This is a genomic window from Ruegeria sp. D3 (assembly GCF_056534465.1).
Map to the genome: position 1 here is coordinate 1 of NZ_JBQFPK010000015.1, position 56,527 is coordinate 56,527.

Here is a 56,527-nt window from a genome sequence, read left to right on the forward strand (position 1 = left end):
ACGGTCAGGTACCTTGGGGTCGAACTCGACGACGCGTTGAGCATCGCGGAGAAGATCGACATCTGACGGTTTGACGGACGGCAGCAGCCGTCCGTCATCTCAAAACGGGTTCCGAAGGATTAGGCGCGAACGGCCGCTCCTTCGAATACCAGACTTTGGATTATTTGCGTTAAATGACCGCCATGCGGACAAAGCTGCCGTCCACGCCCATTATTGGAACGGCGGCATTATTTCTGATACTTCACTCGTTCCGGCCGAGGAAGTCAGCCAACAGCGCTGAGATTTTTTCCGGCTGATCCTCCATGGAGAAGTGACCGCAGTTCTCCAGCACAAGCAGCTCTGAATCAGGAATTGCCGCATGCAACTTGTGCGCCCAGTCAACGACCTGCCACGCATCATTGCCCCCCAAATGAGTTGCACAGGTGTTTGGCTAAGTTGGGCATAGCGCGGGGTTAACTCATTGCATGTAATTAAATCCTTTTGCTTAGGCTATGGTTGTCCCAGGCTTCGCCATCTTGCAATTCCGCTTCCGGTTCATGACCGCACCAACGGCGATGGTCTCACCATCGAAACCCGCCAAACTGCTACCGCGGAAATGGCGATTCCAGACTTTTGGGAGAATTGCGTCGAATACTGGAGACTGGTCGGTCTCGGGTAAATTGATACCTCTAAACCAGCCGGAAACGCTTCGTCTTCAGCACCGATTACCGATCAATTTCCACGTTAAAAACGGCCTGGATCAGCAGGCTGGGTCAGCGCCAATAACAAATAATGATACATGATCAGAAAAGCTGGTTACGCTGTCGTCAGTTTATCAGCGACGCCAAGCAAGCCCAGGGCTTACCGATAGGCCATTTCGCCACGCGCTCTACCCCTTGCAGCGTCGACAGATTCGCTCTCCTAACCCTTCGCTCCAGAATGGGGTTCTGCAACGAAGGCACAGGCGTTCTTGCGGCATGTCATTGTGGGCGCGAGATATGATCACATCTGTATCGCTGTCGGGTTCTTCCATCAGTTCTTAGCCTCGATTTCTATTTGGTTTTCTCCGCGGATGTAAAAGAGCGTACTAAAAAAGTTCGCACTATTCCTTGAGGTTGAAGGAACTTCCTGCAATCCGAGGGGTTTTGTTAGGACGAACCGGCATTCCTTCATTCTCAGCAGTTTGGACTGCGAAGGCATACTGAGAGCCGCTTCCGCATCCTCGCGGAAGGGCTCGTTGATCTGATGATCTGTCGTTTGCCTCAGAAATGAGCGAGTCCGAGTAGAGGTGCCGAAGTTGAGTCTCCGAAACGCCATCTGCTTCCATGATCAGTTGCACCATCGGATCGGCCAAAAGTTGGTCGAGCATGAACTGCGACAACTGCTTTGAAGACAACTTGTCCTTTGCTTGAGCACTGTCCAAATCAGCCAGAGAAACGGTCAAGGTTCGCGCCAGACCGGGGTAAGATTTCCGTGGATGCAGAAAGACTAGCACTGATGCTTTCCAGGCTTCTGGATCCAAATAATCTGGTGGAGCGAACAGCTCAGTTTCTATTTCGTATTCGCCCGCCGGGAGTAGTTCGTCAAAGCCAGGGAAAGTAAACGGCCTGGAAAAGACTGCGATTGTCTTGCTGACTATCTGCTCCATCTAGGTAGTTCTCCTTTGCAAATACAGCTCATTCGGAGATGTGAACAAGAACAAGCCAGCCACTCCCGGCAGCATATTATGAACTTTGAGGCTTAGGATTTGGTTTTTCGAGGGCGACGTCAGGCCCTTCAGACGTCGTTTCTTTTTTTGGAGCGTCCGCATCGTTTTCCTTCAGTGCGGCAGCCGCTCTGGTCGTCAGGTCTTTGAAAGACATCATTTTGATCCTTTGATTGTCCGCACCACCCACGAGCCAAGATGGGACGTGAAAAGCGAATGCGGATACCACCAATATAGGCATTGATGGCCCAATTTACTACGTAAAGCTGTAGAATAAGACGGTCGACTGAGGTTTGGGTTTAATCGGGACGATCTTGGTGCGCTCCCTTCACTTCGAATATGGGCGATCATTGTTCGCAGCGCTGAATTTTGCCAATGCGCTAGCACCACGGAAGACCTTTGCCACATCGGGTGCAGCCATGCCTCGCGAGAGCGCACTATAGTTCAATTTCAGCTTCATCTCGCCACCAGCGCGAAGCAGGCAATTGGTGTTTTCAACAACGATATGATCACTGGTGGCTCCGACGAACGTGACGCCAGCAGGGAATATTAAACCCGCCGCATCGGTGTCCTGAAGTCCAATGGCAAGGATCGACCGAGTATTCGAAGGACTGTCTAAAGTCACACACTGCATTGAAGGTATAGGGTGATTCATTTGAACGGGGTTTGGGTTTGATTTGGCTTTCGTTTCGATCACTTCCGCCCAAAGCGTAAAAACATCGGTGTAGAGCCCGTCGATCGCGTACCCCGAAACGGGATCGGTACCTAGCAGGATGGCCTCACCCAGACGCAGGTTGTTGATCATTCCGGGCGCCCCCTTACCAAGCGCCCATGGCAAACTGGCAGAGCCGCCGCCTGACACTGTTTCCAGAGCGGGTCCACTTGCAAGTTCGGTGTCGGCGGCAAGCGACGAAAGCAATTCCATTGCCCCTGCAGAGGGTGCCACATGACCCAGACAGGCAAAATTTGCGCCAATCCCCTTCAGAGAAATCCCTTCCATTCTAAGAATTTGAGACACAGTGCTTTCAAGGTGTTCAGGCAAGATGCCATCCCGCATATCCCCCATTTCCACCATCAGGATAATATTGTGAGTAATGTTCTTCCCCAGCGCCTCGATGGCCAGGCTGGCGATAATGTCCATCTCAGTGTTGAAGCTGACATCGCAGTTATCAAGGACTTGCGCGACCTGGCTCAGCATGGGCGTTCGGATCAAGGATATGGAGCACGAGATTCCAGCATCGCGCATACGCATGATATTGCTGATCCGCGCGTCCGCCAGCCCTGTCACGCCACCTTCAAGCATAGCATTCGCAATCTCAGGATGACCGCAAACGGCTTTTGTCACACCTGTCACCGATATTCCGCGGGGTCTAAGGTGGTCGACCAGGAACCGGGTGTTGTACCGAATTTTGTCCAGATCAACGTCGATACGCAGCTTGCTCATTCAATCGTCGTAACACGTACGGGTTGCAGGCGCGGAAAGGCAGATAGAACCATATTCACCAAGTTTTTTGGAGGACGGTTCAATGCGTCAGTGACCGGGAGATACAATTTGCAGTTGTAGTCTGTGATGGCCTTTGAAATCTCAACATCATTCATTCCTTCATGGTTGATCGTCATGCCAATTACCTCTGTGTTCGCAAATGCCTCGATCAGGGTGATTTCATCGCAAGGGGCGGGCATAGTCATGTTGGGGAAATCACATCGACGTTTTCGTTTAGGCGCGTGTTGAAGAATAACTGCATGTGGCTGACTGCCTCGCAGAATGAAGGCTGATGTGCAAAAAGCCGGATGGCTTAGCGCGCCCTGGCCCTCGATCACTATTACATCCGGGTGCTCACCCTCGGATGCCGCAACGACAGCGCGCTCAAGTTCGCCACAACAAAATTGCGGCGGCACCGAATCCATCGCGACACCATACTTGGCGCCCTGCATCAAGCCAGTTTGGCCGGTGCTGACCAAAACTGTTTTGATCCCATGCGCGTTAAGTGCGCCGGTCAGGATTGTCGCGGTTGTACGCTTTCCAATTGCACAATCGGTGCCGAACACCGCGATGCGGATCGCCTGGACGTCTCCAATACTGCCATCTAACAGGCGCAGGTCGGGATTTGGCCGCGGCTTGCGAATGTCGCGTATCGTGACATCGTGAATTTTGGCAAATCCGGCGAGCTCCTTGTCATCGCTAAGAAATTCATGCAGCCCACTGACGATGTTCATTCCGAGCGTTATCGCATCCAAAACAACTTCGCGATCCTCAAGGGACATTCTGCCGCTGGCCGGCGCCATTCCGTAAATAAAAGTGTCGGGGATCGTAGCTTCATTAGCGACGGCGGCATCAAGATCATCGAAGATGGGAACCTGATTTGCGATATTATCAAGCACTTTGCCACTGTCACAACCGCCATACGTGCTGTCGATCACCGAAAGAACGCGATAGGCCTGTGAATGTCGAACGAGACCATTAGCCGTCTTGCCATCGATCTTTGCGAAGTTTCCTTCGCAATACACAATTGCAGTCGGTGTATCTGTCACGAGTGTCTTGCGGTGAAGCTCTGGAAAAACTGCTTGTTCAGGCGCCAGCTTTTGCGCATCGCTGGCAATGAACTGCTTGGCATCCGACGCAATGGATACGGGTTTCATATTTGTTCCTTTTTAGAGTGTGAAACGCGCGTCCTTGGTAAGGACGGGCAAAAATTGTGAAGTTTGGGAAAGTGGGCTTTCTGTCTGAATTCTCACTGGTTCAGAACACACAGCCCTTCTGATCGATGATAGTTTTTGTGGCATTGCCACCCATTGCCGGATCGGTCGATATGGGCATTTGCCGGTAGCTCGATTGCATTGCAGCGATCACCGGACGCCTCGTAGCCACGTTCGCATTTCCATCCAACTCCATGGATCGCGTCATCGTAGAAAGCGTTTTCAGGCACAAAGACGGCATCGCACCGTCCGTCGCGCTCAAAATACCCACGCTCGCACGTCCAGGGACGCCCGCTGGTTGATGCGTTCAGAAAAGCGTTTTCCGGCACCGCTACTGCCACGCATGCTTCTCCGTCTTTTTCGTAGCCACGGTTGCAACGCCATGCAGATCCATAAGTGCTATTCGTCAGGTAAGCATTATCCGGCACCACGATTTTCTGGCAGCTATCGTCTACTCTTGTGTATCCACGCAGGCACCGCCACCTCTCACCTGATGGATCGAGATATCCACCCTCAGGCACAATCACTTCAGTGCATGAGGTGCCGCCAACTTCAACAAAGCCATGCATACATGCCCACCCTGAGCCATAGGTTCTGTTTGTGGGGTAGGCATTTCCCGGCACGACAATGGCCACGCATTCTTCGCCTTTCAACCGATAGGACAAATCGCATTTCCAACCGTCGCCATACTTTTTGGGATGCGCGTTATCCGGGATCGAATTTGTTTCGGCCGATGCGGGACTTGATGAGATAAAGGAGCCCGCCAAACTGCTGAAGACGACAACAAACAACGCAGCCATTAAGTGAGCGCAAAACCGGTACTGATTTTTTCGATTTGCCCTGATGCAAACGGCGTTGTCCGAATGTTGAGTGATTGAGTTACGATCCATCCAGGTTCAGCCCCTCGATACAGGCCTGCGCCAGGTCTTTGTTAGGAGTTTGGGATCCCGGCACCGTTGCCCAGCCAGCCGCCATGACGGCATCCTTACGCTTGAAAGTAGAAGCCTCATTGATCGTCGTTATTTTTTCGGCGCGTTGGGCGTCAGTTCTCGCCATGTCGACGCAGATAGGAACCAACGCAGCTATTGCACTGTCGCGGGACATCGCGTTGGCCATCTTGTCCGCACTACCGCCTGTCATCCATCCACCCCAAGAAAATCCAACAACGCCTACGAAAACCCCTCCGATCAAGGCGCCGTAGATTCCGGGTTTAAGCCATTCGGGAGTGTTCATAATCTATTCCTCCTGCGGGAAAGCGCTGCATCGCTGTCATTGTTAGATGTGGCCAAGGTCTGGTCTTGCTTGAGCGCCCGTTCAAAATCTTCTGGGTCAATTGGGCGCATTTCCGTGCGGCCTGGCTTGCTGCCTTTGCCCTGAACTGTCAGGTAGGTTCCGGTTCTTCGATATGCTTCGAAACTCAGGCCCTGTAGTAGTTCTTCTTCAACAACTACTTCATACTCGCCTGCAGGAAGTTCATCTGGATAGCCGGACAAAGAGAACGGATTTGAAAACGTCACCAAAGAACTGGACGATCTCGTGCTCACCTTAGTCCTCCATATAGTTTGTTGGATCTTCCCCGCGCAATCTGCCGCGGATTACGCTCGTAAGCGCCACGGTAGTACCGGCGTTGTAATTTAGAATAATGTGCAAATGGCAGACGCGCGCTGATCGATGTTAGTCTGTGGCCAATGACCTGAGATTTTATTGGAATCTCAAATGCATTTGGTGCCCGAGGATCAGGTGCCGCCAAAAATTGACTAACCTGCGTCAGTGCAACGATGTTTGGATTCTGGCAACGTGATGTGTGTTGGCGGGATATTTGCTGGCGTGTTCTTAACGAGTAATTAAGAAGCGCAGGAAATCCAGTACCATAGTCGGACTGCATTTATCTTGCGCTTCTTTTTCAGTGAAATCCCAAATCTGCCGAAGCGAATTCCGTCTCTAACAGGCAACGATCATCAAAATCCCGGCATCGCTGTAGGGGTGAACTTATTGCTTCAACAGTGGCCCGGCCTGATCCAGATAAGTGGGGTCAAAACCGGCCAACGTCACCAGTCCTTCATAATCATCAAATACCACTTGCCCGGATTGAAAAGTAACCAGCCCCTTCTCCCGCAGTTGCCGTAGGACACGATTAACATGTACGGCACTCAGTCCCAGTGCATCGGCAAGGTGGTATTGTGTCAGTGGGCAGGCGTATCCCGTCTTGCTTGCCATCCCGACCTGAGACAGCCTCACACCAAGTTCCAATAGAAAATGCGCCATGCGCTCACCCGCATCTCGCCGTCCTATGTTGACCAGGTGCTCAACCACCATCGCTTCATCTCGAGAGACCGCCCAAAGAATTGCTGTCGCCAGCCGGGGCGTTTGCGCAAATGCGTCCAGGAGATCATCCACTACTACTTCAATGGCTTGGATTTCCATGATTGGTTCTATGCTGTGATCCGAGGTGTGCAGCAGAACGCTTCGCAAGCCCAGAAAGTCACCCGGTATTTGGAAATCGACGATCTGACGCGACCCGTCAGTCTGGGTTTTGTAGGAACAAACCCAGCCCGAGGCCAGAATGTAGGCAGCCTGCTCTGATTGCCCTTGATGCACAATGTCACGTCCGGCTTCAAAGGTTCTGCGACGCTTGTGCAGGCGTGCCAATGCCGCAAGTTCAACCTCAGTAAGAGCGACGAAGTTTGAAAGCTTTCGGGTGAGTGGACTGTTTTTGATAGTGCGCAAGTGTTCTTCCTTCATCGATGAGCAGCCCGCGAAACTATCCGACGCCAAGACTGCTTTCGATCAGTTAAGTATACAGCAATCTATGCCAGTATGATGCAATTCATTGTGGCGCTTCCTTGCTTGGACGCCTGTTAAAAAAGGACGTCTACCATGGCTGACCGGCAAGACCACTCTGGAATGGCCGCACTCTCAATTTGTGAAGCGCTTTTGCTTGCAATCAAAGATCGTGAGCTCCTGCCCGAACATGAAATTGTGGGAGTTCTGCGTGACGCAGCCGCTGCCCAAGAAGCAGCGGTCGGCAACAACGAAGACAATGATATACACCAGGCCGCCGCCATTCTCATTAACCGGATCATTGCTTCCGGCTATCGGGTTCGGCAGTAGCGTCGAGTCCCGTATCGAAAAACAAGATTATGCTCGTCAAAAAAAGCTTAACAGCAAATAGATGCACTTCTTGATGCCTCGTTCCTGATCAGCTCAAACACGAAGCTAGAGCCAATTTTCAAATGCCTGCCATATCCTGCGTCTTGATTGTCCGACCGAGTTGCGGCGAAGGTACGGTTTCCGTCAACGCGAATACAACGCCTGCGAATGACCTGATTGGTTACACTCGCCGCGCCGCGACAATAAGTATGCCTCGACCGCGAGCAAATGCTGCTTCAGCGAAGGCTCCAGATCGAATGACGGCCAAGTCCGAATAGCAGTCATTCACGCCGAGTGCAGCGAACGACTGTTCCAAGCCCATAGAAGAAATGCAGCTATCCACTGAATACGGAACCGCACTAAATATTTATGTTACGATACCATCACGTTGTACCGACCCGATGCCGAAGGACCCGTCCCATCCAGAGCGACGAAGTCCTTGACCAAATCCGATACGGTGATTTTCAATGCGAAAAAAGAGTTCAAGTGCGCGGAAATTGCGACTCAGTAAACCGCAACGACCAACCGGAGAAAGGGATGCATGCTGGTGCATCGCAGGTGATAGTTCTGCAGTCGCCGCACGCGAAAGGATCAAATGTCTGAAATCTCGCGCTGGCTAGAGAAACATGGCTTGTCCAAGTATGCTGGGTCGTTTGCAGAACATGAAATCGAACTAGGCGATCTAACCGAATTAACGGACAAAGATCTCACTAAAATCGGGCTTCCCCTAGGTCCTAGGCGCCGTTTCATGAAAGCTGTTCGAGCTGAAGCAAAGGGAGAGACTTACTCGCACAACACTGCGTTAGGTCCCGCGATCGTCGCTGAGCGCCGGCAGCTTACCGTCATGTTTATAGATTTGGTTGGATCAACGGAAATATCCCAGCGCGTCGATCCGGAAGATTTGGCGGAAGTACTCCGATTGTTCAAAGAAACCTGCGCTGCGTCGGTGGCAGCTTTTGATGGCCACATCGCAAGTTACTATGGTGATGGGATAATGGTCTTTTTCGGGTTTCCTTATGCGCACGAAGATGACCCAGAGCGAGCCATTCGCGCAGGTCTTCGTATTATCGAGGAAATTCCAGCTATCCGCACTCATGCGAAACTGAATGTCCGAATTGGGATCGCAACTGGGTTGGTTGTTGTCGGTGACTTACGTGGTGAAAAAATGTTTGAGGACGGAACGGCGATGGGCGAGACGCCGAACCTAGCCGCACGTCTACAAGCAATGGCTGAACCCGGGACATTGATCGTCGCTCCCAATACTCATCATTTGGCGGGTGATGCTTTCGAATACGTTCTGCGTGGCGCATTCAAGCTTAAAGGTTTTGCCAGAGAGGTCGAAGCCTGGCAGGTGACAGGAGCACGGGAAACAGTCAGCCGTTTCATGGCAGAGGAAGACGAGTTACTGAACCCTTTGATCGGACGCGCCGCAGAATATGAAACCCTCAATGAAAAGTGGAAGTTGGCAAGTGGCGGTCAAGGACAAGTTGTGCTGGTGTCCGGTGAGCCAGGAATTGGCAAGTCTAGATTAGTCGAAGAATTAAGGCAGAGCATTCCGACGATGTCGCACACTCAAACGCGATATCAGTGTTCTCCCTACCATTACGCGAGTGCGTTTTATCCGGCCATTCGCCAAATTGAGAATGCTGCAGGCCTTCGTGCAGACGACAAAAACGAATTGAAACTCAGAAAGATATCCTCTGTTCTAAGAGACCAGTCGGATCACACTCTGAAACTGGCCGCGTCCCTACTTTCGGTTCCTTTTGAAGACCAATTGGGTGAACTGAATCTGACGCCACAGCAACTCATGAATCAGACCTTAGAAATGCTGTTGGGCAATCTGACTTCGCAGGCTGAGGAAAAGCCAGTGTTGCTCTTGTTTGAGGACGCGCATTGGATTGATCCGACAACTAAACTGTTGCTTGACCGAGTTGCTGATCGGATTCATGACCTTCCAGTATTGGTCGTGATGACGTTCAGACCTGAATTTGACCCGGGGTGGGCATTGAAATCCAACCTTTCTAAATTGGTCTTGAAGCAATTGGACTTTCACCAGGTCAAAAGCATTGTGGACGAAGTTGCAAAAGGGCATTCGATTTCTGACGAAATGTACAATGTCGTCGCTGCCAGATCCGATGGCGTCCCGCTATATGTCGAAGAAGTGACAAAAGATCTATTGGAATCAGGGGTTTTGACAAAAGGAAGGGACGCATACTCGAAAGGTGGGGCGTCCCCGGCAAGCTCGGTCCCAAGCACGTTGCATGATGCACTTATGGCGCGACTTGACCGACTGAGTTCCGTCAAGGAGGTCGCCCAGATTGGGGCGGTTATCGGACCTCAATTTTCTTTTCCGTTGATCGCCAAGGTCGCTCGGATCAGTGACAAGGCGTTGCGTACGGGATTGGAACTTTTGGTCGACGCAGGCATTGTGACAGTTTCTAAAGAAGAAAACCTTGAAACTTTCAGCTATCGCCACGCCCTAATTCGCGACACAGCTTACAACAGTCTCTTAAAGAGCGAGCGCAGGGTCTTGCACACACGAGTAGCGCGAGCGTTAAGTGGCAAATCGACCCATATTGGCGATGCCAGTCCGGAAATACTTGCGCACCACTACACGATGGCAGGTATGAGCAAGGAGGCAATCGACTATCGCTATCTCGCTGGCCAACGCGCAGTCCAACGTTCCGCCAATATCGAGGCGAACACACAGCTTTCCTTGGCGATCGAGCAGTTGAGTCAACTGTCTCATGGTGTTGAGCGGGATCAGAAAGAAATCGAGGTTCAGGTTCTCAGAGCAGGTGTTCTACGATCAACTGCAGGAATAGCCGCCGATGAAACAGGGACCGTTTATGCAAGAATACGCGACTTGTGTGAACGGGTGGACGAAACAGAACATCTGTTCCCTGTTTTGAATGGCTTGTATTCCTTCCATTTGGTGCGTGCTGAGTATGATTTAGCCAGAAGTGTTGCAGCGCAGTTGCTGAATTTGGCAGATACAACGGGCGAGACACACCATCAGATGGTAGGGCATCGAGCCATGGGCGCAGTGCTGTTTCACATTGGAGAACTAAACCCTGCATACGAGCATTTGAGCAAAGCGCTAGAGCTTTACAGTCGGAAACGCGATGGGCACCTGGCCTACATATACGGTTCGGACCACGCAGCGATAACGTCGTGCTTTTTAAGCATGGCTGTATGGATGCGCGGTGCGCCAGACAAAGCACTTGAGATACAAAAACAAGCGGTTGCTGCAGCTCAAAAGCTGGAGCATGCGCACAGCATAGCACAGTCGCTAACTTACCTGTGCATGCTCTATCTTCTGCGCCGCGAACCTGGAAAAGTCATTGAAGCCGCAAATCAGTTGGAGGAACTGTCTTCAAAACATTCGTTCACCTTCATGTCGCTGACTGCAACGCTCTGGCGAAGCTGGGTGGATGCCTACCTTTCCCCTGAGCCCGAAAACATCCACGCATTGCGACAAGCATCGGAAGCGTGGTGGGCCAGCGGAGCTGGGAATTACAAACCTTTCTTTTTGACGATGATTGCGGAACTCACGTTGAAAACGGGTGATCGGGAAAGTGCCTTGCAGTTGTTAGCCGAGGCCCGCAGGTACCAAAGCCTTACAAACGAAGGATGGGCGCAAGCTGAGACCGACCGCGTATATGCGCTCGCAATTTCTGAAAGTCGGTTCGCCGAAGTAGAGTTTTGTGAGGCTTTGAACACGGCAAAACGACAGCAGGCAAGGATGTACGAACTTCGGATTGTTATAGACTACATAAAGAGTTGCCAAAAATTTAGACAGACCCCCACTCCCAGCTTTGGCTTAAATGCTGTCTTAGAAACTATCATAGGAGGAGAGCTAACAGTCGACGTGAAAAACGCCCATAATCTGCTTGATCAGACTACTTTTGACTAACTCTCAAAAATTCAGAGCGGTGCAGTTGGGTAGATTGGAACTCATACTCGTTAACTAGTTGTTCGTCTCTTCGAGCGTTCGACAGAAACTGTATCCAGGATTATCAGACCCGCGTTTCTTCCTAAGTTGTTCCCTAACGGACAGTACTCAATTTCGCTCAATTTATTCGCTGCCAAAAAAGTGGACAATCATACCCAGAGCAGCGAATGACCAAATCGTCCGCAACTCGGACGTAGGTCCCGCTCAAACCTATGACCGGTTCCAATCGCGCTATGGGCATTCGACAATGATGCTCAGATTGCCGCGTCGAGCCGGCCCGCTTCTGGGTTTGAAATCGGAATTTTGCTAAGTCCCCAAGAGCAGCGCAACAAAGGAGCACATCATGGAGATTCACCGCGCCGGGGACCGGCCCTCTCAATTCCCCGGTAATGAGTATTTCACCGGCACCGTCCGCTTTGATCCTGTTGTAACAGGGAATGATCCCTCGCCGGTCAAGGTCCTTACTGTGACTTTTGAGCCCGGCGCACGGACAGCTTGGCACACGCACCCTGCCGGTCAAACGCTGCATGTTTTGTCAGGCTTGGGGCTGGCTGGATCTGAGGGGCAGCCAGTGCAGGTGTTGCGCCCTGGCGATACGGTGTGGTTCGCGCCGGGAGAGCGGCATTGGCACGGCGCGTCGCCAGACTGTGCGATGACCCATCTGGCTGTGCAGACGTCTGTCGAGGGCAAGACTGCGGATTGGATGGAGCATGTTTCGGACGAGGATTACAGCGCAGCGCGCGCAGAGTGAAGCGCTTGAACCTTACCGAGCGGCTCGCCGCGGAGTGACACCTCTAGAGCTTTATCCTGACCAATTCTACGCCCATATAAATGGATGCAGCAAATCTTTCGCCTCCAGAGCGCGGCCGTCGTTTCGCCCCTGAAAGACCCTTACTGCGTGTTTTAACTTTTCCGGCTTTCTGGCCTCATCAGCCAGCAATTTACCCTGCAAAATCCCATCGCTGCAGAACGTCTCTCGCCCGTGCCATTGTCTGCGCGTTGGCCACAAGGTCATGCGCTCCGTCGCGCAACTCCTCATCGAGCAGAAAAGGCTCCTCGTACCCACATGCATTACAGGCGGCTTTCTCACCTGTAATCACCGTATCCGGCGATCCGCATTCTGGGCATCGTGCCTGGACGTCATCGTTGAACATAAAGCGACCCCTCCTTTGTTTACCGATTGCCAGAACCGGGTCCGCCCGCCAACATAGCTGATTGGCGCATCCGCTTAAACTCGTCTGGGGTAACGGTCCCGCTGCTGACATCGATACCTTTTGGGATGCGAGCTCTCTTGTGTCCGATCGCGCGAACGCTGCCCCTTGTTATCTCCAGACAGGTCGACTCGTAACATGTAAGCCCGCTTGTGTTGATTTGGATGGCAGTCTGACCGTTCGCATCAGTTACCAATGGAGCCTGGGACGGTGGGTTGCAGGCTGAAACCAGCAATGCGAACCCAGAAAAAAACCATCTGTTCATATGAAATTCCCTTTTTCTCTAAAATAGGCTGACAGCGGTTCAGTCAAATCTGTCGGGTGTCAGCTTCGAGCGCATAGAAGCCTCTCACGAGTATCATCGCTTGACCGAATGGAGTCCACTGTAGCAGCCTGCGGTCACACTTGCTCTGGGGTGAGAAGGTCACAACAGATTCCATGTAGAGCTTGTACATCGGGCGATGGACAAGAGAAGGCTTTCTGGCTCCCCACCAAAATTTCGGTTGGCGATGGACCTCTGAAGGTAATCCAGTTGCGATTATCAACGTTCTCGTAAGGGCTGAAGCGCTCCTGTTGCGATATCGATCCAGGTGCGAGACCGAAGATTGGCGGGATATGAATTGCTCAATAATTTTTTGATAAAACTTCCACACGTAAAAACTTAGAACAGTCTGCCTAACTTTTGGTACTGCTTGTTGATCAAAGACTGCCTTCCAAGAGAAAGCAGCCTCCAATACTGAATACCCATTGCGCTTTTGCTCTACGCGAACCGATCAAACGGATTGTGTTCCGCCTCTGCTTCAGGAACCTGAATATTGCTGCGGTTGGTTGGGCTCCCGCCCAATGCGCTGACGTGTAAACGAAGTTCTCTCAACAGCGCCGCGCTGAGGTCCCGTTGGACCTGTACTCGAGCCCTCAGGATCCACGCCGATTCCAACAAGGCACGGTCGCTGTGAACCAACCAGGGCAATTCGTCTGCAAAGGCACGCCAGACGACCTTTTCAGTCTCGTTGAGATAATTCGGCGCGCCCCCCCGAGCTCGCCCAGACCTTCCGTTTCGTTTCGTTCTCTGTACCGCTGGGGGCCTTTCTTTGCGGCGCCTGTCAGGATCGCCTTGCCAAGTGGTATCTTTGGTCTGGGCATTCTGTGCCTCGAATTTCTGAATTGCGGATATGTGTAAACAGCGGGTGGGTCGGTGTGCAGAGCGAAAGCGATGATGATTGACCTACCCCCCTTGGGTTGGGATGCTCTGACCTGCTCCTTAGTCGACCTTCATTCTTCCTCCGTATGTCTCTTTGCTTCTCACAGAGTGGTTAGTATTAGTGTTCCAAATCAGAACCGACCGATCGGAGAGATACCGGCCTGACCGGTTCTGAGATGGAACCATCAGAGGTCTTAGGGTTCTCGAACAAAACCACAGATGAAGGTGACGGGTCCGTCTCAGAACCGCGTTTTGTTTTTTGGGGCTGCCAGAACCGCCAATTATTGGTAGCGGCTTTCTTGCCGGATCGGATCTGCGTCGGCTTGGTCGTCAAACGCCACTCATGGGCGCGACGGTGATACCAGTTGCCTCTCCGCTCCAGCACAAGCGTTCATCATTACCTGCCGCCTTTCCAACAAATCCGATCGCGCATAAGCCCGCTCCACGTCTGACCCAATCTGATGAGCTTAATCCGCCTCCGCCAGTTCGCGCGGCGCGTTTGACTAGCATGATTATCAAAGTGCATTCGATGCTCTGGAAAAAGGCAATGTCACCGCTGGCAGTATGATCGACGGGGGATCAAAGGTATGTGACAACTGACGGCCTCCCTTAGACTAATTTAAGACAGAAAAAGGTGAGAGCGATATTCGTCCTTATAGGGAAGGTTGGCCCCCATTAATATGCATGGCACCTAGGGTATGCCTTAGGATAGGATTAAAGTTTGCTGCGTGTCCCAATCCCAATGCCGTGCGACCCCCAACAACGTTGCGTCACAATCCTAATATGGTTTTGCATTAAATGTGCTTCACGAACAACGCGGGAATGTGACCAACATCGCTACGATTGGATCACCATCGCACGACACACGCCTTACTACCTTGCCGATGCGGACTAACTAAAAGCTACATGATCTGGGCTTAGGATCGTCTCCACCCTTTTTTACTGGCCGCGGTTCTTTTGCTAAACTAGGCTTCACGTCACACCTCATGGGGTTCTATGATGGACAATACAAATCGGTTGCACCAAGAAGCATACCGCCTGAGTGAAAAGCGTCTCGAAGTACAATTGACTGCTGCGCTGTCAGCAGATGCAAGAGCGATGGCTTTTGCAGGAATTTGTTTGGCAGCGGCGGCGGTGTTGGGTGGTCTGGCCAAGGACGCAACCAGCCCAATACTATTGTTGAGCGGTGCGTTTCTACTGGGGGTCGCGGCGTTTTTGGCTGGATTTTCGGCGCGCCCAATCGACTTTCACATGCCTGGTGCTATGTTTTCCGATTTAGAAGAAGACATAAAGAACAATATTGATTTTGAAAAAGTGATTACGCAGTTAGGTGGATTTGCAGACACGCACTCGGTTCAGAATGATGAGAAGCTCACCAAAAACTCGAAACTATTTCAATTTGCTCTATTCCTTGCAGTGATTGGAATAGCCGTCGCCGTCATCCCACAACTATTCGACGCAATACTTACAGCGTGCTAAGATTCTTATCCGTTGACAGAGTCTTTAAGGGCCTTGGCAATTGTCATTTTTACGACCTTGTCTGCCTCTTTTTTGAACTGTTCACCCGTTGCAGGGTTTCGGACCATCCTGGCGGGTCGCTCTCGGCAGTAGATTTTTCCTACACCGGGTAGTGTTACTGCGCCACCTCTGGATACCTCTCGTGTAATAATTTCCACCAAAGCGTCGAGTGCAGATGCTGCTCCACCTTGGCCAAGGCCGGACTCTTCTGCAAGTGCAGCAACCAGTTGACTTTTAGTCATTGGCTTCAGCCGAACTTTTTTGATTGGGTCTGGTTCTTTGGCCATTCTCAAAACCTTAACAGCAGTTCTGGAAGGATGCTTCCAATTAGCAGAGGATTCAACTCCAATCAGATAACCATTTACTGCAAAAACTCAGCAAGCTTTGGCTACGAGGTTGGGTTTTGAAGATGATATTGATCCGTCCGCCTATCAACATTTCTCTCCAGAACCATCCAGCACCTCCCCCTTCGTGATTCACATTGCCCGCACTTGCCTCTTAGAAAAATGTGGGGGGGGGAAGCGTGTGGGGTGGCGCCACTTCGCTTGCGTCTAATTACTTGTTTTCAAAAAATTATTTAAGCCACAAGATGTATGGCGGAGACGAAGGGATTCGAACCCTCGAGACGGTTTCCCGCCTACTCCCTTAGCAGGGGAGCGCCTTCGACCACTCGGCCACGTCTCCGTTGGCCGGTATATCCCTGCCCGGCGACCAGTTACAAGGCGATTTTCCCAGCTGCTGTTATTTTTCTAACTTACGGCCCAAAGGTGGCATTAGAATTCGTAAAAGACACACCTAGTTGGCGTAAGTGCGCGCCGAGAAACCGTTCCAACGCATGACGCCGAGTTGGGTATGGAAGCAGGGCGAGTCAGAAAACTTGCCAACAGGACATGGTTTAAGGCATATTTGCTTATACATATTTAAGAAACCGATAAGATTAAATTTAATGGGGGCAAAACCGGGCAGTGGGCGTTCAGCCCATTTCTAAGCTATTGGGGGTATATAAGCTTGGCCTGGTTAAAAGTATTTTGCGTTGTGTTGTCTATATTGCTTGTACCTGTGCAAGTCTGGGCCAACATAGGAAAAGTCGTCGGTGTCAAACAAGGCGCACAAATCGTCAGAAGCGGAGAATCACAGCCCTTACGGTCCGGTATGGAGGTCGAGTCTGGCGACGCCATAACAACGGACCAAAATGGATTGGTTCAATTGATATTTGTCGATGAAACCAAAATAGCGATCGGACCGAACGCCAGCATGGTACTTGATGTGACCATGTTGCGCGGCAAGCAAAAAGCAAAGTCCTTTGCGGTTCAGGCATTGGGCGGTAGTTTTCGCTTCATCTCGGGGAAAAGTAAGAAAAGGGCATATTCCATCCAAACCCCGACAGCCACCATGGCTGTTCGGGGCACAACGTTCGACATGTGGGTTGTTCCCGGAACGCAAAGCGCAATGCTGGTTTTGGATGGCACTGTTCGAATGTGTGGCCTCGGCGGTACATGCCGCTCCACTGGGCGACAGTGCAGTCTGTTCGCGACCACTCAGCGCGGCAATGTTGGTCGACCTATAGATCAGGAACAATACGAGTTGGCGCTGAAGACTGGCTTTCCTTTCGTACAGTCTCAAGACGAACTACTAAGCCCGCTTAAAGTCGGGATTGGTGGCTGCGCAGCTGAATCCGTTCCATTGCCACCCATTAAGTCCGACGCACCGACACCGCGACGCATCCGGCAGCAAGCAAAAATCACTGCTGCCCCCCGTGCAGACCCACCGGCAGCTGACCCCCCCGCCGCCCCTGAGCCACCTGCGCCGGAACCACCGGCACCTGAACCGCCTGCGCCGGAGCCGCCTGCACCCGAACCGCCTGCACCCGAACCGCCTGCGCCCGAGCCGCCTGCGCCCGAGCCGCCTGCACCGGAGCCTTCGGACCCAAAAAGCAGGTCGGGTCAGGCTGATGGTTCTAACCCAGCGGGTCGGGGCGGGCCATCTGGTGGGGTTAACAACCCCGGAAAGGGCAAGGGGCCAGGGCACGGGAAAGGTCAAGGGCGCGGGAAAGGTAAGCGAGACAGGGGCGACGCTTGAGTACATGCGCCCTTTCTACGGCACAGTGACGTGCCAGCGCACGCAGACGCGTCAGCGAGCTGATAACCCAAACCGGGCAACCCTCGCCCGATGTTATCGGAGGCACACTTGACCGGGAAATCCAGAGAAAAAACGGGACGGCGGCGCGGTTTTCGCCTGGTCGGGCTGGGTTTGATACTGATCGGTTGCTTCATCAGGGTCATTGACCCTTATCCCATTCGCATGAGCCGTTTGATTTACTTCGACCTGCTGCAACGTGTTTCACCGCGCGAATACAACCCGGACTTGCCGATCCGCGTTCTGGACATTGACGAAGAAACCCTGGCGGTCTGGGGCCAATGGCCATGGCCCCGAACGCTATTGGCCCAGATGGTGCAAAACCTGGGCGAAAGCGGCGCTGCGGCAATCGCTTTTGATATGTTGTTTGTCGAGCCCGACAGATACTCGCCTGCGCGGTTGCTAAACGACCCTGCCTTGGCGGGTGTTCTGACGGTCGAACACCATGCACAGAAGATGGACTACGACGTTCTGTTCGGTCTGGAAGTAGCGAATTGGCCCGTTGTCTTGGGAACTGCTGCCCGGGTCTCGCAGGAAGGTGCCAAAATTACACCGAAGGCAGGCATTATTGAAGTCGGTGAACAACCGGCATCCGGGCTGGTCTCTGTCCCGTTCTGGACGCCAATTGCGCCGCCTCTGGGGCGCAGCGCTGCTGGCATTGGCGGTGTGAATGTCTCACCCCTGGGGGGAACGGGCGTTGTAAGGCGCGTTCCGGTTCTTTGGAACGGCCCCAGCGGTCCACTTCCCGGCCTTGGCATCGAAGCACTCAGGGTGGCAATCGGCGCGCCCTTTGTGCTGGCCGAGGGATCATCCGATGAAGAGGGCATTATGCTTGCGGTCGAGCTTGGTGATTTTCGGTTGCCGACCACTGAAAACGGCGAGGTCTGGATCAGATACAGGCGCGACCAACCCGAGCTCTACCTGTCGGCCAATGACGTAATGACAAGTCCTGATGACCCCGCGCTGCAAGCTGAAATCGAAGGCCGGATCATTTTGATTGGCACTTCTGCAGCAGGTTTGTTCGACATGCACCAGACGCCACTTGGCGAGTCCGTTCCCGGCGTTTCCATCCACGCACAATTGCTGGAACAGATCCTGACCGGCGAAATGCTGAGCCGGTCAGATGTAACCGCTGCGCTGGAGCTGCTGTCTTTCGTGTTGCTCGGCCTGATCGTGATCGCTGTCATGTCCAGCTTTGGGGCAGTTGCATCATTTGTTGCTGGGGGTTTAGCCGCTGCTGTGGTCATCGGCACAAGTTGGCTTGCTTTTCAAAATCAGCTGATCTTGTTTGATGTGACGTTCCCTCTGGCTGGGGGAATGGCCAATTTCGGCTTGTTAGCCGGGTATCTCTTTGTCTCAACCGAGCGTGAGAAGCACGAAATCCGCAAGGTTTTTTCACATTACGTAGCACCGGAAATCCTCGACGAAATGGAGCAGTCCGGCCACCGTTTGAAACTAGGCGGCGAGACGCAGGAGATCACGGTCATGTTCTCGGACATACGGGGATTTACTCCACTCTCTGAATCCGTGTCCGCAACCGAACTGGTGACCTTGCTGAACGAACTTTTCTCGCAGGTGGGCGACCAGATCTTGCATGAAAGAGGTACAATCGACAAATTCATAGGCGATGCAGTTATGGCGTTTTGGAATGCGCCTTTGCCGGTAGAAGACCACCCCTGTCGCGCTGCGCACGCGGCATTGTTGATGCGCAAAGCTCTGATTGCATTCAACGCGTCGAAGGTGATGCAGGACCGACCACCGATTGCCCTTGCCACGGGATGCGCCACGGGACACGCCTGCGTCGGCAATATCGGATCACGCAGCCGGTTCAACTATACGGTCATCGGTGATGTAGTGAACGTGGCGGCCCGCATTGAACAAAGCTGTCGCCATGTCGATTACGACATCGTTGTTTCGCACTCAGTCTACAACGCAGCGCATCAGGATATGGCAATGCTTGAAGCCGGATTTGTCGATCTGAAAGGCAAAACGGATCTCGAAGCGGTGTTCGTTCTTATCGGAGACAACACCGTGCTGGACAGCGCGTCGTTTCAACGGCTTTCAGAGGCACATAACGAACTTATTTCCGCAATCCGAGACCGGCAGCCGTACGATAGGATCGAGCAGTTGTGCGGGCACTGTTTGGCCATCGCGGTCGAAATCGAGCCTGGCTTGCGTCAGTTCTATCGCTCGCTTCCCGGTCGAGTGGCGGATTTCCGGACAGACGTTCAATCAGGTCAGGCAATGTTCAGTCATCGTGCCCGTGAGGTCAGGGCCTGAACGATCTTCGATTGACGGCCTTGGCGTACTGGCTCGGCAAGTACTGTCGGCCACTAAAAGAATAGGCCAGGCCATATTTCTGGACGCGTGTCGGGTCTTTCGACCCCGCTGCGGATCGCCTACGGAGCGCACGACCTTACATCAGATCGTTTTCGACGTCTTCAACCGAAATGCCCAAGGCGTCCAAACCGTTTTCTAAATGGTCAGACAGGTGCGGTGTTCCAATCAAGTAGTCCGCGCAAGGAGTCGACGCCTCGGACTTGGCGGTCGCGACAGCTTCAGCCAGATCATCCGCGAAAAAGCTTTCACGTCCGATCCACATGACGGCAACCAGTTCGGCCTGCTCGTCTTCGCTCATCCGGCCAATAAAAGCGCGCAATTCGCCCTCGGCCCGGTCCAGTTCACGCCCCATCATGGCGACCTGAGCTATTTTTCTTGCCGAGATTTCCAACATGTCCCAACTCCTCGTGTTCGCGACTTACTTACTACCAGAACCATTCTCAAAGGATTGAGTCTTTGATCTTACGCAAACAGCGGCGGGTTATGACTTGCGTATCCGAGAAATTGGATGATCCGGAACGGGTGCGGTACGGAAAGGACGGAATTGGGCCTTTTTTAATTTCAGTTTAAGCGCCTGCCACACGATCAAAGTGAAGGCACGCCGCGCCCCAAACGGACGTCGCACCAAAGACCAGAGGATCGCGCGATCGGTCAAAGGTGCCCTTGGGCCGGTAAGAGTGGCAATCAACCCCCCTGACTTGCGCCCATAATCAATCCAAATACCAACCCGGTCAGCGCGGTAGTCAAATCGAAACGTGTAAGAGCCTTCGATCTTCTGAAATGGCGATACATGCATCAGCTTGTCTGCCACGATGCGATCAGTGGGTTGGATGGGCGCGAAATTGGCATTGTGGCACAGGTAGCTGTGCCGCGTGCCATAAGTGTTCGTTACCTCAGCCACCACTGAGTAAAGGTTGTCGCAATCATCGAAACAGAACCAGAAGCTGACCGGATTAAACACATGGCCCAGAACACGGGGTTGCGTCAGCAGCATGATGTGCGCCGGCTGCAAAACGCCCAGCGCATCGAACTGTTCACGCAACCAAGCCGCGCCGCGCCCCTTACCTGGCGCACCGCCGTGGTCCCTATCTCTCCAGTTCGTAATGTTTGCGCCGTTCAAGGAAAACAGACGCGGCGTTGCGGCCTTTTTCTCGGGGTCAAACAGGATGTAGTCGACCGAATAACGAAATGCGTTTTCGATGGCCCCTTTACGCCCATGATAGGTTTGCCCTGCAATATGGTCTATCCGGTTCATTCCACATTTTCCATTCTGCCCGCGATTTGATCAAACAGCGCTTATTTTTTGCGGCCAATTCATAGGGATACTACGACAAGACAGCTCGTTTGGATTAAAATTTTCGTGCTTAGTGATCCAAGTTGGGACAGCCCGCGTAAAAAGAGTATGTTTACCGAGATCGATACCGCGAGCTTGGGTGAACCGGTGGCTGAAAAGCCCGTTGTAATGCCCCCGCGCGGGAAACAACGAGTAAAAGGACGACCGGTGAACCACGCAGACGGCAATTGCGAGACCAGAACGGAATGGGTTAACCATGTTGCCCGTATCCGCGACGCGCAGGATCAGGCGGCATTTGCCGAGCTGTTCCAGCATTTTGCGCCTCGGGTCAAAGCGTTCCTGATAAAGTCGGGGTCGGACGTGACCCTGGCCGAGGAATGTGCGCAAGAGGTGATGGCGACCTTGTGGCACAAGGCGCATCTATTCGATCCGGCCCGCGCAACGGTGGCCACTTGGGTGTTCACGATTGCTCGGAACAAGCGCATTGACGTGCTGCGCAAGCAACGCCGCCCCGAGCCCGAAGATCTGGGATGGGGACCCGAGGCCGAGCCGGACCAGCACGACATTATGGCGCTGCAACAGGAAACCGCGCAGCTGCGCGACGCGATGACCGCGTTGCCAGAGGCGCAAAGAGAATTGATCGAAAAGGCCTATTTCGGTGACCTGAGCCACCGAGAAATTGCCTCGCAAACCGGATTACCACTGGGCACGATCAAATCGCGAATTAGATTGGCGTTGGACCGCTTGCGCCATTCGATGAATTGAGACAACGACGATGAGCAAAAACATAAAACATCACCTGACGGATGACCTGCTGATGGCTTACGCCGCAGGCAATCTGCCCGAAGCGTTCGACCTCATGGTCGCTACGCATCTGTCTCTGTGCGACCACTGCCGCGCGCGGGCCGAAAGCTTTGATGCCGTCGGGGGCTGTGTTCTGGAAGATCAGGAAAGCGCCGCTCGGATGAGCGACGGATCGCTTGCGGCAACCATGGCGTTGATTGCGCAAGGTGCACCGATTGCAAAACCAGTCCAACCGGGATGTTCGGTCCTGCCTGCTCCGTTGCAGGATTACGTGGGCGGAAATGTTGAAGCGATCAAGTGGCGCTCAATCGGCATGGGTGTGAAACAGGCTATCTTGCCGACTACTAGTGAAGCAACCGCGCGATTGCTGTTTATCCCCGCTGGGGCCGCCGTACCGGACCACAGCCACAACGGGATGGAGCTGACAATGGTCTTGCAAGGGGCGTTTTCGGATGAGGTCGACCATTTCGCTCGCGGCGATGTCGAGATCGCGGATGAGGACCTGCATCACACGCCCACGGCCGATATGTCCGAGGATTGCATCTGTCTGGCCGTGACCGACGCACCGTTGAAGTTCAACAAGCTGATGCCGCGCCTGTTCCAGCCCTTTCTACGAATCTGACGGCAGAGACACGTTGTGCTAAGCTGCCGTCATTCGTCGGAGGATAGTGCATGATGAAACGCCTGATCTTTATCGCAGCAATCCTGGGTCTGGCCACTTCGGCCTCGGCCCAACGCTTAGCCGAGGTCAAATTCCAACCCGGCAATTACGGCACGATGGTCAACGGCACCATCACCGGGGACGAGTATTTCGACTACAAGCTGGGCGCTCAGGCCGGTCAAGAGCTTTTCGCCGATCTGCAGGTCAGCGATACCAATGGCAACGGCGTGATCTATTTCAACATCCTGCCACCGGGCAGCGAGGGTGAGGCGATCTATATCGGCTCGATCGACGGCAACACCGCGCGTATCGCCCTGCCCCAAAGCGGAGATTACACGATCCGCGTTTACCTGATGGGCAATGACCGCGACACCGGCAAGACTGTTGGCTACAATCTGGACCTGTCAATCCAGTAGCGGCTAGCCTTCGGTCTTGCCCAGCGGCACCACGTTGGAGTGATCGTCAGGGGCCAGTTCCTCGAAATCGAAGTTATCCAGCCGCTGCGCCCGGCGGCCAGCCTTTTCGGCGCTGATCTTGATTTCCGAGATATCCTTAGCCGCCTGTCCAAAGTGGCGGTCCAGATTGGACACCCGGTCGCCAAGGCGCTCCACATCCTTGTGTAGCATCCCCAATTCCTTGCGAATAGCGCCCGCCTGTTCCCGCATTCGCGCGTCTTTCAGTATCGCGCGCATGGTGTTCAGCGTCGCCATGCAGGTGGTAGGCGACACGATCCAGACGCGCTTGCTGAAACTCTCCTGCACCAATTCGGGGAACTTGGCGTGCAGCTCGGCATAGACCGCCTCGGACGGCAGGAACATCAGCGCGCCATCGGCGGTCTCGCCATCCAGAATGTATTTCTCGGCAATGTCGTTGATATGCTTGCGCACTGTGCTGCGGAACATCTGCACCGCTGCCTTCAGCTCGGCATCGTTGGTCGATCCGATCAGCGCCTCATAGGCCTCCAGCGGGAATTTGCTGTCGATCACGATAGGGCCCGGTGGGTTCGGCAGGTTTATCAGGCAATCGGCGCGCCGCCCGTTCGACAAGGTCGCCTGCAGTCGGAAACTGTCCGAGGGCAGCGCCTTGGACACGATATCATTCAGCTGAATTTCCCCAAACGCGCCGCGCGTCTGCTTGTTCGACAGGATATCCTGCAGCGACAGCACATCGCCCGACAGTTTGGTGATATTGTCCTGAGCCTTGTCGATGGCGGCGAGGCGCTCCTGCAGCTGGGTCAGCGAGGTCGCGGTCTGTTTCGACGAGCCATGCAGCGATTCCTTCATCCTCTCCTGCATCTCGGCCAAAGCACGCGCGGATTTCATCGCATTATCCGCCAGCCGGTCATTCATCTGCTGCTGCACCGAGGACAGGCGCGATTCGACCGTCTGGATCACCTGTACCTGCGCATTGGCCTGCGTGTCTGAAACATGCTGCAACCCGCCACGGAGTTGCTCCTGCCCCTGTCCCAATTGCTGCACGTGCTGGCCCAGATACGCCATCTGCCGCGCCAGAGGTTCAGCCATGCGGGCGGACTGCTGCGCCGCACGCAGCGACAGAAACAGCAGTAAAAGGATCAGCGCCACCAACCCGCCGCCGATCAGAATCACGGGGTCGTTTAGGGCGATTTGGGTGCCAGAAATCTCGATCATGTCGCCTCGGATGTTCTTGTTTTATTCCTCATACCGCACGCAGGTGGAGGGATCAACTGCGCCCAAACAGCCGTTCAATATCGGACAGTTTGAGTTCCACATAAGTTGGCCGCCCGTGGTTGCATTGGCCGGAATGGGGCGTCGCCTCCATCTCGCGCAGCAGGGCGTTCATTTCCTCGGCCCGCATCCGGCGGCCCGACCGGACCGATCCATGACAGGCCACCCGGCTGAGGATCGCCTCAATCCGCGCCTGAACCGTCTGGCTTTCGCCCTGATCGGCCAGTTCATCAAGGATATCCAGGATCATCCCGCGGGCATCGACTTCGCCCAGAATGGCTGGTGTTTCGCGTACGGCAATAGCTCCGCCACCAAAGGGCTCCAACGTCAGGCCAAGGCGGGTCAGGTCGTCGGCCACGGCCACCAGGCGGGCACAATCGCTGTCAGACAGTTCCACGATCTCGGGGATCAGCAGCGCCTGCGCAGCGACGCCGTTTTCCGCCATCTGGCGTTTGAGTTTCTCATAGACCAGCCGCTCATGCGCTGCGTGCTGATCGACGATCACCATGCCATCGGCGGTTTGGGCAATGATGTAGTTCTCATGCACCTGCCCGCGCGCTGCGCCCAGCGGCAGATCCTGCGCCGGAGGCTCTTCTGCGACAACGGGTGCGGGCTCCACGATGCTGCCGCTGTAATCCTGCGACAGCTCTGCAAAACCCGGTGCCTGCGCCTGATAGGATGCCTGCCGGGCTGCCAGCGACGGCCGATCCATCTGATAGACCCGCGTGGGCGCAGGCTGTGCCGGTTCAGGCCGCATCACGCCCAAAGTCGCATTGGCCACGGTCGAAGAGGCCCGATGCCGCGCGTCGGCCAGCGCGTGCCGCAGGGCAGACACGATCAGCCCCCGCGCCACACCGGGATCGCGGAACCGGACCTCGGATTTTGCCGGATGCACATTCACGTCGACCAGCGTCGGATCACAGTCGATGAACAGCGCGGCTGCCGAATGGCGATCCCGGCTGAGGAAATCGAAATACGCCGCCCGCAGCGCTCCGGTCAGCATTTTATCACGCACCGGACGACCATTGACGAACAGGTACTGCGCCACCGCCGCGCCACGCGAATAGGTCGGTAGGGCGGCGTAACCGTACAGCCTGATCCCCTCACGCGTGGCGTCGATCTGCAGGGCGTTCTCGGCAAACTCGCGCCCGATCACGCGGCCCAGTCGGGCGTGCAGGGCATCGAACAGATCGCCGTTCTCGCGGTCGGCGCGGAAGGTCACGCGCCCCTCACCTCCGCCCGAGACATCGCGCAAGGTAAAAGTGATTGCCGGTTCGGCCATGGCCAGACGTTTGACCGTGTCGCTGATCGCCTGCGCCTCGGCCCGGTCGGTGCGCATGAACTTCAGCCGGGCGGGCGTGGCAAAGAACAGATCGCGCAGCTCAACCACTGTGCCCGCGCGCAGGGCAGCGGGTTTGACCGCCCCCATCCTGCCGCCCGAGACGTTGATCTGCGCCGCCTCACCCCCGGCCACGCGACTGGTGATGGTCAGTCGACCTACTGCGCCCAGCGAGGGCAGCGCCTCGCCCCGGAAGCCAAAAGTATGAATGTTCAGCAGGTCTGACCCGTCGATCTTGGAGGTCGCATGGCGCGACAGCGCCAGTGGCAGATCATCGGCCGCGATCCCGCAACCATCATCGGTGACGCGAATCAGCGTCTTACCCCCATCGGCAATGTCGATGGCGATCCGGCTGGCCCCTGCATCAATGGCGTTTTCCACCAGCTCTTTGACTGCCGAGGCCGGACGTTCGACCACTTCGCCTGCCGCGATACGGTTGATCGCAGCATCGTCCAACTGTCGTATTACGGGACGGGTATCGCTGATATTGGGGTTTGCCTGCGCCATACCCCTAGACCTAGCACATGCGTGCGCGATTCTACCACTGATTTACGCTGAACTGTTTAAGGAATGAGGGGGGCGTTCGGACAATCGTCGTGTCAGCCGTCGTGGCAACACAGAGGCAACGATTGCCCGAACGGTCCCAAGTGAGTGGTGGTCGTTCGCCTTATGTGAACATTCCGTAACACGAAACCCACATTGAGGCTTGCTAACTGTGACCACCGCGTAAATCTGGGCGGAGTTCAGCCGATACCGGGCTGTTGCCCCGGCGCTCCGGCGCGGGTCCGGCACGGCCCCCATATCGCAGCTGCGGCCAGGATCAAACCAGCGACTGCAGCAATCATACCGGCCGCACTGACTGCATCAGCCATACCCAACCAAAGCGGCCCGTAGCCTGCCAGAACATAGCCCGCAACGGCCGAAACCACTGCAAAGGCAACGGACCAAGCGATCTGACTCTCTAACCGGTTGGTCATCATCCGCGCGGCGGCGGGGGGGCAGATGAACATGGCGATCACGATGATCGACCCCACCGCGTCAAACGCCGCCACCGCTGCGATGGCGGCCACGATCACCAGCGCCAGGCCCAGCGCCCCTGTGCGGATACCGATGGTGCGGGCGAACCCTTCGTCGAAGGTGGAAATCTTCAACGGTCGCCAGAACAACCAGATGAACAGCGTCACGCCCAGCAAGGTCGCAGCAATGCGCGGCAGTTCGGGCGGCAGCCCCGCCAAAGCCGTCAGATCCAGCAACGAGGACCACCCCACCGCATCCAGCCAGATCAGGCTTTCCAGATTGCCATAGAGCGCATGTTCCACGTCCAGATGCACGGTCGAAGTATCGGTCTGTTCCAGCAACAGCACCCCGGCGGCGAACATGGTGGTAAAGACCACACCCATCGCGGCACCGGGTTCGATCTGGCCCAGTCTCCGGATCGCTTCGATCATTACCACGGCGACCACTGCGGCCCCCGCCGCACCCAGCATCATGGGCCATGTGGATATTGCTCCGGTCAGGATAAAGGCCACGACAATCCCCGGTAGCACCACATGGCTGATCGCATCGCCGATCAACGCCTGTTTACGCAGCACCAGAAAATTACCCGGCAACGCGCAGGCAATCGCCGCGAATGTGCCAATCAGCAAGGGCGTAAGGGACAGGGGGACAAACTCTTCACCGCTCATGCCATCACCCCCTGTGGGCCGCCGATCTGACGGTCGATTTCAGCGATCTGGTCTCGGGTCAGGACAGTCTCGATATCACGCAACCCGTCGTACAGCGCCGCTGTTGCCTCATGCGCCTGATCCGCGCGGACAATTTCCCAACGTTTTTCATCCCGCAGGGCCTTGGCGGCGCGGGCCTTCCCAGCCTCGGTCGCGACACCATCGGCGCGGGCCAGACCGGCGCGCTTCAACAGACGCAGGGTCAGAGGCTCGTAAATCTTCTGCCCCTGCGCCAGCGCCAGCAGGCCCTGACGGATATGCACCCGGCGCTGAAACCGCAAATGGCGCAGCACGGCGGCCAGAACGCCGCGCACCGGGGCCAGCAGCAGCGACAGGGCAAACAGGGCAAAGCTTACCAGCACGATGATCGGACCCGTCGGCAGGTTAGGGGCCGAGGCCGACAGCGCCGCGCCCACATAGCCCGATACCCCTCCGGCAATCCCGGCAAGCAGCACCACGCGGTCGGACCGTTCGGTCCAGAACCGCGCCGTGACAGCGGGAATGATCAGCAGCGCCACGATCAGGATCAGGCCGACGATTTTCAGCCCCACCACCGTGACGGCCATCACCAGCCCCATCATCGCAAGGTCGATGCGATGCACCGGCAGCCCCCGGGCGGCGGCATATTCGGGGTCAAAGGCCACCATGGTCATGGGCCGGCGCAGGATCATTACCAGCACCAGCGTGGCCGCCCCGCCCAGCGCGATAACCAGTGCATCGGCCCACAGCATCCCGGCGGTCGAGCCCAGCAGGAACCCTTCAAGCCCCGCCTGACGACCCACGCCCATGGTCTGGATGACGGTCAGCAGCACTATGCCAAAACCAAAGAATACCGACAAAACCGCACCAATCGCGGCATCCTCGGCCAGTCGCGTGTGGCGGGTCAGCCAGTTCATGCACAGCAACCCGACCCAAGCCGACAGGGCCGATCCGGCCAGCAGGCCCAACAGGTTGCGTCCATCGCCGCCAAAGGCGACCAGCACCATGAAGGCCAGACACACACCGGGCAGCGTTGCATGGCTGATCGCGTCGCTGACCAGCGCGCGTTTGCGCAGAAACAGGAACGTCCCTGTCACCCCCGCCGACACGCCCAGCAGCGCAGCCCCGATGGCGACCAGCGAGGCGTTATAGCCCAGCTGAAGGGTCAAGGCGTCCCAAAGCATGGATTACCCCAACGCGCGCGAGATCTGGTCGATCTGGGAAGTCGCCAGACGGCCTCCATAGGCGGCTTGCAGGGTCTCGGCGGTGAAGGCCTGATCCACCGGGCCCTCGGCCACTTTGCTGGTGTTGATCAGGAAGACATGGTCGAAATAGTCGGTGACGGTGGCCAGATCGTGATGCACGACAACCACGGTCTTCCCGGCCTCTTTCAGCGCTTTCAGCACTGCGATGATGGCCTTTTCGGTGGCTGCATCAACCCCGGCAAAGGGTTCGTCCAGCAGATACAGATCAGCCCCCTGCGCCAAAGCGCGGGCTAGAAAGACACGTTGTTGCTGACCGCCCGAAAGCTGACCGATCTGACGATCCGCGAAATCACGCATACCAACACGGTTCAGGCAATCCATAGCCTGCGCGCGATGGCGTCCTCGAATGCGGCCCAACAGACCCAATTCGCGTGAGAGGCCCATCAGCACCACGTCGATCACGCGGGTCGGGAAATCCCAATCCACGCTGGCGCGCTGCGGGACATAGGCGATGCGAGCGCGCTGTTTCTCAAGCGCGTCGCCGTAAACCGTCACCTGGCCCGACAGCGCGGGCACAATCCCCAACGCAGCCTTCAGCATAGTCGACTTGCCAGCGCCGTTCGGCCCGATAATGGCCGTCATCGCACCGGGCTGCACCGTCATGTCCACCGAGAATACCGCCGGTTTCTGACCGTAAGACACGGTCAGCCCGCGAACGGCCAGAGGGCTACCGCCCAGCCCATTTTCCTGAACCGAAACTCCGAGATTTGCGGCCAGTTCAAGTGTCATCTCAGAACCCCGCCGACAATTTGCCATTCATGCCCAGTGCCGGTGCATCCGCACCCAGCGCGCTGGCAATGACAGTGATATTGTGATCCAGCATTCCGATATAGGTGCCTTCATAGGTGCCCGGCTCGCCCATGGCGTCGGAATACAGCTCTCCGCCCACATCCACCTGATGCCCCTTGGCCGCGGCACCCTCGATCAGCGCGCGCATGGACCGATCCGAGACCGAGCTTTCCACGAACACCGCTGTCAATTGCTGATCAACCAGCGTATCGACCAGTTCGCCGATCCGGTTCAGACCGGCCTCGGACTGGGTCGAGATGCCCTGAATGCCCAACACCTCATAGCCGTATTCCGCACCGAAATAGCCAAATGCGTCGTGGGCCGTCACCAGAATGCGATTGTCCTTTGGGACGGCGGCCAGCATCTGTTTCCCATAGGCTTCCAACCGGGTGATCTCGGCCAGATGCGCCTGCGCATTGGCCGCGAAAATCTCGGCTGCTTCGGGGCGGGTGTCGGTCAGCGCATTTTGCACCTGAACCACCACGTCGCGCCACAGGGCCGGGCTCATCCACACATGCGGGTCGTATTTGTCGGCGTAATCATCATGGGCGCGCAGCTTGGACGTGTCGATCCCTTTGGCCACGGCCACCACGTTGCGCTTGCGGGATAGGTCGTGGAAGAAATCCTCCATCTGCGCCTCAAGATACAAGCCGTGCCACAGGGTCAGGTCCGCGCGGGTCATGGCGACGATGTCGCTGCGGGTCTGGCGATAGGCGTGCGGATCGACGCCGGGGCCCATCAGGCCCTTGACCTCGACCTGATCGCCACCGACCTGGCGCACGGCGTCGGCAATCATACCGGTTGTCGCAACCACTTTCAGTGGCGTTTCGGCATGGGCCGAAATTGGCAAAGCGACAGTCAAAGCCAACGCAGCAAGAAAGTTACGACGAATCATGTCAGACCCCGATCTGATATCCCCACGACCATTAATATGAGAACCATTCGCAACTTAGTCAATGCTATTGCGAATTATTCGCAACAAAGCATTTATTTTTGACCAAATGGACAAAAAGTTGTCTTTGAATTGCCGGTTTGCCTTTCATTTGGGCGCAACCCGTGCGATTTTGGCGCAAACCTCCCAAAGGATGTGAGAATGGAAACGCAGAGCCCTGAAAGCGCCGTGCGCACCGCGCATCTGCCGCAAGTGACCGAACCCCGCAATCCGGGCATGGATCTGGATCTGGACTGGGTGCGCGCCGTGCAGGCCAACACCTCGGCCATTGAACGCCGTGCCGCAACCCTGCCCGGTCGTCGTTCGGTAAAGAAAGACTATCAGGCCGCTTGGCTGCTGAAGGCGATCACGATGATCGACCTGACCACGTTGTCGGGCGATGACACGGTGGGCCGCGTGCGCCGCTTGTGCGCCAAGGCGCGCCAGCCCGTTGCGCCCGCACTGCTGCAGGCAATGGATATGCCACCGATCACGACTGGCGCGGTCTGTGTTTATCACGACATGATCGAACCCGCTGTTGTGGCGTTGAAAGGCACTGGCATTCCAGTGGCTGCTGTCTCGACCGGGTTCCCGGCGGGCCTGTCGCCGTTCCATCTGCGCGTGGCCGAGATCGAAGAAAGCGTGAAGGCCGGGGCCGAGGAAATCGACATCGTGATCTCGCGCCGCCACGTGCTGTCGGGCGACTGGCAGGCTTTGTATGACGAGATGAAGGCCTTCCGCGCCGCCTGTGGCGATGCCCATGTCAAAGCCATTCTGGCGACCGGAGAGCTGGGCAGCCTGCGCAATGTCGCCCGCGCCTCGGTCGTGTGCATGATGGCGGGGGCGGATTTCATCAAGACCTCGACCGGCAAGGAAAGCGTCAACGCCACCCTGCCCGTGTCTCTGGTGATGATCCGTGCGATCCGCGATTACTATGACCGCTCAGGATACCGCGTCGGCTACAAACCTGCGGGCGGGATTTCCAAGGCCAAGGATGCGCTGGTCTATCTGTCGCTGATCAAGGACGAGTTGGGCGATCGCTGGCTGAAGCCGGACCTGTTCCGGTTCGGCGCCTCGTCACTGCTGGGCGATATCGAGCGGCAGTTGGAACATTATGTCACCGGGGCGTACTCGGCTGGCTACCGTCACTCCATGGGCTGAGGACAAGAACAATGACAGTCAAAGAGATTTTCGAAACCATGGATTACGGCCCAGCCCCCGAAAGCGCAGCCGAGGCGCTGGCTTGGCTGGTCGATCAGGGTGACAAATTCGGCCACTATATCGACGGGGCCTTCACCAAACCCGGTAAAGGCTTTGACAGCCGCAACCCGGCGACCGGAGAGGTGTTGGCCAAGCTGACCCAAGCCAAACAAGCCGATGTGGACGCCGCGGTGGCCGCCGCCGGGAAAGCACAGCCGAAGTGGGAGAAACTGGGCGGCGCGGGACGTGCGCGGTATCTCTATGCCATTGCGCGCCTGCTGCAGAAGCATTCGCGTTTGTTTGCGGTGCTGGAAAGCCTGGACAACGGCAAACCGATCCGTGAATCGCGTGACATCGACATCCCTCTGGCCCAGCGGCACTTCTATTACCACGCTGGCATGGCGCAGCTGATGGAAAGCGAATTGCCCGATGCCCAGGCTCTGGGCGTTTGCGGGCAGATCATCCCGTGGAACTTCCCGTTGCTGATGCTAGCATGGAAAATCGCGCCCGCGCTGGCGATGGGGAACACGGTGGTTCTGAAGCCGGCCGAGTATACCTCGCTGACCGCATTGCTGTTTGCTGACATCTGCACGCAGGCCGGACTGCCGAAGGGCGTGGTCAATATCGTCACCGGCGACGGCGCGGTGGGTGAGATGATCGTCAACGCCGACGTGGACAAGGTTGCCTTCACCGGCTCAACCACCGTTGGGCGACGCATCCGCGAGGCGACTGCTGGATCCCGCAAGGAACTGACGTTGGAGCTGGGCGGTAAATCCGCCTATATCGTGTTCGACGATGCCGATATCGACAGCGCCATTGAAGGGCTGGTCGATGCGATCTGGTTCAATCAGGGTCAGGTCTGCTGTGCGGGCTCGCGCCTGTTGGTGCAGGAAGGCATTGCCGACCGATTCCACGCCAAGCTGCGCGCGCGGATGGACGGCTTGCGCATCGGCGATCCTCTGGACAAGTGCATCGACGTGGGCGCGGTTGTGGACCCGATCCAGTTGCAGACGATCAAAGGCATGGTCGACAGCAACACCGCAGGCGAGGTTTATCAGGCGGCCTGCGCGCTGCCCGAGAACGGCTGCTATTATCCGCCCACGCTGATCTCGGGTCTGGAGACATCCGATCCGCTGATGCAAGAAGAGATCTTCGGCCCGGTTCTGGTCTCCTCGACCTTCCGCACGCCTACTGAGGCGGTCGAACTGGCCAACAACACCCGCTATGGGCTGGCCGCGACCGTGTGGACCGAGAACGTAAACCTAGCGCTCGATATCGCGCCCAAGCTGGTTGCGGGCGTGGTCTGGGTGAATGCCACCAACCTGTTTGACGCCGCTGCCGGGTTCGGCGGAGTACGCGAAAGCGGCTTTGGCCGTGAAGGCGGCTGGGAAGGGCTGGCCGCCTATACCAAGCCCAAAGGCAAGACCAAGCCGCTGGCAAAGGTCGAGGCTGCAATGGGCCAAGGCGCGCCGGTTGATCCTATTGATCGCACCGCCAAGATGTATGTGGGCGGCAAACAGGCACGGCCCGATGGCGGTTATTCGAAACCCGTCTGGGGCAAATCCGGCCTGCTGGGACATGTAGGGCTGGCCAACCGCAAAGACGTGCGCAACGCGGTTGAGGCCGCGGCAGGCGCGAAAGGCTGGTCCAAGACCACCGGCCATCTGCGGGCGCAGATCCTGTACTACATCGGCGAAAACCTCTCGGCCCGCGCGGATGAATTCGCCGCCCGGATCGACGCCATGACCGGCGGCCAAACCGGCGCGGCCGAGGTTGAAACCTCGATTCAGCGCCTGTTCACCGCCGCTGCATGGGCCGACAAGTATGACGGTCAGGTGCATGGCGTCCCGATCCGGGGCGTTGCCCTTGCGATGAAGGAACCCGTCGGTGTGATCGGCGCGCTCTGCGCGGATGAAGCCCCGCTGCTGGGCCTGATCTCGACCATGGCCCCCGCAATTGCGATGGGCAACCGGGTGGTGCTGGCCGCATCCGAGCCCTATCCGTTGGCGGCGACGGATTTCTATCAGATCCTTGAAACCTCGGATGTACCCGCAGGGGTGGTCAACATCCTGACCGGCAGTCACGCGGAGCTGGCGAAACCACTTGCCTCACACATGAACGTGGATGCGGTCTGGACGTTCTCGTCCACTGACCTGTCCAAAGAGATTGAGGTTGTATCTGCAGGGAACCTGAAACGTACATGGGTCAATAACGGCGCGACAACCGACTGGAGCATCGACCACACACGCCGTTTTTTGCAGGCCGCGACCGAGGTCAAGAACATCTGGGTGCCCTACGGCGAGTAAAGCGATACAGAACGCAGGCGAAAGCCCGCTCATGTGCAGACATTTTGTGAATGGGGTCACAGACAAAGCCGCTTGCCTGACCCAACGTAAGGTCCATTCTAATCCAGAATGGGCCTTTTTTCATGCTGAGTTTACCGATTGATTTCTCAACCTCTTTACAGCTTGTCACGTTGGTCGGCGTCTGCGGCGCCGGACTATACATTCTGAACTACTTCATGCTGCAGATGGGTGTCATCAGGGGAACAGGTATCCTTTACCCCGTCCTGACTATTATCGCCGCCAGTTGCGTCCTGATCAGTATGGCTGAAGAATTCAATCTGGCGGGTTCGATCATCCAGATGGCATATATTCTGATCTCGGTCCTTGGTCTATTGCGAGGCTACTTGTCCCGGCACTTGGTGCGGTTCTCGGAGGACGAGCGCCAATTCATCGCATTACATCTGGAATCGTTAAAACCCCATCAGGCCCGCAGATTGCTGAATACGGCCACCGTGAAAGAGTTCCCAACAGGCGATATCCTGATCGAAGAAGGCAAGACCACCGATTTTCTGGGATTTGTATTGACCGGTCGAACCACGATCCTGAAAGACGGTCAGGTGATCAACTGCTGCGGATCGGATGAAATACTCGGAGAGCTGACCTTCGGCCTTGGCCTTCCCGCAACGGCCACCGTCATCGCAACTGAACCGACCAGGTGCCTGGTTTTCGACAACATCAAGCTGACGCGCTTGCTCAAACGAAACAGACATATTGATGATGCGCTAAAGGCCGCGCATTTCAGACATGCGCGGCAAAAGCTGCTAAGCAGCAACAAGCATACGTTACTGGCCCAGAAACGACCCGCCGCTGCCTAACCGGATCAACCGTCCAGATCTTCGGGTTTGCCGACAATGGTGAAATGCAACCCTTCTGGATCCAACAGCTCGGATGCAACGCGGTTCACATCCTCCAACGTAACGGCGTTCACCTGATCGTTGCGTGTCGCGATATAGTCGATCGGCAGGTCTTCCATCTGCATCCCAACCATGATCGACGCGATTTGGCTGTTTCCGTCAAAGCGCAACGGGTAGGCACCGGTCAGATAGGTCTTTGCATCATCCAATTCCGTCTGTGTCACACCTTCGTCTGCCGCGCGGGCCCATTCGTCACGAATGACTTTGACGGCCTCGGCAATACGATCATTGGCCGAAGACACGGATCCCAGATAAACCGAGGCCAGATCCTTGGGCACCAGATAGGTGCTGACACCATAGGTAAGGCCCCGTTTTTCACGCACCTCATGCATCAGGCGGCTTTCAAAACCACCCCCGCCCAAGATGTGGTTCAGAACAAAGGCCGCAAAGAAGTCGGGATCATCACGGTCGATCCCCTCATGGCCAAACAATGCCACCGATTGCGGAGTGTCGAATTCTACCACGCTTACACCACCGGGAATAGTCACCTGAGCACGGCCCGGTATTGGTTTGCCGCTTGCGGGCAGGTCGGCCAACAGCTTATCCAGCAGCACGCCCAGTTCCTCGGCCGTGATGTCGCCAACTGCGCCAACATACATGCGGTCCTTGGCGAACACATTTTCGTAGGCAGTGACAATATCGTCCCGCGTCAGGGTGGTGACGCTGTCGATGGTCCCTTTGCCCTCGGACCCATAGGGATGATCACCATAGGCCATAAGGGCAAAGTTGCGACCGGCAATGTCATTGGGATCGGTTTGATCCGAGCGCAGCCCAGACAGAACCTGCGCCCGCACGCGGTCCACAGCGTCCTGATCAAAGCGCGGCTCATGCAAAGTAACGCGCAGCAGATCGACCACCTCGTCGCGATTTTCGGTCAGAAACTGCGCCGACACCGATACCTGATCGTCAGTTGCGTTATACCGGAAAGAGGCGGCCAGAGACTCCAACTCGCGGGCATAGGTGCGCGAGTCCATATCTCCCGCGCCTTCTTCGATCAGGCCCGCCATTAGGTATACTGCACCGCGTTTGTCCGGATCATCTAGCGAGGTGCCGCCGCGAAACCGCAACTCGATCGCGGTGAAGGGAATCGAATGGTCCTCGACCAGCCAGGCGGTAATACCCCCGGGCGACGTGACTTCCTGAATTTCGATCTCGGCCCAGGCGGGCAAAGCGATAATGAAAGCGATCAGAGTGGCAAAGATCCGTTTCATTGTGTCACCTCATCGTCGCGCATCAGCCACCCGGTGACTGATGTTTCGAGTTGAAAGACTTCGCGTGCGGCCGCGATGATCTCATCGCCGGTAACGGCCTGAAGAATATCGGGCCAGGCCTGCACGTCTTCGACTGTCAAACCGGTGGTCAAAGCACGGCCATAGCGGTTGCCGATTCCGTCCACGTTGTCACGCGCATAGGTCTGCGATGCCCGCAACTGCATCTTGATGCGATCCAGGTCTTCCTCGTTCACACCTTCGGCAATAAAATCCGCAACAGCCTGATCCATCGCATCTTCGGCTTCTTGCAAAGACACGCCCTGCGCCGGGACCACCACAAGATCAAAGGTCGTATTATCCAACGACGTCCCGCGATAAAACGCACCGCTGAAGACGGCCTTTTGCTGGTCGAACTGCAGCTTTTCAGACAGGTATGACGTATTGCCCCCGCCCAAAAGCTCGGCCAGCAGGAACAACGCCGCAGCCTTTTCCTGCGCGCCCGCGTCGCGCTCTTGCGCCAGATAACTGCGCTGAACATAGGGTTGCGAGACGCGCGGATCTTTATAGGTCAGCCTCCGCGCTGCGGTCTGAGGCGGCTCTTGCGACCTTATGCGCTCGGGCAGATCCGGGTTGGCCGGAATGACGCCATAGTATTTCTCTGCCAAGGTTTTTACGTCATCGGGATCGACGTCGCCGGTAACGACCAGAATGGCGTTATTGGGGGCGTAATGGGTCTGGTAGAAGGACAGCGCATCCTGCATGTCCAGTGTCTCCATCTCATGCCGCCAGCCGATGATCGGCACACCATAGCGATGGTTGAGGTACTGCGCCGCGCTCATCTGCTCGCTGAACAGGGCGCGCGGGTTGTTTTCTTTGCGCTGGTTACGCTCTTCAAGGATCACGTCGCGTTCGGTAAGAATATCTTCCTCACTCAGGCGGATATTGCGCATCCTGTCGGATTCCATCCGCATCATAAGCTCTAGTCGGTCAGAGGCGACGCGTTGGAAATACGCTGTATAGTCGTAGGAGGTGAAAGCGTTGTCATTACCGCCATTGGCTGCGACCGTGGCCGAGAACTCACCCGGTGCAAGCGTGTCCGTGCCTTTGAAGAGCAGATGTTCCAGAAAATGCGCCACCCCGGACGAACCGATCGGCTCATCCGCAGAACCTGCACGATACCAGACCATATGCTGCACTACAGGGGCGCGGTGATCTTCGACCACCACGACATCCATGCCGTTATCAAGCGTGAAGGTAGTGACCGCCTCCTGCCCATCCTTAGCGAAGACCGGGGTGGCGGCGATCAGGGCAGCCGACAATGCCAAGGCCCGAACCATGGGGCATCCTCCGTATAGTTTGCTAAGGTTCAAACTACGGTGGTGCGGCGCAGGTTCAAGGCCGATGACGAAAAGTTAAGGATTATTCATCCAAAGGAGGAGCCGAAGGCGTTTCGATACCTGCACGACGGGCCGCCTGGTTCTGTTGATCCGCGTTCAGCGCCTCTTTCCGGTAGACCTGCTCATAGCGGTCGATCTTGAACAAACGCAAACGGGTCAGTCGGCCTTGCTTCCTACGGAACTCGGCATCCTCAGTATCAACCACCTGACGGGTATTGGACGGGACGCCGTAGCGGCTTGAGGCTGTCACCAACGCGGCATCCGTCGATGGAATCGCCGTATTCGGATTCAGAGCTGCCGGATTGCCGCCAAGCGCCGCAACCGCATCGGCTGTTGGCGTTGGGTCGGTCAGGTTACCACCGCCCGGGGTTGGAGCAGGCAGAAACTGATAATCTTCAGGCTGCGTCAGAGGTTTGACCGGCAGCACGGAAAACTCGTCCGGCCCTGGCCCCGGCGCTTCAAGGTGGCGCAGGCCGATATCGGAACATCCCGCAACCGCAAAGGCCAATGTCACAGCAAATATGAAACGCGGCAACCGCATCAGAGTCTCCAGCCTGTTTCGGGCGTTTTAACGCATATCGACGAGCACGTCACGAGGGCTTTTTGCTGTCGAAGAGCACCAGCCCTATGGCCCCCGCAAAAATGAACACGTCGGCAAGGTTGAAAACATATGGGTTGTTGATGCCGCAACATGACATGTTCAGAAAATCGAGAACAAAACCATAGAGCACACGGTCAACAACATTGCCAAACGCTCCGCCGATCAGCAAACCGCCGCACAACAGCATCAGCTTTGATGGCGCAGAGCGCATCAGCCAGATCAACACAGCAACCGAGATCGCAACGGACACGCCGATCAGCACCCAGCGCGCCGCGTCGCTATTGCCCTGAAACAGGCCGAAATTGATGCCCCGATTCTCGCCGTATTTGAACACAAGCAAGGGCGGCAAAACGTCGATATCGCCCTCGGCAACGCGCATGACGTAGACGACCAGATATTTGCTGATCTGGTCGATCGCGAACGCCGCAAGCGCAGCCAAAAGGAGCAAGCGATAGCGCATCAGTGACGGAAATGCCGCATACCGGTGAAAACCATGGCCAGACCGGCCTCGTCCGCCGCTGCGATCACTTCGTCATCACGCATCGAACCACCCGGCTGGATCACACAGGTGGCACCGGCCTCAGCGGCCTCCATCAAACCGTCGGGGAAGGGGAAGAACGCATCCGACGCCACAGCCGAGCCGATGGTCAGCGGTTGCGGCAGCCCCAGCACATCGGCCATACGCTCGGCTTTCTTGGCCGCAATCAGCGCCGAGTCCACGCGGCTCATCTGGCCAGCACCCACACCCACTGTCGCGCCGTCCTTGACGTAGACGATGGCGTTGGACTTGACGTGTTTCGCCACTTTCCAAGCAAACAGCAGATCGCGCATTTGTTCATCAGTTGGCGCTTTCTTGGTGACCACTTTCAAGTCATCCATACCGACAAAGCCATTGTCCTTGTCCTGCACAAGCAGGCCACCAGCCACCTGACGGACGGTCTTGCCGCCTGCGGTCACATCCGGCAGCTCTTCAGTCGTCAGCAAGCGCAGGTTCTTCTTGGCGGCGAAAATCGCTTTGGCCTCATCCGACGCGCCCGGAGCAATCACAACCTCGGTGAAGATGCCGGTGATCTCCTGCGCGGTTTCCGCATCCAACGGCTGGTTCAGCGCCACGATCCCACCAAAGGCCGAGGTGCGGTCGCAGTCGAACGCCGCCTTATAGGCGTCGATCAGCGTGGCGCCCGTTGCCACACCGCATGGGTTGGCGTGTTTGATGATGGCACAGGCGGCACCCTGCGCCGGGTCGAACTCGGCGACCAACTCAAAGGCTGCGTCGGTGTCGTTGATGTTGTTGTAGCTCAGTTCCTTGCCCTGATGCTGCACCGCCGTCGCCACGCCAGGCCGGTTGGTGCCGTCAGTGTAGAAAGCCGCCTGTTGGTGGCTGTTCTCGCCATAGCGCAGGGTCTGTTTCAGCTCACCTGCAAAGGCGCGGCGTTTGGGGGCCTCAAGCTCCAGCGCGTCGGCCAGCCAGTTGGACACGGCGGTGTCATAGGCGGCGGTGCGGGCATAGGCTTTTTGCGCCAGCTTGCGGCGGAATTTCGGGCAGGTCGCGCCGTTGTGCTGATCCATATCGCCCAGCAGTTTGTCGTAATCCTCGACATCAACGACCACGTTCACAAAGGCATGGTTCTTTGCTGCCGCGCGGATCATCGCAGGGCCGCCAATGTCGACATTCTCGACACATTCGTCATATCCAGCCCCCTTCGCCACGGTCGCCTCGAACGGGTAGAGGTTCACCACCAGCAGGTCGATCGCGCCAATCCCGTGCTCGGTCATCGCGGCCACATGGGTGTCGTTGTCACGCAGCGCCAGCAGCCCGCCATGCACCATCGGGTGCAGGGTCTTGACCCGGCCGTCCATCATTTCGGGAAAACCGGTGATCTCGCTGACGTCTTTCACGTCCAGCCCCGCCTCGCGCAGGGCCTTTGCGGTGCCGCCAGTTGACAACAACTCAACCCCGCGCTCGGCCAGCGCCTTGCCCAGATCGATCAATCCGGTCTTATCGGATACGGAAAGCAGCGCGCGGCGCACGGGGTGAAGGTCGGTCATGGGTCCAAAGGTCCTTTTGGCGTCAGTCGAAATCGGGCTCGTCCCGGTGCACATCGCGCACGGCATAGGCTGTATCCTGTGCCTTGCTCAACGTCCACCGAATGCGCGTCGCATACTCCATTGCGCGGCCAGATAGAACGATCTGTTTTGTCGCGCGCGGCTTTAGACGCCCTTTTTCAAGATAAACGCTTGGTTCGACGGTCAGTTTTGCCACCCCGTCATGGCGAAACACCCAGATCTCACCGCTTTTGAGCGCCATCGACACCGCCGCGCCGCCCAAATCCAGCGCCGCATCAACGTCGGGATGCAGGTGGAATCTGATATCGAATCCGATGCCCTGCAGGCTCGAGGCGTTCATCGCCTTGTCGAATTGCCGTTTTGCACGGTCATCCGACGTCAGCAGAATATCCTCGCAAACCAGTTCGCGCCCGTCAAAGCGCAGTTCGAACGTACGGGCGTGGGTCAGGCCGAACACTTTCGAATAGCCATCATGCCCGGCCATGAACTTCGCACCTTCAAAGGATTCTTCGAATTCGTTCGGAACATCAGCCGGTGCATCGACCAGGGCTTCGGCTCCTCGGTGGTCAGGGCTGGTCAGGCGGGCGCTGGAATAGCCATCAAGGCACAAGGTTGAGTGCGACGGGGTTGCCCGTCCCGCCCGGCGCCATTCCGCGCCGAAGGTTTCCCCTGATCCGCAATTCACGATCAGGGGGCGTCGGCCCGAGGTCAGTTCGAAAGCCAAGGTTGAGGCATGCGCGTTATACGACGCTGGCCCCTTGGGCGGCGCGCTGGCATCCACGATTACACTGGTTCGCGCTGCATAAAGGCGCGCGTAGCCCATCGACAGGCCAGTGGCGTGATGTGGCCGCACGCCACTTTGCGCCAGTGCCTGATCCAGACGTCCTTCCAGCCCGCGCCCGCCCCCGTGAAACCGCGCCAGCCCCCCGTCCGAGTGCCGCAGACAGCGCAGTGTGGGGGCCATCCGCTTGATCGCACCCGCCTGTGCGCCGGGCGTCCCCCTGCCTAGCTCGCTGAGTGCTGCGGATGTCCAGGCCAGCAACGTGAAAACCTCAAGCAATTCTTCTGGATTGCGGGTCAGTAAACCACCCTTGGGGTCAATCTGACTGTCACATTCCCGCGCCAAAGCGCGCAGGGCCGGGTCTGCCATATGTTCAAGACCCTCCAGCGCCAGACCGGCCTGAACCAAACCCGCCAAAGCTTCGAACCGCGGCAATCCCGGCGTGGCGGCTTTCCAGCGCTTGGACAGAAACCAAGTCTGCTGCGACAAAGCTCGAAAAAACTGCTGGCGCTGTTTTTCATCCGTACCACGTAACAGCAAGGCAGAGTGGTTGACCCAGCGCATCACACGACGCCCGGTCAGATCAGGCGCCCAGCCGGGACCGTGACCGCGCCCATGCGCCGCAATCCAACCCCAGACCCAGCGCTGCGCCTTCTCGCGCGCACGCATGTCGCCAACGGCCGCCAGATCATCGAGCCATGCAAACCCGTGCCGTTCATTGTCGAAACCGGTACTTGGGGCCGTGACATCCCATAGCTCGGTATCCTGCGCCTCGACCAGAAAACCTGCAAACAGAAGGTTTCCGGCGACCAGCTGTCGACCCCGGGCAAACGCGCCAATCGTCCGGGGTTCGGGCTCACCCACAAAACCACTGACGGGTTTGCGCCGCTGACTGAGCCGCGCGTAGAGGCGGTTTTGAAACCGCGTCCACCGGTTTGCCATGGTATCCTTGTTTGACATGCCGCCCGTTACTCTGCCCTGTGCGCTCTGCTGGCGCCTAAGCGCAACGATAAACCGCGTCGCGCGTCATGTCATCGAAAAGCGTCATATCAGGCAGATTTGTTCAGGCACGCGATATAGAAACCATCCATACCACCCCGATCCGCCCAATAGTCAGGCCGAAGGCGCAGGCCGCCTTCTTCGGTGATCCAATCCTTGTCGATGCCAGCAATATCCAGCGCCTCGCGGTCGACCTGCATGCCCGGGAAAAGATCCAACGCTTCTTCGATCTGAACCTCACCCTCGTCCGGCAGCAGGGAACAGGTACAGTAAACCAGCCGCCCGCCGGGTTTAAGCAGGCCCCACGCATGGGCCAGCATCTGTGCCTGCAATTCGATCAACCCGCCAAATTCCGAGCCATCCTTGGCAAAGGGCAGGTCCGGGTGGCGGCGGATCGTACCGGTTGCCGAACAGGGCGCGTCCAACAGGATCGCGTCGTATTGGCCCTGATGCTCTAGCGCGTCACCAGCGATGATCTTGGCTTTCAGCCCTGTTCGTTGGAGATTCTCGCGCACACGTTCTAACCGAGAATCCGACACATCAAGCGCTGTAACGTTCGCTCCGGCCGCGGCAATCTGCATGGTTTTCCCACCGGGGGCGGCGCAGAGGTCCAGTATTTTCTCTCCGGCCCTCGGTGCAAGTACCTGAACGGGGATAGCTGCAGCAGCATCCTGTACCCACCAATCGCCATTGTCGAACCCCGGCAAGGTCGAGACCTGCCCCCCATCCTGTACCCGGCGCGAGCCAGTGGGCAGCGTCTCACCGGGGCCATTGGCGCCGGGTTTGACGGTAATATCCAGCGGCGCGCCTGCGAAATGCGCTTGCTCCATACCGGTGATGGCATCAGGGCCCCAAGCCATGGTCAGCGGGTCGCGCAGCCATTCGGGCAGTCGAGGGACGCGCATCTTGGGCCATGCCTCGGGCCCTTCAGCAGCCACCTTGCGCAGCACCGCATTCACCAGACCCTTGAGGCGGCCATGTTTGCGCGACCGGCCAACGATCTCGACCATAGAATTGACTACCCCATGCGCGGCCTCGCCGTGACACAGTTCCACCGCGCCAAGACGCAGGGCGTTATGTACGGTCAACGCAGGGGTCCGGTTCAAATGGTTGTCCAGCAGACGGTCGGCGCGTTCCAACCCGCGCAGGGTTTCCAGCGTCAGGCGCTGTGCGCGGGCGCGGTCTTCGCGACCCAGCCAGTCCAATGCGCCGGCGGCCAGACATTCGGACAACAGACGCCCTTCGCCCAATATCTGATCCAGCAGATAGATCGCACTGCGCCGCGCTGCCGTTGCGTTGTCGGACATGGAACCGCCTTTGATGTGACCCTCGCCCGCATTGCCAAACGCGGACGGGGGCGTATATCAAGCCCTAGCACGGAAAGGAACCCGATCTCATGAGCGACGACCGCAAAGACCTGCCGCCCGCCGCCCAACGCGCTTTGGCCGAGGCCGAGGACCGCCGCCGCAAGGCCGCAGCCGAGGCGAAAGAGCAGCCCAAGGAACTGGGTGGCCGCGACGGCCCCGACCCCGCCCGCTATGGCGATTGGGAGAAGAAGGGCATCGCGATCGACTTCTGATCGCTCAGCCTCGCAGCGCGGTCAGGAAATCGGCAATCAACGCGCGCTGTTTTTTGGATTTCGCCCGATCCTCGGGCCATGTCAGCCAATAGCCGTCTTTCGTGTTCAGCGCGGGCAGGTCCAGCTGCTGCAAACTCCCGGCCTGCAGATCGGCCTGCGCCAAAGGTTCAGAGCCCAACGCCACCCCCATCCCTTGCCGTGCCGCCGACAGGGCGTGTTCCATCGAGTCGAAGCTGATCACCGAAGGCGGCAGATCGTCATGGCCAGTCTTGCGCGCCCAGTCGCGCCAGGCAGGTCGCTCGCCACGCAGGTCGATCAGGGGGGCTCCCCAGTAGACACCGGGGGCGGCCATGGGCACCAGAACCTCGGGCGCGATCCGTTCAGCCCCGCGCCCCGGCCACGCACCGCGCCCGTAGCGGATCTGCAGCCACGTGCGTTCTTCGTCCAGCGATGAGCGCCGAGCGACTGAATCCGTCATAACCCGCACCTTTGGGCGCATCTGCTGAAACCGGACAATTGCCGGCACCACAAGCGCGTGGATGTTCGACGACAGCCCCGCCACGCGCAGTTCGCGCGGGGCTTTGCCGAACAAATCCTCGGTGTTGCGTTCCAACGCCTGCAGGCTGTCCTGCACCAGCGGCAAATAGCTTTCGCCTTCGACCGTCAGCGACACGCCGCGTGCCTCGCGGACAAACAGGGTCCGGCCCAGCCAAGCCTCAAGGTTTGCGATCCGCTGACTGACCGCCGCCTGCGTCAGCCCGAATTCCTTCGCCGCTGCAGAGAATCCGCCCAGCCGACCGGCGGCCTCAAACACGCGCAACCAGTCCAGAGGCGGCAATCCGATCTTTTTCCGAACCATAAGTTTTTCCATCCCTCAGTCGCAATAAGGTTTAATTGTGGTAATGCCACGAGGGGCGTATCTCCTCAACCATAGCCCGCGCCGAACAGGAGAGACCTCATGCTGCGCACCGCCACTCACACCACGCAGATCGTGACTGTTGAATTTGCCGATGGCACACAAGCGCGCTTTCACGCCATCTGGCTGCGCGACAATGCGCTAGACCCCGACACCCGCGCGCCGGGCAATGGTCAGCGCCTGATCACCATCGGGGACATTCCCGCCAATGTCTCGGTCAGCGCGGCCGAAGTTCTGAACGGCGATCTGAGCGTCACCTTCCAGCCCGAAGACAAGACGGTGACCTTCCCCGCCCATTGGCTGGCCGATCACATCTATGACCATGACCATACTGAAAAGAGGGGTCGCCTCGCCCCCGGCCTCACCACATGGGACAGCACTCTGACCCCGCCCAGCGCGGATTGGAACGCAGTCCACGCCGACCCCAAGGCCAAGCGCGACTGGCTGGCCGCCGTGGCAGAGTTCGGCTTTGCCAAGCTGGCTGGCGGCCCGACCGAACCGGAATCGCTGCTGCAGGTGGCTGATCTGTTCGGCTATGTGCGCGAAACCAACTACGGCCCCTATTTCGAGGTCCGGACCGAGGTGAACCCGACCAACCTTGCCTTTACCGGGCTGGGATTGCAGGCCCATACCGACAATCCCTATCGCGATCCGGTGCCCACGCTGCAGATCCTATATTGTCTGGAAAACAGCGCTGAGGGCGGCGATTCCATCGTGGTGGACGGCTTCCGCGCCGCCGAAAAGCTGCGCGATCAGAACCCCGATGGTTTTGCCCTGCTGGCCGGATACCCGGCGCGGTTCGAATACAAGGGCGAAGACGGCGTCTGCCTGCGGTCCCGTCGCCCGATGATCGAGCTGTCACCGGATGGCGAGCTGGTCAGCATCCGGTTCAACAACCGCTCCTCCGCGCCGTTCGTCGACATCCCCTTTGACCAGATGGAGGCCTATTACGCCGCCTATCGTCAGCTGGCTGAGATCATCGACGACCCGGCCATGGGTGTGTCCTTCAAACTGGAACCGGGTGAGAGCTTTATTGTCGACAACACCCGCGTCCTGCACGCGCGGCTGGGCTATTCCGGCGCTGGGTCGCGCTGGTTGCAGGGGTGTTACGCCGACAAGGATGGCTTGCTATCCACGCTGGCGGCGATGGAGATGGCACAGCCGGAGGCGGCGGAATGAAACCCGATTTCTCGACCCTGAACCGCACCAACATTGTGGCCTTCATCGGCGATATCTTCGACCGCCGCGGCGGTGAGGAATATCTGGGCGAACCCGTCACCATGGCCGAACATATGCTGCAAGGGGCTACGATTGCCGAACAGAACGGGATGCCTGAGGAAATCATCGTCGGTGCTCTACTGCACGATATCGGCCACTTTACGTCCGAGTTCGGCACCTATCACCCCGACGACACCGAAGACCGCCATCACGAGGACGCAGGCGCAGAGGTTCTGGAACAGTTCTTTCCGTCGGTCATCACCGATTGCTGCCGCTATCACGTTGCGGCCAAACGCTATCTGTGCGCCACCAAGCCCGAGTATTTCGACCGGCTGTCGGCAGCGTCGGTTCATACGCTGGAGCTACAAGGCGGCCCCATGAGCGCCGAGGAGGTGGCCGCATTCGAAGCAAACCCCAACCTGAAAGAGATCATTCAGGTCCGTTATCTGGACGAGGCCGGCAAGCGCGCCAACATGGAAACCCCCGACTTCGCCCATTTCGCCCCTATGGTGCAGCGCATGGTCGACAAGCATATGGGGGCCGCATGACCGCGCCTGAGTACATCTTTGAAGCCAGCACCAAGCCGTCCTTGCCCTGGCACGAGGTGCCTCTGATCCGAGCCACTGATGCATCCGTCAAAGGCTATGGTTGTCTGGTCGATGACCCTCAAGGGTTCGAGATCGAGATCACCCGCTGGCCGCAGCAAGGCTGGCGGCCCATCGACGAGGGCACCGGTGACGAAGGCGGCTGGGTTGAAGGCACGTTCAAATGCGACTGGCAAGGCGACGTGCTCTATGGCGAGAACGAGGCGGTCAAAGGCCACTATGTTCTGGGCTGGTCCGCCGATCCGCAGCAGGCGCAAACCGCACGCCAAACCGCGCCTCGTGATCAGGTCCTGCTGTGGCACATGAACTATCACCCGGATGGCGGTCAGATGTTCTGGCCCCTGGACAACAAGCCGTTCATCGTGCCTGCTGCCCTGCCCGGCGACAACCTGACGCCCGAGAAGGTGGTGGCCTTCTGGTGCGACGGCTCACGCGGGCTCTATATTCATCCCGGTATCTGGCACGAGGGAATTTTCCCGGTCCAAGACAGCCAGCGGTTTCTTGACCGTCAGGGCGCAGTTCATGCGCGCGTCAGCGCTGATATCGGGAAAGAGTTCGGCGTCTACCTGTCTTGCCCGCTGCGCGCGGACAAGATTAAGGACGTGTAGGCAAAGCCCCAGTATGCGCCCGTCGCTTGCGAGCAACCCATAGCTGAACGGCCATCAGATACGGCACGTAGAACGCAAAGTTCTGTACAAGGTCAAACGGGCCCGAGAAATCGGGCTCGGACCCCAGCCCACCGGTCAGCAGATACCAAATCGTGTAGTGCACCCGATAAAGCCACGATCCCAGCGCCAGCCAGAACAGGCGCAGGCCCCAAGCCCAATGACCGGCACGGTCTTTGTTCAACGCCATACGCGCCACCATCAGCGCTGCCGTGAACAGGCAAAGCCCATAAAGGAAAAAGGCCGCCGACATGACCGACCCACCGATCGTGCCACGCAGGGGGATGTAGGTCATTCCGGCCAAACCCGTGATCAACGCAAGCGTGACTAGCACTCGGCCCAAAATGCGATGGAAACGGGTGTATTTCCGCCGCAAGCCTGGCAGCACTTGCAAAGGGACAAGCGCGACCAACACGGTCCCGGCAAATACATGCACCAGCATCGCCAAATTTCCGACGCCCTGCCCGTCTGCAAACAAATAGCTTTGCTGCGCCGCGTCTTCAGACAGCCCGACACGGATCATGACAAAACCATGTACGACGAAAGGCAGCAGCGTCAGATAGAACACCACCAGCAACAAGCCCAAAACTACGCGAGACTTCACGGTTCGCATAAGCTGACCCTAGCGCCTTTGGTCTCCGCGTCTATGGCTCAGAGGCCCAGCACATCCACCATGTCATACTGACCCGGCGCTTTGCCCTGCCCCCACAGCGCCGCTTTCAGCGCGCCGCGGGCAAAGATGGCGCGGTCGGTGGCCAGATGGCGCAGGACGATACGTTCACCCGGCGCGGCGAACAGGACGTCATGTTCGCCCACGATGTCTCCGCCGCGAATCGCGTGGAAACCGATGTCGCCGCGTTTGCGCGCGCCGGTGATACCGTCGCGGCCCCGGTCGGACACGTCAGCCAGATTGACGCCACGCCCTTCAGCTGCGGCCGCGCCCAGCATCAGCGCCGTGCCCGAAGGTGCGTCGACCTTGTGGTGGTGGTGGCCTTCGATGACCTCTATATCAAAATCTTCGTCCAGTGCGGCGGCGACCTTTTTGGTCAGCTGCACCAGCAGGTTGACGCCGAGGCTCATGTTCCCGGCCCGCACGATCACCGCATGGCGCGCGGCAGGTTCCAGCGCCGCGATCTGTTCATCCGTCATGCCCGTGGTGCCGATCACATGCACACAGCGCGCTTGCGCAGCCAGCGCGGCGAACTCCAGCGTTGCCTCGGGCGCGGTGAAGTCGATCACCGCCTGCGCTTGCGCAAAGGCCTCCAGCGGATCATCGGTAACTGTGACGCCCAGCGCGGGGCCACCCATGGCCGTACCTACATCCTGGCCGATCCAGCCATGGCCCACACGTTCAACAACACCGACGAGACGCGCCTGATCGCTCTCAGACACGGTCTTGATCAGCATCTGCCCCATACGGCCCGAAGCCCCTGTGATAACGATCCCCGGAATATGGGTCATGGCGCTGGTCCTTTCGCATTAGTCGGCTCAAAGCCTCCTACCCGGTTCGCGCCCGCTTGGCAAAGGTGGGATTTGGGCTTAGATCGAAGTCATGGCAAAGAACAAATTCCACGACGGCCCCGGCCCGTCCCAACGGCAACTGCGTGTCGGCGAACTGATCCGCCGCACCCTGTCCGAGGTTCTGGCGCGCGGAGATGTCCACGACCCCGACCTGAACCGCATGTCGATCACTGTAGGCGAAGTGCGCACCTCGCCCGATCTGAAGATCGCCACCGCCTATGTGCTGCCTTTGGGCGGCAAGGGGCAGGAGGACGTGATCGAGCTGCTGGCCCGCAACAAGGGTGAGCTGCGCCGCATGATCGGCAAGAAGTTGAACCTGAAATTCTCGCCCGATCTGCGGTTCCGTCTGGATGACACGTTTGACCGTCTGGACGACACCCGCCGCATGTTCGAACAGGACGCGGTGCGCCGCGATCTGGACGAGTGATCCGCACGCTGGCCACATTGGGCGCGCTCCTGTGGGCCGCGCAGGCTGGCGCGGTGAGCTGTGAGAAAGTCACCCACGACGCCAAGCGATACACTGTTTGCGAGGTGGACGCATCCAATGAAGACCTGCGCCTGTTTCTGAACGATGACAGTGGCGATCTGCTGGGGCATTTTTCCTCGGTCAACGAGGCGTTGGCCCCCGGTGGTGAACGTCTGGCCTTTGCGATGAATGCGGGCATGTATCACGACGATCGCTCGCCCGTGGGTCATTATGTCGAGGACGGGCAGGAACAGATGCGCGTCATCTCCAACCCCGGCCCCGGTAATTTCGGCCTTCTACCCAATGGGGTGTTCTGTATCCGCGACGGCCGCGCTGACGTGTTTGAGACGCTAGATTTCGTCGATCAAGCGCCGGACTGCCGCTTTGCCACTCAATCCGGCCCCATGCTGGTGATCGACGGAGCGCTGCACCCGCGTTTTCTGCCTGACTCAACCTCGCTGTTCGTGCGCAACGGGGTGGGCACCAGCGATGATGGCACGCGCGCGGTGTTTGTGATCTCGGACGATTACGTCACCTTCCACGAGTTTGGCAGCCTGTTTCGGGACGTGCTGAAAACGCCCAACGCGCTGTTCTTCGACGGCAATATCTCGCGCATGTATGACCGAGCCGAGGGCCGCTCGGATATCGGGTTCTCGCTGGGGCCGATCGTGGGTGTGGTCGAAGACACGCCCGCAAATTGACAGCGCCCATGTGATCCGCTACGCCGCGCGCCTTAGCATGAATCAAGGTGTGATATGGGACGCAAACGCAAGGGCCGCGACATTTCCGGTTGGCTGGTGGTGGACAAGCCTGCGGGCATGACATCAACCGCTGTGGTCAACAAGGTGCGGTGGGCGATGGATGCGAAAAAGGCAGGCCATGCGGGAACGCTGGACCCCGAGGCAACCGGCGTTCTGGCCGTGGCGCTGGGTGAGGCGACCAAGACCGTTCCTTACATCACCGACGCGTTGAAAGCCTACACCTTCACCGTGCGTCTGGGTCAGGCCACCAATACCGACGATGCCGAGGGCGAGGTGATTACCTCCAGCGATGCGCGCCCTTCGGATGACGATATCAAACAGGCGCTGACTCCGTTTCTGGGTGACATCATGCAGGTGCCGCCCAAGTTCTCTGCCGTGAAAATCGACGGCCAGCGCGCCTATAAACTGGCCCGCGACGGCGAGGATGTGGAACTGTCTGCCCGGCCCCTGTGGGTTGAGGAACTGATCCTTGTGGACCGACCCGACGCCGATCACGTGGTGCTGGAAATGACCTGCGGCAAGGGAGGTTATGTCCGCTCCATTGCCCGCGATCTGGGTGCCGCTTTGGGATGCCACGGCCATGTCAAAGAGCTGCGTCGCATCTGGTCCGGCCCGTTTGAGGTCGAAGACGGGATAAGCATCGAACAGATCGACGAGATGGCCAAGACCGAAGCCTTGGACGCCTATCTGCACCCTCTGGAAACCGGCCTCGCCGACCTGCCCGAATTGAAATGCACCCCCGAGGGCGCCACCCGCCTGCGAAACGGCAATCCGGGCATGGTTCTGGCCAGCGACGTGGAATATGGCGACGAGGCTTGGGCCTCGCTCGATGGTAAAGCCGTGGCGGTGGGCATCTACAAATCCGGCGAATTGCATCCGAGCCGGGTGTTCGTCTCCTAAACTCCGTGTTAGGCGGGGGCATGATCACCCGAACGCATATCAAGGGCGATGCGCCCTCGACCGCCGTCTATTCCGCTTGCGAGAAGTATCGCTATAGCCTGACCCGCGTGTGGGAAGCAGCTGGGCGCAAGGCGCTGTTTGTGATGCTGAACCCTTCGACCGCGACCGAGGTACAGAATGACCCCACGGTCGAGCGCTGCGAACGGCGCGCGCGGGCGTTGGGGTTCGGTGCGTTTCAGGTAACTAATATCTTTGCCTGGCGCGATACTGACCCACGCAAGATGCGCGCCGCCGCCGATCCGGTAGGCCCCGCGAATGACGCCGCCATTCTAGACGGTGTCGAATGGGCGGATCAGGTCATTGCCGCATGGGGCACCCATGGCGCGCATCTGGATCGCGGCCCGGCGGTCGAGGCACTGCTGCGCGCCACCGGCCAACCGCTGTTCCATCTAGGGCTGACAAAGGCGGGGCATCCAAAGCACCCTCTGTACATCGCCTATACCCAGCAGCCCGAACCGTGGTGACAAACAGTTAACCACGAGTCCAACCTGCCTTTGACCAAAGCCTTACGAAGATAGGATAAATCACCCTCGGAGAACTGCGTTCACGGAGGGTTGCCATGTTCTTGATCGGACTACTCGGTCTGGCCGCCATGGGCGGTGCGGCCTATGCAATCAGCGATGTGTTTGAGCCCGAGGAAGAGGTCGAAGAGGACGACATCCAGGAAGACGAACCCGTCGACCTGTCCGAGGGCAACCTGCTGGACGTAGATGAGAACATCGACGCCCCCGAAACCTCGGAAATCTCGATCGGAACGGTGCTTTCGGAGCAGGGCGGCAATCTGATCATCACCGGGTCCGAAGATACCGACCTTTTAACAGGGCAGGACGGCGACGATCAGATCAACGGGTATGAAGGCGACGACACCATCATCGGCGGCGCGGGCGAAGATGTGCTGCACGGCGGCAAAGGGGATGACATTATCACGGGCGGCCTTGATGACGACGTGCTGCATGGTGAGGACGGCGACGACCAGCTCTCCGGTGATCAGGGCGACGACACGTTGTTTGGTCATTTCGGTGATGACACCCTGACTGGCGGCGACGGCGAGGACGAGCTTTACGGCGGGCAGGACGATGACACTCTGACCGGGGATGCGGGCGATGATGCGCTGCATGGGGGATATGGGGACGATCATCTTGAAGGTGGCGAAGGCGAAGACGTTCTGTTTGGTGGCGATGGCGATGACGTGCTGACCGGGCTGGATGGCGCGGATGAGGATGCGGTTGATTTCCTCAATGGCGGTGCAGGGGATGACACGATTCTGGCCGAAAGCGGGGATATCGTCACCGGCGGCGAAGGCGAGGATGACATCGTGATCACGCCCGAAGAAGATGACGCCGCCGTCACTGTCATGGACTTCCAACCGGGTGAGGACAAGCTGCTGATCTCGTGGGAGGGTGAGGAATACCCCGACATTCAGATCGAACCGGATACCGAAGATGACAGTCTGACCAATGTCACGATCAACGGCCAGACCATTGCTCAGCTGCTAAAGGCCGAGGGGCTGACCCCCGATGATATCCAGCTGATCGCCGAAGGAGATCTGGCGCAGCTGAACGCACTGGATCAAATGAAGCAGGGCTGAGCGTCACAGAATCTCTTTGCCATTTCTCCCAATACCGCTTATACGCGCGCATCCGCATCGGAATCGGTGCGGTTTTCTCCATGGGCCTGTGCTGGACGACATCCCGGCCTGCGCCATCAACCTTAACCTTTTACAAGGAGACCCCGATGTCGATTACTGCCGCTGAAAAAGCACGCGTCATGAAAGAATTCGCAACCAAAGAAGGCGACACCGGTTCGCCTGAAGTCCAGGTTGCTATCCTGACCTCGCGCATCACCACCCTGACCGAGCACTTCAAGACCCACAAAAAAGACAACCACGGTCGTCGCGGTCTGCTGAAAATGGTCGCCCAGCGCCGTAAGCTGCTGGACTACCTGAAAGGCAAGGAAGAGGCCCGTTATCAGGACCTGATCAAAAAGCTGGGCATCCGCCGCTAAGCGCTTTTTGTGCCAGATTTGAAACCGGATATTTCCGATTTGAACGCCCGCCAATTTGGTGGGCGTTTTATTTGTGGCTTTACGAGTTCGGCGGCACCATCACGGCATAACGCCAGTAGCACTCGGCGGTGTCAACCGCGAGGGGCTTTCTTTCCGTCGGTGATGACCGATCAAATCTCCGCTTTGTAGTGCGCTAGAAACATTGCGATGCAGTCATCCATAATTTCTCTTGGCGTTGGGTTCTCACCAAGAAAGAACTCTGGCCAGAAAAAGAAGTTTTTCGCGAGCGCCAGGAGTTGGTTAGTTGCGAAGACCGGATCGGCTTTGCGGATCACGCCTGCGTCCATGGCTTCTTCGATCAACCGCGTCATCGGGTAGTCGTGGGTTTCGGTCTCTGTGAAAAAACTTCGGGACCGGTCGAGGTCACGGATCAACTCTGACAAGACCATACGATTTAAGCCGATCGCCGTCTCTTCCGTTATGATGGCGATATACTTCCACAAAGCATCCCTCAATTGCTCAACAAAGTCGCGCTCTGGGTCGTAGGAGACCGGCTCCATGCTCCGGTTCTCTTCCAACATGATCTCTGAAATCGCGTCAAACAGCGCCTCCTTGCTTTCGAAGTGATTGTAAAGCGTGCGACTCGATACGTTCGCTTTTTTGGCAATGGAGGTGGTCTTCGCCCCCAGAAACCCCTGTTCCTTGAACTCATCGATGGCTGCGTCGATGATATCTTTCCGTTTTTTTTCAGTACGTTTCACGGTTTCCGTCTCAATAGTAAAATTACTTGTTTACAATCATCACATCCCCTCATAAGTAAACTTCATAATTTACTTTTGCAAGGCAATGTGCCTTCCAACCCAAAAGGACCTGGATCATGGTTACCAAAACTTTCACTGCTGGCAAAAACCAAGTGACCTTCAAATCCTTTGGCGTGGATTTGGCAGGTGATCTTTACCTGCCAGAAGGCTTTGATGAGACAAAGACCTACAAGGCCATCGTAGGGGCCAGCCCCTTCCCGCAGGTAAAGGACCAAATTCCGGCAACCTATGGGCCAGAAATGGCGGCACGCGGCTTCATCTATCTTGGCTTCGATTATCTCGGCATGGGCGACTCCCCGGCGCTTCCGGGCGAACACAAACAGTCGCGCTATAACTTCCGCCTGATCGAAAACACATGGGACGCGGTATCCTATTTGGGCACGTTACCCTTCGTTGAGGTAATCTACGGCCTCGGCGTCTGTCAGGGTGGTCAGACCATTGCATCGGCAGCGGTGACCGACCACCGCATCAAGAAAATTGCGATGGCCTCGGGCATGATGGCCTCAGACGCATTCCAGTGGACCGACCGCGACATGGTCGACCAGATGATCGAGGCCGCAAACGCCTCGATGCAAAAGCAATATGAGACCGGCGAACCAGACTTCGTTGCCCCCTTCGGCCTAAACGACGAGATGTCCCGACAAGACTTCATCGACCTTGGTATCAACCCAATGGCGGGGGAAACTTACGACTACTACGGACGTGACGGTGCCAAAGGCCCGGTTGCGGTTCCAAACTACACCAACATGCATATTGGCGATCAGCCCATGCAGTCGCTGTTCTCGATTTGTGAAGCCTACGCCGACAAGATCACGCAACCGTCTCTGACTATCTACGGCACAACTGCTGTCACTGCGATTTGCTCAACGGCCTTCATCGAGAAGCTGACTAACGAGCACGAGGAAGTAGCTTTTGACGAGTTCAGCCATGTAGACTTCTACTACAAGCCCGAAGCTGTGAAAGCATCGACCGATGCCGTTGCAGAGTTCTTCAACAGATGAACCAATGAGGCAGAGGTCACAGGTTAGGCTCTGGCTATCTTACCGAAAGGCGGCCCTTTGGCTGTAGCGCAGCAATTGTTAAAGTGGGCCCGTAGTCGACGGTCACTTTCGAAAAAAATGCCCGCCAAAGGGCGGGCATTTCGCTTTTTTGACAACTCCCGGTCTTACATCTTGGCCTTTTCCGATTTCAGTGCCAGCCACAGGCAGTAGCACATCATCAGAACGACCAGCGTGAACGGGATACCGGTTGACACCGCCGCGCCCTGCAGGGCCGACAGACCGCCACCCAGCAATAGGGCAATCGCCACCAAACCTTCAAGCGTACACCAGAACACGCGCTGGATCACTGGCGCATCCATCTTGCCACCCGCCGTGATCGTGTCGATCACCAGCGAGCCCGAGTCCGACGAGGTGACAAAGAACACCACGATCAGAACCAGTGCGATGGGGGCCACGATCGAATACAACGGCAACTCTTTCAGGAAGCCGAACAGCGCGCCCTCGGGCGCATAGCTGTCGATCACCGTGGCGCGGACGCCTTCGGCGCCGCCTGCGTTCAGCATGTCGATGGCCGCTCCGCCAAAGGTCGACATCCAAAGCGCGCAGACTGCAGTAGGTGCCAGCAGCGCACACAGGATGAACTCGCGAACCGTGCGACCCTTGGAGATGCGGGCGATGAACATGCCCACGAACGGAGACCACGCGATCCACCACGCCCAGTAGAAGGTCGTCCAGCCATGGAAATAACTGGTATCTTCACGCCCGAACGGGTTGGACAAGGCCGGTAGGTGCGTCACGTAATCCACCATGACGTTGAAATACCGCGCGATGGCGGTTCCGACACCGGTGACGACGATCACAAAGATGAACAGACCTACGGCCATGATCATATTGATCTCACTCAGCCGTTTGACGCCGGCATCCATGCCCATCAGGACCGAGCCCAGAGCGATCAGCGTGATGCCGATGATCAGCAGGACAACGACGGTCGGGCTGGGTTCGATGCCGAACACCTCATTCAACCCGGCTGCAACCTGCTGCGCACCCAGACCCAGGGATGTGGTCAGGCCGAACAGCGTGGCAAACACCGCCAGAGTGTCGATAATGTGACCCCACCAGCCCCAGACGCGTTCGCCGAGGATCGGGTAGAAGGCCGACCGTAGGGTCAACGGCAGGTCCAGATTATAGGCAAAGATCGCAAGGCTCAGGCCCACGGCAGCGTAAACTGCCCAGCCTTCCAGACCCCAGTGGTGGATCGTACCCACAACGCCTGCGTATTCATTTCCCGGCACAGCGATATCAATGCCCAGCGGTACGGCGTTGCCGCCCTCGGCGAAGTTGTAATAAACCGGCTCCATCACGCCAAAAAACAGCAGGCCGATACCAATACCGGCCGCGAACATCATCGCGATCCACCCGGCATAGGAATAGTCTGGCTTGGCGTCCTTCCCGCCAATGCGCACGCTGCCCACAGGCAGAACGATCAACACCAGACAGAACAAGGTTATGGCGTCCACCGACAAGACAAGGAACCAGTCAAACGTGCTGGTTAGCCATGGCCTGAGCCACCCAAAAAACGTTGCGGCTGCCTCTTGGTTGGCCAGAGCGATCAGGACGAACGCAAAGATCAGGATGCTTGAGATCAAAAAGACCGGATTGTGTATATCCAGACCGAACGGGCGAACGTTGTCCTGCCCCAATTCGTATTCTGTTTCAAAGTCATAGATCCTTGGATCGGGATCCAGCATTTTCTTGGTTTGAGCCATTCGAAGCCCCTCTGTCCGCTAGGTGCAAACGCCAAGGTAGTCGGTCGGCTGACGGACAAGAATATCGTACCCCCTTGGCGTCGTTCCGTCTTTTCGACCGCGGGTTCAGTGCTAACAGCCTACACGCAAAGCAATATTTCCCAAAATGCATTCTTTCGGACGAATGTTAGCGCAATAAATCAATGTGCGAGCCTGCAATTATTGCAAGCCGATTACCCCCGCCTCTTTCAAAAATCACTCAGTAGGCTAGGCTCTCAATCCTGAATTTGACTTAAACCATTTTGACCATTCGCCTCCGATCAACGCTGGCAAATACTTAGCCGAATTGAGGACTCTAATGCGCCT

The 56,527-nt window shown here is 57.3% G+C and carries 53 protein-coding genes, 1 tRNA gene and 1 pseudogene; 23 read left to right on the forward strand and 32 right to left on the reverse strand.

Going from position 1 to position 56,527, the window contains the following annotated elements; translation table 11 throughout:
• Positions 1–1,081: 1,081 nt before the first annotated feature.
• From ACR0DX_RS18620 to ACR0DX_RS18655, 8 genes are all read right to left on the reverse strand, one after another.
• On the reverse strand, positions 1,082–1,627 hold the full coding sequence (locus tag ACR0DX_RS18620; protein ID WP_170356901.1) for a hypothetical protein: 546 nt from the start codon (positions 1,625–1,627) through the stop codon (positions 1,082–1,084).
• Positions 1,628–1,703: 76 nt separating this feature from the next.
• Positions 1,704–1,841, reverse strand: a complete 138-nt coding sequence (locus ACR0DX_RS18625) for a hypothetical protein (protein ID WP_170356900.1) — start codon at positions 1,839–1,841, stop codon at positions 1,704–1,706.
• Between the two features lie 171 nt (positions 1,842–2,012).
• Positions 2,013–3,128, reverse strand: coding sequence for an alanine/ornithine racemase family PLP-dependent enzyme (locus ACR0DX_RS18630; protein ID WP_170356899.1), 1,116 nt, complete (start codon positions 3,126–3,128; stop codon positions 2,013–2,015).
• Positions 3,125–4,324: an N-acetyltransferase DgcN family protein gene (locus ACR0DX_RS18635; RefSeq protein WP_480847027.1), complete on the reverse strand. Its 1,200-nt coding sequence runs from the start codon at positions 4,322–4,324 to the stop codon at positions 3,125–3,127. The genes ACR0DX_RS18630 and ACR0DX_RS18635 overlap by 4 nt, the downstream gene beginning before the upstream one ends.
• Positions 4,325–4,416: 92 nt before the next feature.
• Positions 4,417–5,181: a hypothetical protein gene (locus ACR0DX_RS18640; RefSeq protein ID WP_353392061.1), complete on the reverse strand. Its 765-nt coding sequence runs from the start codon at positions 5,179–5,181 to the stop codon at positions 4,417–4,419.
• 79 nt (positions 5,182–5,260) lie between these two features.
• Entirely contained in the window at positions 5,261–5,614 is a 354-nt protein-coding gene (locus ACR0DX_RS18645; RefSeq protein ID WP_170356896.1) for a hypothetical protein, read from the reverse strand.
• Positions 5,611–5,925 (reverse strand): hypothetical protein, encoded by a 315-nt coding sequence (locus ACR0DX_RS18650; RefSeq protein ID WP_170356895.1) that lies wholly within the window; start codon positions 5,923–5,925, stop codon positions 5,611–5,613. Before ACR0DX_RS18650 ends, ACR0DX_RS18645 begins: the two co-directional genes overlap by 4 nt.
• Before the next feature lie 445 nt (positions 5,926–6,370).
• A complete protein-coding gene (locus ACR0DX_RS18655; protein WP_170356894.1) occupies positions 6,371–7,123 on the reverse strand; it encodes a Crp/Fnr family transcriptional regulator in 753 nt (250 codons plus the stop codon).
• 135 nt (positions 7,124–7,258) lie between these two features.
• On the opposite strand from ACR0DX_RS18655, the gene ACR0DX_RS18660 reads away from it, so the two are divergent.
• From ACR0DX_RS18660 to ACR0DX_RS18670, 3 genes are all read left to right on the forward strand, one after another.
• Positions 7,259–7,492: a hypothetical protein gene (locus ACR0DX_RS18660; RefSeq protein ID WP_170356893.1), complete on the forward strand. Its 234-nt coding sequence runs from the start codon at positions 7,259–7,261 to the stop codon at positions 7,490–7,492.
• Positions 7,493–8,126: 634 nt separating this feature from the next.
• Entirely contained in the window at positions 8,127–11,447 is a 3,321-nt protein-coding gene (locus tag ACR0DX_RS18665) for an adenylate/guanylate cyclase domain-containing protein (protein WP_480847031.1), read from the forward strand.
• A 382-nt stretch (positions 11,448–11,829) separates the two neighbouring features.
• On the forward strand, positions 11,830–12,237 hold the full coding sequence (locus ACR0DX_RS18670) for a (R)-mandelonitrile lyase (RefSeq protein WP_170353652.1): 408 nt from the start codon (positions 11,830–11,832) through the stop codon (positions 12,235–12,237).
• Between the two features lie 190 nt (positions 12,238–12,427).
• On the opposite strand, the gene ACR0DX_RS18675 is transcribed toward ACR0DX_RS18670, so the two are convergent.
• Positions 12,428–12,640 carry a eukaryotic translation initiation factor eIF-2-beta/eIF-5 family protein gene (locus ACR0DX_RS18675; protein ID WP_170353653.1) on the reverse strand — a complete coding sequence of 71 codons (213 nt, stop codon included), beginning with the start codon at positions 12,638–12,640 and terminating at the stop codon, positions 12,428–12,430.
• A 2,254-nt stretch (positions 12,641–14,894) separates the two neighbouring features.
• Here ACR0DX_RS18675 and ACR0DX_RS18680 point away from each other — a divergent pair.
• Positions 14,895–15,377, forward strand: a complete 483-nt coding sequence (locus ACR0DX_RS18680; RefSeq protein ID WP_480847034.1) for a hypothetical protein — start codon at positions 14,895–14,897, stop codon at positions 15,375–15,377.
• Between the two features lie 5 nt (positions 15,378–15,382).
• On the opposite strand, the gene ACR0DX_RS18685 is transcribed toward ACR0DX_RS18680, so the two are convergent.
• On the reverse strand, positions 15,383–15,703 hold the full coding sequence (locus ACR0DX_RS18685) for an HU family DNA-binding protein (RefSeq protein WP_480847036.1): 321 nt from the start codon (positions 15,701–15,703) through the stop codon (positions 15,383–15,385).
• Positions 15,704–16,010: 307 nt separating this feature from the next.
• Positions 16,011–16,100 (reverse strand) — tRNA-Ser (locus ACR0DX_RS18690).
• A 468-nt stretch (positions 16,101–16,568) separates the two neighbouring features.
• Between ACR0DX_RS18690 and ACR0DX_RS18695 the strand changes: the two are divergent.
• Positions 16,569–16,880: pseudogene (locus tag ACR0DX_RS18695) on the forward strand (FecR family protein); the annotation flags it as partial.
• Between the two features lie 277 nt (positions 16,881–17,157).
• Here the strand turns inward: ACR0DX_RS18695 and ACR0DX_RS18700 are convergent.
• The gene (locus ACR0DX_RS18700; protein WP_480847101.1) at positions 17,158–17,328 is read right to left on the reverse strand and encodes a hypothetical protein; all 171 of its coding nucleotides are present in this window, start codon (positions 17,326–17,328) and stop codon (positions 17,158–17,160) included.
• A gap of 389 nt (positions 17,329–17,717) precedes the next feature.
• Between ACR0DX_RS18700 and ACR0DX_RS18705 the strand changes: the two genes are divergently transcribed.
• Positions 17,718–19,832, forward strand: a complete 2,115-nt coding sequence (locus ACR0DX_RS18705) for a CHASE2 domain-containing protein (protein WP_480847038.1) — start codon at positions 17,718–17,720, stop codon at positions 19,830–19,832.
• Between the two features lie 136 nt (positions 19,833–19,968).
• Here ACR0DX_RS18705 and ACR0DX_RS18710 read toward each other — a convergent pair whose 3' ends face one another.
• The gene (locus tag ACR0DX_RS18710) at positions 19,969–20,286 is read right to left on the reverse strand and encodes a DUF3775 domain-containing protein (RefSeq protein WP_170353657.1); all 318 of its coding nucleotides are present in this window, start codon (positions 20,284–20,286) and stop codon (positions 19,969–19,971) included.
• An 87-nt stretch (positions 20,287–20,373) separates the two neighbouring features.
• Positions 20,374–21,147: a DUF1365 domain-containing protein gene (locus ACR0DX_RS18715; RefSeq protein WP_170353658.1), complete on the reverse strand. Its 774-nt coding sequence runs from the start codon at positions 21,145–21,147 to the stop codon at positions 20,374–20,376.
• Positions 21,148–21,294: 147 nt separating this feature from the next.
• On the opposite strand from ACR0DX_RS18715, the gene ACR0DX_RS18720 reads away from it, so the two are divergent.
• Genes ACR0DX_RS18720 through ACR0DX_RS18730 form a run of 3 tightly spaced genes read left to right on the forward strand, consistent with a single transcriptional unit; the run spans position 21,295 to position 23,067 of the window.
• Entirely contained in the window at positions 21,295–21,951 is a 657-nt protein-coding gene (locus ACR0DX_RS18720; RefSeq protein WP_170353969.1) for a sigma-70 family RNA polymerase sigma factor, read from the forward strand.
• A 10-nt stretch (positions 21,952–21,961) separates the two neighbouring features.
• Positions 21,962–22,612, forward strand: a complete 651-nt coding sequence (locus ACR0DX_RS18725) for a ChrR family anti-sigma-E factor (RefSeq protein WP_170353659.1) — start codon at positions 21,962–21,964, stop codon at positions 22,610–22,612.
• Positions 22,613–22,665: 53 nt separating this feature from the next.
• On the forward strand, positions 22,666–23,067 hold the full coding sequence (locus ACR0DX_RS18730) for a hypothetical protein (protein ID WP_170353660.1): 402 nt from the start codon (positions 22,666–22,668) through the stop codon (positions 23,065–23,067).
• A 3-nt stretch (positions 23,068–23,070) separates the two neighbouring features.
• On the opposite strand, the gene ACR0DX_RS18735 is transcribed toward ACR0DX_RS18730, so the two are convergent.
• From ACR0DX_RS18735 to ACR0DX_RS18760, 6 genes are all read right to left on the reverse strand, one after another.
• Positions 23,071–24,300: a DNA recombination protein RmuC gene (locus ACR0DX_RS18735; RefSeq protein WP_170353661.1), complete on the reverse strand. Its 1,230-nt coding sequence runs from the start codon at positions 24,298–24,300 to the stop codon at positions 23,071–23,073.
• Between the two features lie 52 nt (positions 24,301–24,352).
• The gene (gene mutL / locus ACR0DX_RS18740; protein ID WP_170353662.1) at positions 24,353–26,203 is read right to left on the reverse strand and encodes a DNA mismatch repair endonuclease MutL; all 1,851 of its coding nucleotides are present in this window, start codon (positions 26,201–26,203) and stop codon (positions 24,353–24,355) included.
• Between the two features lie 236 nt (positions 26,204–26,439).
• Positions 26,440–27,381, reverse strand: coding sequence for a metal ABC transporter permease (locus ACR0DX_RS18745; protein WP_170353663.1), 942 nt, complete (start codon positions 27,379–27,381; stop codon positions 26,440–26,442).
• Positions 27,378–28,583 carry a metal ABC transporter permease gene (locus tag ACR0DX_RS18750; RefSeq protein WP_170353664.1) on the reverse strand — a complete coding sequence of 402 codons (1,206 nt, stop codon included), beginning with the start codon at positions 28,581–28,583 and terminating at the stop codon, positions 27,378–27,380. Before ACR0DX_RS18750 ends, ACR0DX_RS18745 begins: the two co-directional genes overlap by 4 nt.
• Positions 28,584–28,586: 3 nt before the next feature.
• Entirely contained in the window at positions 28,587–29,393 is an 807-nt protein-coding gene (locus tag ACR0DX_RS18755; protein WP_170353665.1) for a metal ABC transporter ATP-binding protein, read from the reverse strand.
• Between the two features lies 1 nt (position 29,394).
• Positions 29,395–30,348, reverse strand: a complete 954-nt coding sequence (locus ACR0DX_RS18760) for a metal ABC transporter solute-binding protein, Zn/Mn family (protein WP_170353666.1) — start codon at positions 30,346–30,348, stop codon at positions 29,395–29,397.
• A gap of 198 nt (positions 30,349–30,546) precedes the next feature.
• Here ACR0DX_RS18760 and deoC point away from each other — a divergent pair, with 198 nt between their 5' ends.
• The 3 genes from deoC (at position 30,547) to ACR0DX_RS18775 (ending at position 34,744) form a co-directional block, all read left to right on the forward strand.
• Positions 30,547–31,545, forward strand: a complete 999-nt coding sequence (deoC, locus tag ACR0DX_RS18765; RefSeq protein ID WP_170353667.1) for a deoxyribose-phosphate aldolase — start codon at positions 30,547–30,549, stop codon at positions 31,543–31,545.
• 11 nt (positions 31,546–31,556) lie between these two features.
• The gene (locus ACR0DX_RS18770; RefSeq protein ID WP_480847044.1) at positions 31,557–33,890 is read left to right on the forward strand and encodes an aldehyde dehydrogenase family protein; all 2,334 of its coding nucleotides are present in this window, start codon (positions 31,557–31,559) and stop codon (positions 33,888–33,890) included.
• Positions 33,891–34,012: 122 nt separating this feature from the next.
• Positions 34,013–34,744: a cyclic nucleotide-binding domain-containing protein gene (locus ACR0DX_RS18775; protein WP_170353669.1), complete on the forward strand. Its 732-nt coding sequence runs from the start codon at positions 34,013–34,015 to the stop codon at positions 34,742–34,744.
• Between the two features lie 5 nt (positions 34,745–34,749).
• Here ACR0DX_RS18775 and ACR0DX_RS18780 read toward each other — a convergent pair whose 3' ends face one another.
• From ACR0DX_RS18780 to ACR0DX_RS18810, 7 genes are all read right to left on the reverse strand, one after another.
• Positions 34,750–36,054 carry a M16 family metallopeptidase gene (locus ACR0DX_RS18780; protein ID WP_170353670.1) on the reverse strand — a complete coding sequence of 435 codons (1,305 nt, stop codon included), beginning with the start codon at positions 36,052–36,054 and terminating at the stop codon, positions 34,750–34,752.
• Positions 36,051–37,391 carry a M16 family metallopeptidase gene (locus ACR0DX_RS18785; protein ID WP_480847047.1) on the reverse strand — a complete coding sequence of 447 codons (1,341 nt, stop codon included), beginning with the start codon at positions 37,389–37,391 and terminating at the stop codon, positions 36,051–36,053. The genes ACR0DX_RS18780 and ACR0DX_RS18785 overlap by 4 nt, the downstream gene beginning before the upstream one ends.
• An 82-nt stretch (positions 37,392–37,473) precedes the next feature.
• Positions 37,474–37,992: a DUF3035 domain-containing protein gene (locus tag ACR0DX_RS18790; protein ID WP_480847049.1), complete on the reverse strand. Its 519-nt coding sequence runs from the start codon at positions 37,990–37,992 to the stop codon at positions 37,474–37,476.
• Between the two features lie 49 nt (positions 37,993–38,041).
• Complete coding sequence (lspA, locus tag ACR0DX_RS18795) at positions 38,042–38,512, reverse strand: signal peptidase II (RefSeq protein WP_170353673.1); 471 nt, start codon at positions 38,510–38,512, stop codon at positions 38,042–38,044.
• The gene (gene purH, locus ACR0DX_RS18800; RefSeq protein ID WP_170353674.1) at positions 38,512–40,101 is read right to left on the reverse strand and encodes a bifunctional phosphoribosylaminoimidazolecarboxamide formyltransferase/IMP cyclohydrolase; all 1,590 of its coding nucleotides are present in this window, start codon (positions 40,099–40,101) and stop codon (positions 38,512–38,514) included. The genes lspA and purH overlap by 1 nt, the downstream gene beginning before the upstream one ends.
• Before the next feature lie 22 nt (positions 40,102–40,123).
• The gene (locus tag ACR0DX_RS18805) at positions 40,124–41,860 is read right to left on the reverse strand and encodes a heparinase II/III domain-containing protein (protein WP_170353675.1); all 1,737 of its coding nucleotides are present in this window, start codon (positions 41,858–41,860) and stop codon (positions 40,124–40,126) included.
• An 89-nt stretch (positions 41,861–41,949) separates the two neighbouring features.
• Positions 41,950–43,206 (reverse strand): RsmB/NOP family class I SAM-dependent RNA methyltransferase, encoded by a 1,257-nt coding sequence (locus ACR0DX_RS18810; RefSeq protein ID WP_170353676.1) that lies wholly within the window; start codon positions 43,204–43,206, stop codon positions 41,950–41,952.
• Positions 43,207–43,295: 89 nt separating this feature from the next.
• Between ACR0DX_RS18810 and ACR0DX_RS18815 the strand changes: the two genes are divergently transcribed.
• Entirely contained in the window at positions 43,296–43,478 is a 183-nt protein-coding gene (locus ACR0DX_RS18815) for a DUF1674 domain-containing protein (RefSeq protein ID WP_170353677.1), read from the forward strand.
• A gap of 4 nt (positions 43,479–43,482) precedes the next feature.
• Here the strand turns inward: ACR0DX_RS18815 and ACR0DX_RS18820 are convergent, their stop codons facing one another.
• Positions 43,483–44,349, reverse strand: a complete 867-nt coding sequence (locus ACR0DX_RS18820; RefSeq protein WP_480847053.1) for a LysR family transcriptional regulator — start codon at positions 44,347–44,349, stop codon at positions 43,483–43,485.
• 87 nt (positions 44,350–44,436) lie between these two features.
• Between ACR0DX_RS18820 and tmpA the strand changes: the two genes are divergently transcribed.
• From tmpA to ACR0DX_RS18835, 3 genes are read left to right on the forward strand one after another with little or no spacing between them, the layout of a single operon-like run.
• The gene (tmpA, locus tag ACR0DX_RS18825; protein ID WP_170353678.1) at positions 44,437–45,573 is read left to right on the forward strand and encodes a 2-trimethylaminoethylphosphonate dioxygenase; all 1,137 of its coding nucleotides are present in this window, start codon (positions 44,437–44,439) and stop codon (positions 45,571–45,573) included.
• The gene (gene tmpB, locus ACR0DX_RS18830; RefSeq protein WP_170353679.1) at positions 45,570–46,160 is read left to right on the forward strand and encodes a (R)-1-hydroxy-2-trimethylaminoethylphosphonate oxygenase; all 591 of its coding nucleotides are present in this window, start codon (positions 45,570–45,572) and stop codon (positions 46,158–46,160) included. Before tmpA ends, tmpB begins: the two co-directional genes overlap by 4 nt.
• The gene (locus tag ACR0DX_RS18835; protein ID WP_170353680.1) at positions 46,157–46,825 is read left to right on the forward strand and encodes an ureidoglycolate lyase; all 669 of its coding nucleotides are present in this window, start codon (positions 46,157–46,159) and stop codon (positions 46,823–46,825) included. The genes tmpB and ACR0DX_RS18835 overlap by 4 nt, the downstream gene beginning before the upstream one ends.
• Here the strand turns inward: ACR0DX_RS18835 and ACR0DX_RS18840 are convergent.
• Entirely contained in the window at positions 46,812–47,495 is a 684-nt protein-coding gene (locus ACR0DX_RS18840) for a DUF2306 domain-containing protein (protein ID WP_170353681.1), read from the reverse strand. The genes ACR0DX_RS18835 and ACR0DX_RS18840 overlap by 14 nt on opposite strands.
• Positions 47,496–47,533: 38 nt before the next feature.
• A complete protein-coding gene (gene dapB, locus ACR0DX_RS18845; RefSeq protein ID WP_170353682.1) occupies positions 47,534–48,343 on the reverse strand; it encodes a 4-hydroxy-tetrahydrodipicolinate reductase in 810 nt (269 codons plus the stop codon).
• 91 nt (positions 48,344–48,434) lie between these two features.
• Between dapB and rbfA the strand changes: the two genes are divergently transcribed.
• The 6 genes from rbfA to rpsO all read left to right on the forward strand — a co-directional run bounded on the left by rbfA (position 48,435) and on the right by rpsO (position 52,594).
• The gene (gene rbfA / locus ACR0DX_RS18850) at positions 48,435–48,830 is read left to right on the forward strand and encodes a 30S ribosome-binding factor RbfA (RefSeq protein WP_170353683.1); all 396 of its coding nucleotides are present in this window, start codon (positions 48,435–48,437) and stop codon (positions 48,828–48,830) included.
• The gene (locus ACR0DX_RS18855) at positions 48,827–49,570 is read left to right on the forward strand and encodes a phosphodiester glycosidase family protein (RefSeq protein WP_480847057.1); all 744 of its coding nucleotides are present in this window, start codon (positions 48,827–48,829) and stop codon (positions 49,568–49,570) included. The genes rbfA and ACR0DX_RS18855 overlap by 4 nt, the downstream gene beginning before the upstream one ends.
• A 54-nt stretch (positions 49,571–49,624) precedes the next feature.
• The gene (truB, locus tag ACR0DX_RS18860) at positions 49,625–50,530 is read left to right on the forward strand and encodes a tRNA pseudouridine(55) synthase TruB (protein WP_170353684.1); all 906 of its coding nucleotides are present in this window, start codon (positions 49,625–49,627) and stop codon (positions 50,528–50,530) included.
• A gap of 20 nt (positions 50,531–50,550) precedes the next feature.
• Positions 50,551–51,054, forward strand: a complete 504-nt coding sequence (locus ACR0DX_RS18865) for a DUF1643 domain-containing protein (RefSeq protein ID WP_480847060.1) — start codon at positions 50,551–50,553, stop codon at positions 51,052–51,054.
• A 95-nt stretch (positions 51,055–51,149) separates the two neighbouring features.
• On the forward strand, positions 51,150–52,178 hold the full coding sequence (locus ACR0DX_RS18870; RefSeq protein ID WP_170353686.1) for a calcium-binding protein: 1,029 nt from the start codon (positions 51,150–51,152) through the stop codon (positions 52,176–52,178).
• 146 nt (positions 52,179–52,324) lie between these two features.
• A complete protein-coding gene (rpsO, locus tag ACR0DX_RS18875) occupies positions 52,325–52,594 on the forward strand; it encodes a 30S ribosomal protein S15 (RefSeq protein ID WP_039528663.1) in 270 nt (89 codons plus the stop codon).
• Between the two features lie 170 nt (positions 52,595–52,764).
• Here the strand turns inward: rpsO and ACR0DX_RS18880 are convergent, their stop codons facing one another.
• On the reverse strand, positions 52,765–53,355 hold the full coding sequence (locus ACR0DX_RS18880; protein WP_170353687.1) for a TetR/AcrR family transcriptional regulator: 591 nt from the start codon (positions 53,353–53,355) through the stop codon (positions 52,765–52,767).
• A 116-nt stretch (positions 53,356–53,471) separates the two neighbouring features.
• Here ACR0DX_RS18880 and ACR0DX_RS18885 point away from each other — a divergent pair, with 116 nt between their 5' ends.
• The gene (locus ACR0DX_RS18885) at positions 53,472–54,416 is read left to right on the forward strand and encodes an alpha/beta hydrolase (RefSeq protein ID WP_170353688.1); all 945 of its coding nucleotides are present in this window, start codon (positions 53,472–53,474) and stop codon (positions 54,414–54,416) included.
• Positions 54,417–54,580: 164 nt separating this feature from the next.
• Here the strand turns inward: ACR0DX_RS18885 and ACR0DX_RS18890 are convergent, their stop codons facing one another.
• Entirely contained in the window at positions 54,581–56,182 is a 1,602-nt protein-coding gene (locus tag ACR0DX_RS18890) for a BCCT family transporter (RefSeq protein WP_170353689.1), read from the reverse strand.
• Positions 56,183–56,527: the final 345 nt, after the last annotated feature.

Excerpts from the sequence above, each read along its gene's own strand:
- ACR0DX_RS18645 (WP_170356896.1), bottom strand. The coding sequence starts at position 5,614 with ATGAACACTCCCGAATGGCTTAAACCCGGAATCTACGGCGCCTTGATC.
- ACR0DX_RS18675 (WP_170353653.1), bottom strand. The coding sequence starts at position 12,640 with ATGTTCAACGATGACGTCCAGGCACGATGCCCAGAATGCGGATCGCCG.
- deoC (WP_170353667.1), top strand. The coding sequence starts at position 30,547 with ATGGAAACGCAGAGCCCTGAAAGCGCCGTGCGCACCGCGCATCTGCCG.
- dapB (WP_170353682.1), bottom strand. The coding sequence starts at position 48,343 with ATGACCCATATTCCGGGGATCGTTATCACAGGGGCTTCGGGCCGTATG.
- ACR0DX_RS18890 (WP_170353689.1), bottom strand. The coding sequence starts at position 56,182 with ATGGCTCAAACCAAGAAAATGCTGGATCCCGATCCAAGGATCTATGAC.
- ACR0DX_RS18715 (WP_170353658.1), bottom strand. The coding sequence starts at position 21,147 with ATGAACCGGATAGACCATATTGCAGGGCAAACCTATCATGGGCGTAAA.
- ACR0DX_RS18625 (WP_170356900.1), bottom strand. The coding sequence starts at position 1,841 with ATGTCTTTCAAAGACCTGACGACCAGAGCGGCTGCCGCACTGAAGGAA.
- ACR0DX_RS18685 (WP_480847036.1), bottom strand. The coding sequence starts at position 15,703 with ATGGCCAAAGAACCAGACCCAATCAAAAAAGTTCGGCTGAAGCCAATG.
- ACR0DX_RS18745 (WP_170353663.1), bottom strand. The coding sequence starts at position 27,381 with ATGAGCGGTGAAGAGTTTGTCCCCCTGTCCCTTACGCCCTTGCTGATT.
- ACR0DX_RS18870 (WP_170353686.1), top strand. The coding sequence starts at position 51,150 with ATGTTCTTGATCGGACTACTCGGTCTGGCCGCCATGGGCGGTGCGGCC.
- ACR0DX_RS18755 (WP_170353665.1), bottom strand. The coding sequence starts at position 29,393 with ATGACACTTGAACTGGCCGCAAATCTCGGAGTTTCGGTTCAGGAAAAT.
- rbfA (WP_170353683.1), top strand. The coding sequence starts at position 48,435 with ATGGCAAAGAACAAATTCCACGACGGCCCCGGCCCGTCCCAACGGCAA.
- ACR0DX_RS18665 (WP_480847031.1), top strand. The coding sequence starts at position 8,127 with ATGTCTGAAATCTCGCGCTGGCTAGAGAAACATGGCTTGTCCAAGTAT.
- ACR0DX_RS18735 (WP_170353661.1), bottom strand. The coding sequence starts at position 24,300 with ATGATCGAGATTTCTGGCACCCAAATCGCCCTAAACGACCCCGTGATT.
- tmpA (WP_170353678.1), top strand. The coding sequence starts at position 44,437 with ATGCTGCGCACCGCCACTCACACCACGCAGATCGTGACTGTTGAATTT.
- ACR0DX_RS18820 (WP_480847053.1), bottom strand. The coding sequence starts at position 44,349 with ATGGAAAAACTTATGGTTCGGAAAAAGATCGGATTGCCGCCTCTGGAC.
- purH (WP_170353674.1), bottom strand. The coding sequence starts at position 40,101 with ATGACCGACCTTCACCCCGTGCGCCGCGCGCTGCTTTCCGTATCCGAT.
- ACR0DX_RS18840 (WP_170353681.1), bottom strand. The coding sequence starts at position 47,495 with ATGCGAACCGTGAAGTCTCGCGTAGTTTTGGGCTTGTTGCTGGTGGTG.
- lspA (WP_170353673.1), bottom strand. The coding sequence starts at position 38,512 with ATGCGCTATCGCTTGCTCCTTTTGGCTGCGCTTGCGGCGTTCGCGATC.
- ACR0DX_RS18785 (WP_480847047.1), bottom strand. The coding sequence starts at position 37,391 with ATGGTTCGGGCCTTGGCATTGTCGGCTGCCCTGATCGCCGCCACCCCG.
- ACR0DX_RS18835 (WP_170353680.1), top strand. The coding sequence starts at position 46,157 with ATGACCGCGCCTGAGTACATCTTTGAAGCCAGCACCAAGCCGTCCTTG.
- ACR0DX_RS18865 (WP_480847060.1), top strand. The coding sequence starts at position 50,551 with ATGATCACCCGAACGCATATCAAGGGCGATGCGCCCTCGACCGCCGTC.
- ACR0DX_RS18775 (WP_170353669.1), top strand. The coding sequence starts at position 34,013 with ATGCTGAGTTTACCGATTGATTTCTCAACCTCTTTACAGCTTGTCACG.
- ACR0DX_RS18710 (WP_170353657.1), bottom strand. The coding sequence starts at position 20,286 with ATGTTGGAAATCTCGGCAAGAAAAATAGCTCAGGTCGCCATGATGGGG.
- ACR0DX_RS18725 (WP_170353659.1), top strand. The coding sequence starts at position 21,962 with ATGAGCAAAAACATAAAACATCACCTGACGGATGACCTGCTGATGGCT.
- ACR0DX_RS18730 (WP_170353660.1), top strand. The coding sequence starts at position 22,666 with ATGAAACGCCTGATCTTTATCGCAGCAATCCTGGGTCTGGCCACTTCG.
- ACR0DX_RS18705 (WP_480847038.1), top strand. The coding sequence starts at position 17,718 with ATGAGCCGTTTGATTTACTTCGACCTGCTGCAACGTGTTTCACCGCGC.
- ACR0DX_RS18620 (WP_170356901.1), bottom strand. The coding sequence starts at position 1,627 with ATGGAGCAGATAGTCAGCAAGACAATCGCAGTCTTTTCCAGGCCGTTT.
- ACR0DX_RS18805 (WP_170353675.1), bottom strand. The coding sequence starts at position 41,860 with ATGTCAAACAAGGATACCATGGCAAACCGGTGGACGCGGTTTCAAAAC.
- ACR0DX_RS18780 (WP_170353670.1), bottom strand. The coding sequence starts at position 36,054 with ATGAAACGGATCTTTGCCACTCTGATCGCTTTCATTATCGCTTTGCCC.
- ACR0DX_RS18655 (WP_170356894.1), bottom strand. The coding sequence starts at position 7,123 with ATGAAGGAAGAACACTTGCGCACTATCAAAAACAGTCCACTCACCCGA.
- truB (WP_170353684.1), top strand. The coding sequence starts at position 49,625 with ATGGGACGCAAACGCAAGGGCCGCGACATTTCCGGTTGGCTGGTGGTG.
- ACR0DX_RS18770 (WP_480847044.1), top strand. The coding sequence starts at position 31,557 with ATGACAGTCAAAGAGATTTTCGAAACCATGGATTACGGCCCAGCCCCC.
- ACR0DX_RS18670 (WP_170353652.1), top strand. The coding sequence starts at position 11,830 with ATGGAGATTCACCGCGCCGGGGACCGGCCCTCTCAATTCCCCGGTAAT.
- ACR0DX_RS18810 (WP_170353676.1), bottom strand. The coding sequence starts at position 43,206 with ATGTCCGACAACGCAACGGCAGCGCGGCGCAGTGCGATCTATCTGCTG.
- ACR0DX_RS18760 (WP_170353666.1), bottom strand. The coding sequence starts at position 30,348 with ATGATTCGTCGTAACTTTCTTGCTGCGTTGGCTTTGACTGTCGCTTTG.
- ACR0DX_RS18720 (WP_170353969.1), top strand. The coding sequence starts at position 21,295 with ATGTTTACCGAGATCGATACCGCGAGCTTGGGTGAACCGGTGGCTGAA.
- ACR0DX_RS18750 (WP_170353664.1), bottom strand. The coding sequence starts at position 28,583 with ATGCTTTGGGACGCCTTGACCCTTCAGCTGGGCTATAACGCCTCGCTG.
- ACR0DX_RS18815 (WP_170353677.1), top strand. The coding sequence starts at position 43,296 with ATGAGCGACGACCGCAAAGACCTGCCGCCCGCCGCCCAACGCGCTTTG.
- ACR0DX_RS18635 (WP_480847027.1), bottom strand. The coding sequence starts at position 4,324 with ATGAAACCCGTATCCATTGCGTCGGATGCCAAGCAGTTCATTGCCAGC.
- mutL (WP_170353662.1), bottom strand. The coding sequence starts at position 26,203 with ATGGCGCAGGCAAACCCCAATATCAGCGATACCCGTCCCGTAATACGA.
- ACR0DX_RS18640 (WP_353392061.1), bottom strand. The coding sequence starts at position 5,181 with ATGGCTGCGTTGTTTGTTGTCGTCTTCAGCAGTTTGGCGGGCTCCTTT.
- ACR0DX_RS18630 (WP_170356899.1), bottom strand. The coding sequence starts at position 3,128 with ATGAGCAAGCTGCGTATCGACGTTGATCTGGACAAAATTCGGTACAAC.
- ACR0DX_RS18790 (WP_480847049.1), bottom strand. The coding sequence starts at position 37,992 with ATGCGGTTGCCGCGTTTCATATTTGCTGTGACATTGGCCTTTGCGGTT.
- ACR0DX_RS18660 (WP_170356893.1), top strand. The coding sequence starts at position 7,259 with ATGGCTGACCGGCAAGACCACTCTGGAATGGCCGCACTCTCAATTTGT.
- ACR0DX_RS18885 (WP_170353688.1), top strand. The coding sequence starts at position 53,472 with ATGGTTACCAAAACTTTCACTGCTGGCAAAAACCAAGTGACCTTCAAA.
- tmpB (WP_170353679.1), top strand. The coding sequence starts at position 45,570 with ATGAAACCCGATTTCTCGACCCTGAACCGCACCAACATTGTGGCCTTC.
- ACR0DX_RS18680 (WP_480847034.1), top strand. The coding sequence starts at position 14,895 with ATGATGGACAATACAAATCGGTTGCACCAAGAAGCATACCGCCTGAGT.
- rpsO (WP_039528663.1), top strand. The coding sequence starts at position 52,325 with ATGTCGATTACTGCCGCTGAAAAAGCACGCGTCATGAAAGAATTCGCA.